The organism is Chryseobacterium sp. 22543 (genome assembly GCF_052044565.1).
Taxonomy (GTDB): domain Bacteria; phylum Bacteroidota; class Bacteroidia; order Flavobacteriales; family Weeksellaceae; genus Chryseobacterium.
Map to the genome: position 1 here is coordinate 1 of NZ_JBQENH010000007.1, position 57508 is coordinate 57508.

A 57508-nucleotide genomic window follows, 5' to 3' on the forward strand; every position below is an offset into this window, starting at 1 on the left:
TATGAATGGATAGCGGGAGAAGGCTTCTGAAATTTGTTAAAGTATTTCCTCATCACTCCTATTTTATCGTATATATAAATCTTACTTAAGAATACTTTAAATTGAAGATGAAAAATTCTTATTAAATTTCACCAGATGTTGAAAAAATAGTATATTAGGAAAGCGTAATCCGAAAAGCTATAATAGAGTAGGAATTATCAAAAACTAAATAACTATGAAAAATCTGGTAAAGATTTCTAGAGAGAGTTTATAAATCACTTAAAGGAAGCGCAGGACCTAGTTGCCCGGATGATCCGGCATTTGGAATGTGTTATCCTCCGGGATGGCCTAATGGAATCTGTTTGAGCAAATATCAATGCTGTATGAGGCTGGGCGGTCCTATAGAATTTTGTAAAGAAGAATATGGAAACTAATATTCCTATAATTTAAAGATATAAATAAAAACACGGCTATCTCAAACTGAAATAGCCGTGTTTATTTTATAAATATATTATGATCAGACTTGAATTACTCCTAAGTTGAATTTCTCAGTAATGGGAGCGTGATTAGCCGCTTCAATTCCCATAGAAATCCATTTTCTTGTATCTGCAGGGTTGATGATGGCATCTGTCCATAATCTTGCTGCTGCATAGGTAGATTCGGTTTGCTTCTGATATCTTTTTGAAATTGTATCCAGAATTTCGTTGTGCTCTTCTTCGGTAATTTCTTTTCCTTGTTTCTTTAACGTAGATTCCTGGATCTGAGCAAGTACTTTTGCAGCCTGTGTACCTCCCATTACAGCCAGATCAGCCCAAGGCCATGCAACAATGAGTCTAGGATCGTAAGCTTTACCACACATAGCATAGTTTCCTGCTCCATAAGAATTCCCTGTAATGATAGTAAATTTAGGAACTACAGAATTGGAAACAGCGTTTACCATTTTGGCTCCGTCTTTAATGATACCTCCATGTTCAGACTTCGAGCCTACCATAAATCCGGTAACATCCTGTAAGAAGATTAAAGGTATTTTTCTTTGATTACAGTTAGCAATGAATCGTGTAGCCTTATCTGCAGAATCTGAGTAGATCACTCCACCAAACTGCATTTCTCCTTTACCACTCTTAACAAGCTTTCTCTGATTGGCTACAATACCTACAGACCAGCCATCAACTCTGGCTGTTGCGCAGATAATACTTTTACCGTAATCGGGTTTATATTCTTCGTATTCGGAGTTGTCTACAATACATTTAATAATTTCGTAAGTATCGTATTGCTCAGCTCTTGAAACCGGCATAATTCCGAAGATATTTTCAGGATTTTCTTTAGGTGGGAAGCTTTCTATTCTGTCAAAACCTGCTTTTTCAGTAGTTCCGATAGACTTCATGATGTTTTTGATTCTGTTCAAAGCATCTTTATCATCTTTAGCTTTATAATCTGTCACTCCTGAAATAGAGCAGTGAGTAGTAGCACCGCCCAATGTTTCATTGTCAATACTTTCTCCTATAGCGGCCTTTACCAGGTAGCTTCCGGCAAGGAAAATAGAGCCTGTTTTATCTACAATCATGGCTTCATCACTCATAATAGGAAGATAAGCTCCTCCGGCTACACAACTTCCCATTACGGCAGAGATCTGGATGATTCCCATAGAACTCATTTTAGCATTATTTCTGAAAATTCTCCCAAAATGTTCTTTATCCGGGAAGATCTCATCCTGCATAGGCAGATAAACACCTGCAGAATCTACCAGATAGATGATTGGAAGTTTGTTTTCCATAGCAATTTCCTGTGCTCTCAGGTTTTTCTTTCCTGTGATAGGAAACCATGCACCGGCTTTTACAGAAGCGTCATTGGCAACGATGATACATTGTCTTCCGGAAACGTAGCCAATCACCACTACAACCCCGCCGCTAGGACATCCTCCATGCTCCTTATACATTTCGTATCCTGCAAATGCTCCTATTTCTATGGAATCTGAATCTTTATCGAGAAGATAATCTACTCTTTCTCTTGCTGTCATTTTTCCTTCATCACGAAGCTTTTGAAGCCTCTTCTCACCACCACCTTTTTTGATCTCAGTGAGTAAGCGATTTATTTCAGATAATTTTAATCTGTTTTGATCTTCTCGTTTATTGAATTCAATGTCCATAAAATTTTTAATTTTTTACGCTTAAAGATACTATTTTTATGAGGAATACAAATAGGAAGTAAAACAGTTGTTTAATACTTTGGTTTCTAGTAAATTGTGAAATTTTTAACTAAAAAATATTTTTAAATAATTTATATTTTTTCTAACTTTACAGTAGAGTAACAGAGGTGATATTCTCTGCAAAATACTCTAAGTTCCTAGTTTATTTTTTTAATAGTTTATTATTTGAAGGCCCTGAAAGTTTAACAAATTTTCAGGGTTTTTTTATTGCTGTTTGTGCGATAGCTAGTAATACTTTCTATATTCTACAATATTCAGGTCGATAAGATGATTCTTGGTTTTTTTATATTTTTTAGCAGGAATAAAGCCTAATTTTTCCGGAATTTTTCTGCTGGCTGTATTTTCTTCATCTACAGGATATAAAATATACTTGAAAGTGAAATTCTTTTCCAGGAATTCTATGAGGGCTGTTATGATTTCAGTTCCCAATCCTTTTCCCTGAGAACTTTTTTTTAACCATAGGCCAAGCTCAACAGATTCTTCTGTTATATTATGGATACCGCAACATCCTGTAAAATCACCATCAGAGTCCAGGGCAGCCATTACCAGATCTGTGTTTTGCGACAGAGTTCTTTTGGATTCATTAACGAAGGTAATTATATCCTGTCTGTTACCTTGTGGATTAAAAGGCATATATCTGGTAACATCATTTGTAAAATGTTCTAAAATATCATCTATATATAAGTCTTTAACAGGCTTCAAGGTTAGACGTTTTGTTTTGATTTCAATATTTGGACTTAATATCATATTGTAATTTTGATCTTTTTACTAAATGAATAGAAAAGGTGCTGTATTAGGTGAAAAACTATTAAAAACTTTATTTATCGTCTTTTTATTAATGTAAATTTATATTTTTTGTAAGATTTATAAAAGCGTATTTGTAAATTTGCACGTTAAAAATTCAAAGGAGATAGGTTATGCATAAATTGGCGCTTTTCAGGTTGCACTTAATTGTATTTTTGTGGGGATTCACCGCAATTTTGGGAAAATTGATTCATGCCAATGCACAGATTCTGGTATTTTACAGAATGCTCTTTGCTTCTATTTTTCTTTTTGTATTTATCAGAGTTTTTAAAAAGGACAGTATAAAAGTTTCCAGGAAAATATTTTTTCAGCTGGCAGCAATAGGTTTTGCTATGGCGCTTCATTGGTATTGCTTTTTTTATTCTATTAAAGTCTCCAATGTTTCTATTGCATTAAGCTGTCTTTCCTTATCTACACTTTTTGCCTCTATCCTGGAGCCTATTATTTTTAAAAGAAAAATTGATATCTCTGAAGTCATTATGGGAACAGTCATTGTTGCCTGTATACTATTGATCTTTAAAACGGAATTTCATTTTAAAGAAGGTATTATTTATGGAATCTTTTGTGCTGTATTCGGGACTATTTTTTCTGTTTTTAATGGTAAAATGTTTGGTAAAACGAGCTCAGGAAACATTATTTTTTATGAAATTTTCTGTGGTTGGTTCATTTTAATGATATTTTATTTGCTTTCCGGGCAAATTTTTCAGATGAATGAAATAAACTACCGGGATTTGGCGTTAATATGCTTGTTAGCTAGTGTTTTCACTGCTTTTCCTATGTTAGAATCGGTGAATTTAATGAAGTATATATCACCTTTCACTTTAATTTTAACAGTTAATTTAGAACCTGTCTACGGAATTATACTAGCTTTTTTTATCTTTGGGGAATCAGAACATATGAGCCCTATATTTTATATTGCTTCAGGAGTTATGATACTGGCTATCATTGTCAATGGATTAATTAAAGCCAGAAAAACTAAAAACTTAAACTAAGCATCAAATTTATATGATGAAAAAATATCTTTTACTTGCATTTTCACTGCTGTTTGGGCTGTCTCAATCTCAGATTATCAGGAAATATTCCAATGAATTCTTAAATATCGGAGCCGGAGCAAGAGGTCTTGCAATGGGTGGGGCAGTAATTACCAATCAGGATGATGTATATTCTCCTATGTGGAACCCTGCAGGTTTGATGTCAGTTGAAAGAGACTGGCAGGGTGCAGCCATGCACGCAGAATACTTTGAGTCTATCGCAAAATACGATTATCTGGCATATGCGAAAGTACTTGAAGAAGGTGTTTTTGGTGTTTCAGTGGTAAGACTTGGGGTAGACAATATTCTGAATACTACCCAAATGATTGACTCAGAAGGGAATATTGATTATGATAAAATTACTAAATTCTCTCAATCCGATTACGCTGCTATCCTTTCTTATGCCTTCAGACCCGGAGGAAATCCAAAATTGGATGTTGGGGTAAATGCTAAAATTGTCTACCGTAACGTAGGTAAATTTGCAAGTGGTTATGGTTTTGGTTTTGATGTGGGTGCTATTTATAAAGCAGATAATGGATGGAAGTTTGGAGGTATGGTAAGAGATATTACTACTACCGTAAACTTCTGGAGTATCAATCAGAAAGAACTTTCAACCGTTGTTAACGGAGAAGAATTCAACCCGGCACCGAAAGATAAACTGGAACTTACAATGCCTAAGCTGAATGTAGGTGCCAGTAAATTATTTGAAATCAATAGCAGTGTATATGTATTGCCAGAAGCAGGGATAAATGTGGATTTTGCTAAAACCGCTTCATTAATTTCCACAGATTTCGCAAGTATCAGCCCTTATGCCGGAGCTGAACTAGGGTATCAGAAAATGATTTTTGTGAGATTGGGGATCAACAGATTCCAGTCGATTACAGATATAGAAGATCTTAAGAGAAAAGTTTCTTTCCAGCCAAGTGCAGGTCTTGGAATAAGATACAGAGGGCTTACACTGGATTATGCGATTACAAATTCGGGGATAGGTGGATCTAACTTCTATTCCAATTTCTTCTCATTGAAACTGGATATGGGAGCATTCAGAAACGATTAAAATTATAGAAAATGAAAAAGTTATCAATATTGATGTTGGCAGTGAGTTCAACAATGGTTTTTGCACAAAAAGTTTCAGACTACAAATATGTTTCAGTTCCTGAAAAATTTGAAACATTTAAGGAAGATTATGGTTTAAAAAACTTTTTCATCAAAGCTTTGGCGGGGAAAAAGTATATAGTACTTCCGGTAATTAAAGATAACTGGCCTGCAGAAGCTAAAAGTAATTTCTGTAATGTGGTGAATGCTGATGTTATTAATGATAAAAATTTATTTAAAAATAAAGTAATAGTACAGTTTAAGGATTGTAATAATAATTTAATACTGGAATCAAAAGGAGGGTCAAAAATCAAAGAATATGAAGAAGGATTACAGGATGCAATAAAAGAAGCTTTAATAAAAATCCCGCTTTCAAATCCTGTTGCATTCTTACCCGCATCTACTAAAGGTCAGAATACATCTCCTGAACCTGCCGTATCTGTTGCATCTACGACTACTCCTGAAGCGAATAGCTACTCCAATGGGAAACTTGATCTTCAAAAAATACAGATTGATCCTAATCAGTTTATCCTAGCAAAGTCTGGCAGCTCTGTTCCATTTGCAGCTTTTAAAACCACTTCTAAGAACTCAGTTTTCATTGTAAAGCTGGCTGATGGAAATACGACACTTGGATATTTTGAAAATGGAAGTATTGTGATAGATATTCCACAGGCTGACGGAAGATATTCCAAAGAAGTTTTTGTGGCAAAATAATCTGAAAATAATAAACATAAAAGGCTCTTAAAAAAAGAGCCTTTTATAATATATATGCTGATGTGTTTTTCATTTTTTCGAAAGTTTGAAAAGGTTTGTGTTTGGGCTTTCTACAAAAAACATATACTATACAAATACGAGAGATAAGTCATCATCTATAATGGTAATGAAAATGTAGAAAAATTTATAAAAAGAGAAAAAATTTCATAATATTATCGTTGTTAGTTGATAATACTAATTTATGAAAAAAATACATATAATACCATTTTTAAATAAAATATTTATTTATTTCTGTTTTTCATTGTAGTATTTCTGTTGTATTCAACAAAATATTGGGCTTTTGTCCCTTTTTGATGAAATAGGAAATGATGGTGAAATGCTATGAAAACGGCCTTTTAGTTGTGAAAATTTAACTGTCTGTACCAGAGTTTATCAATTGGCATTAAAAAACTCCCAAATTACTTTAGCTTTACTTTTCCCTAAAATCTCTTCCAGAGTTTCCAGATTAGCTTCTTTGATACGTTTTACAGACTTCAGTTTAGACAGAAGTAGTTCAATAGTTTTTTCTCCAACACCGGAAATTTCTTCCAGTTCAGATTTAATAGTAGAATTTTTCCTTCTGGTTCTGTGATGCTTTACCCCAAATCGGTGAGCTTCATCACGTACACGCTGTAGAATTTTTAAAGTCTCGGATTTTTTATCCAGATATAAAGGAATAGGGTCTTCAGGAAAGAAAATCTCTTCCAGTCTTTTGGCAATACCTACAATGGTAATCTTTCCGTAAAGTCCCAACAATCTCAGGCTCTTTACTGCAGAAGACAGCTGCCCTTTTCCTCCGTCTATCAGAATCAGCTGGGGAAGATCTTCACCTTCATCAAGCATCCTTTTGTAACGGCGGTAGATCACTTCTTCCATAGTCGCAAAATCGTTAGGCCCTTCCACTGTTTTAGGATGGAAAATTCTGTAATCTGCTTTACTCGGTCTGCCGTCTTTGAAAACAACACATGCTGAGACAGGATTTGTTCCCTGAATATTTGAGTTATCAAAACCTTCAATATGTCTCGGCTCAACCGGCATTCTGAGAAGTTTCTGCATTTCAGCCATGATTCTGTTGGTATGCCTTTCAGGATCTACAATCTGAACCTGTTTCAGTTTTTCCAGACGATATTCTTTAGCATTCTTTTCAGAAAGCTCTACAATTCTTTTTTTATCTCCAACCTTAGGAACAATCAGTTTTACATTAGGAATTTCTACAGACAAATGAAATGGTAGCAGCACTTCTTTGGAATCAGAAGAAAACTTCTGACGGATCTCGATCAATGCTTCTTCCATAATATCTTCATCTGTTTCTTCAAGAATCTTTTTGATCTCAGTAGTAAAACTCTGAATGATATTTCCATTTCTGATTTTAAAGAAATTGACATATGCTGCCGTTTCATCACTGGTCATTCCGAAGACATCTACATCATCAATATTAGGGTTAACTATCGTATTCTTAGCCTGGTAATCTTCCAGGATATCCAGTCTTTCCTTAATGATCTGAGCCTGTTCAAATTGAAGGTTGGAAGCCAGTTTCATCATTTGATTGACCAGATAATCTTTAGCTTTGCGGAAATCCCCTTTGATTATTCCACGGATGGCATCTATCTTTTCATCATATTCTTCCTTGCTTTCAAGATCTTCACACGGGCCTTCACAGTTTTTGATATGATATTCCAGGCAGACTTTATATTTTCCTTCCGAAATCTTGGCCGGAGAAAGATTCAGATTGCAGGTTCTGAGCTTGTAAATATGCTTGATGGTATCCAGTAAGATCTTTGCAGGACGCACTTTTGCATAAGGACCATAATATTCGGATCCATCTTTAATTACATTTCTGGTTAGAAAAATTCTTGGGAAATCTTCATTCTTGATGCATATCCACGGATAGGTTTTGTCATCTTTCAGCATGACATTATAAAACGGCTGATGTTCCTTGATCAGATTATTCTCCAATAAAAGTGCATCATACTCACTGTTTACAATTGTCGTTTCCAATCGTTGGATTTTACCGACCATTATTTTGATCCTGTATCCGGAAAGGTTTTTGTTGAAATAGGAGAGAACCCTCTTTTTAAGATTTTTAGCTTTCCCCACATACAAAAGCTGTTCATTTTTATCATAATAACGATAAACGCCGGGTTCGGATGGTAAGGTTTTGAGCTGTAGTTCTAAAGAAGGATTCATGTAACAAAATTAAGGAAACTTTCCCTATTTAAAAAAGAAAAACCTGCAGATGGATCTACAGGTTTTTTATAAGGTCAAATTATTTTATCCGTTTGTTATTGCAGTATATTCACTTATAAGAAAACTGAAGTAATCCCATTCCACTGAGTTTTTAGGATACTTTTTCATAAAGTCCTGATTGTCTCCAAAAAGGAAATCATAATTGTCTTCGAAATCATCTTTGTGAAGCCACATCACTTTATCTCCTTTCTTTACATAATAAGATTTGATAACCCCGCCTCCAAGTTGTGGAGAGCCCATTACAGAAAAACCTGTTGTTTCTTTAGCCCTGGGATCGTGATATACTGAAATAATATCATCAAAACCAGGATTGATTACCTGCATCAGGAATTCCTTATCATCTTTTTTGTTCTTTAAGGAAACAGTCTGGTTTACAAAATAAATTCTGTCGTTGTTGGTGTTTTTAGTCAGCTTCTTAGTGCCAAAATTTCTGATGTTTCCCATATATTTGGCCACTTTAGCAATCTTTTCTGCATTGCTCGGATATACATACATCTCGTTGATCTGATCAGCATTAAATGTAGTATTCTTTTTTGTTACACTGTCTTTGATAGCTACTTCGTAGATCTGCCCTTTTTTGGTTTCAATCTTATTACAGAAACCTTTGTATGTAGTTCCGTCTTTTAAGATAATTGTAGAAGTTTTCTTAGGCGATGGAGCATTAAAACCTTCATTGAAAAGGTAAGTTTCCATTTTTTTGATGTCCTCTTTAGAATATTTTACTTTCTGGGCGAAAGCTGTTGTGCTTGCTACACATAAAGCAAGGAGCAGAGTTTTCAGTCTCATGTATTATTGTTTTTAATTTTGGGCTAAAAATAGTAAAATAATTCCCTTGTTTATATAAAAATATAGAAGATTGAAATTTAGCTTTTCCAATTATTGTTAAATGCGTAATTTTAAGAAAATTTTTTAGAAATGATATACGGAGTAGATGTTTTTACTTTCCATGATGTTCTGGAAATCTGTAAAAAGCCAAATAAAGCCAAGCTTAATAAAGCCGCAAAAGAACAAATCTTAAAATCACAGAAAAACGTACAGAAAATAGTAGAGTCTGACAGATGTGTGTATGGAATCAATACCGGGTTCGGACCCTTATGTGATACTAAAATATCAGCAGACGAAACAGCTCAGTTACAATATAATCTGATCATCTCCCATGCAGTAGGAGTAGGAAAACCGATTGACAAAGAACTTTCCAAGATCATGATGATTGCTAAAGTTCATGCCCTTTCAAAAGGATTTTCAGGAGTTTCTCTTGAAGTTATTGAAAGAATGATTCTGATGCTGGAAAAAGATATCATCCCGGTGGTTCCTGAACAGGGATCTGTAGGAGCTTCGGGAGATCTTGCTCCTTTGGCCCATCTGGTGCTGCCATTGCTTGGTTTAGGACAGGTTTGGGAAGGAGATCAGGTTTCTGAGACCATGGAAGTGCTGAATAAACATGATCTTGAAGCATTGGCTTTAGGACCAAAAGAAGGATTAGGACTGATCAACGGGACACAGTTTATCCTTGCCCATGCGATCAAAGGACTTGAAAAATTCGAATACTTATTAGATCTTGCAGATATGACTGCTGCAATGAGTATTGAAGCATACAGAGGCTCTGCGAGCCCATTCAAAAAAGAGCTTCACGAGATCAGACCTTTTGAAGGCAGTAAAAAAGTAGCGGCAAGAATGCTTAAATTCTTAAAAGGATCAGAAAATATGAAAGCTCACGAAGATTGTGAGAGAGTTCAGGATCCTTATTCCATGAGATGTGTACCACAGGTTCACGGAGCCAGCAGAAATGCTTTTGAGCACCTTAGAAGTATGACGGAGACAGAATTGAATTCCGTAACAGACAATCCGATTGTATTAAGTGCTGAAGAATCTATTTCTGGAGGGAACTTCCACGGACAGCTGATGGCTCTGCCTTTAGACTATGCTACCCTGGCGGCTGCAGAATTAGGAAATATTTCTGACAGAAGAAGTTATTTATTATTAGAAGGAAAGTACGGACTGCCAAGATTATTGACGGAAAGCTCAGGATTAAACTCAGGATTTATGATTCCTCAGTATACTTCAGCTGCTTTGGTTACAGAAAATAAAACATTATGTTTCCCGGCATCGGCAGACTCTATTCCTACAAGCTTAGGTCAGGAAGATCATGTTTCTATGGGAAGTATCTCAGGAAGAAAATTCAATCAGGTTCTTGGAAATCTTGTGAATATTCTGTCAGTAGAGCTGATGTTTGCTGCTCAGGGGCTTGAATTCAGAAGACCCGCAAAATGCGCTAAAGTGATTGAAGAAAACTATACAGTTCTTCGTTCCAAAGTTGCTAAACTTGAAGATGACAGGCTGATCGGTAAAGATATGCTGGCAATAGCGGAATTAATTAACGAAAGAAAATTTGTTGTTAGCTAATCTAAAATATAATAAAAGCCTCCGAAAGGGAGCTTTTTTGTTTTCATAAATGTCTTAATTATTAAATTTTTTGAATCTTTTAATCAAATAAAATGCACATACTCAGAACAGATTCTACAAATCCAGACTTTCAAAAATTAGTAAAATCTCTTGACGCTACATTAGCAGAACATAATGGAGAAAATGATGATTTCTTCAGTCAGTATAATAAAATCGATACTATCAAAAACTGTGTAGTAGTTTACATAGATGATATTCCGGCAGCTTGCGGGGCATTCAAACCATTTTCCGAAGATACAGTAGAAATAAAAAGAATGTTTACCGATCCGGAATTCAGAAAAAAAGGACTAGGCTCAGCCATTGTAAAAGAGCTGGAAAACTGGGCAGCAGAATTGAATTTTGAAAAAGCCGTTTTAGAAACGTCCCAGGATCTTAAAAGTGCTATCTCAGTGTACAAAAAAAACGGTTTTTACAGAATACCCAACTACGGACAATACATTGGAATAGAGCAAAGTGTCTGTTACGAGAAAGAATTGTAATTTAATATTCATGTAATGGTAAATTCATTTTTTTTAAGTTTTTAATTCCCGTCAAAGTGTTATATTGTGGAACCAACCAAAATTATAACATATGAAAAAAACTGTATTCCTACTGGCAATATTTTTTGCCTTAAACTCGTGTTCCAGAGAAGAACTTCAGAACGAAAATGTAAAAACAGAAATGGCTCAGAAAGATCCACTGACGGCAAAACAGATCAATGAACGGATCAATCAGGCTATTAAAACGGATGGTGCTTTCAATTGGAAGAATGAATCCCATCATTTCGTATGGAGTGCTATTTTCCGTGGGAACAAAATGGTATCCATAGGTTTTGGAGCTTCTAAGGATGACTTTGACAGAAGTAAATCCCCAAACAACAGTGAAATGGAAAAGGAGGTCCTTTCTGTCATCAAAAAATATGAAGGAAAAGAGGAAAGAAATTACCTTCTTCTTTCAGATCAATATCTTAATCAGATGGATGTTGTGATTGAAAAAGAAGAAACCATTACTGCTCTTCGACAAATGAAAAACATCCGATACGTAGAGCCGGCAGATTATCATTATTTTGAATTTGAGGCTCAATATAATGCAGCTGCAAAATCCTCTGGAAGCGGTTCATCAGGATGTGGTTTTTCATCATCAACATTAAGTACAGCAGACTACACATCTACAACACCAAGCGCAAAAATTCCTTGGGCTTTCACAAAACACAACATTCCTGAAGCATGGAGCTACAGTACAGGAGCAGGTGTTACCATCGGACTTATTGATACAGGAGTTTCTCCGGAGCAAACTTTATTGGGAGGAAGCTTTAATAATGGTGCTTCTTCAGGAAGAACAATCAGTAAATTGGGAGTATATAACTCAGATGGATCCGGAGATCAGTGCGGACACGGAACAAAAATGGCTTCCGTAATGACAGCTCCAAGAAATAATGCAGGACTGCCGGTAGGAGTAGCTTACAATGCCAATCTGATCGCTTACAGAGCCGCAGAAAATGTTGTTTTGGAAACATCCAGCGAGCAGACTGCTGTAAAAACGGCTTTTACAGAATTGGGTAATAACACCAGTGTAAAAATCATTTCAATGTCTATGGGACATATTTTCTCTGTCGGGAAAATTGAAGATGGTGTTAAATATGCTTATTCTAAAGGAAAACTAATCTTCTGTGCCGGAGGAACTTCTACCAGCTTTACCAGTTTTGTGGGGGTGATTTTCCCTGCATCAATGTCAGAAACCCAGGCGATAACAGGAGTAAAAGAGAATACTTCCAATCAGAAATGTGATGTTTGCCACTCCGGAAGTCAGATCGACTTTACTTTCCAGATGGAAAGACCTTCAGGTAATACTGTTCCTGTTTTGAGTTATTACAACGGGCAGGCAGATTATGTAGGTGGTTCTTCAGTGGCTACAGCAGCTACAGCGGGAATTGCAGCTTTAGTTTGGGCTAAAAATCCATCATGGACAAGAGATCAGGTGCTTAACAAGATGAGACAGTCTGCAACCTACTATCCAAATGTTAATTCAAGCTATGGCTACGGAAACATCAATGTATTAAAAGCAGTACAGTAAATAATACTACCTTTATAAAAGAAAAGGAAATATCTCAGTTGAGGTATTTCCTTTTTTATTTTTAATATCCGATTATGATTATCCAATCCTTACACTCGTCATACTCAGCGAGCCTCCGATAAGCTCATCGTTGAATAAAGTAAGCTCTTCAGACTGATCTTTAAGCCCCAAAGTATATAATAAAGGAAGATAATGATCAGGGGTAGGAACAGCATACTGTAAGAAAGTTCCTTGTTTCTGATAATCAATAATATTTTGAAAATTACCGTCAAGAAGCCAGTTGTTGGTTTTTTCTCTGGCTTCTATTGCCCAGTCCCAGCCGGCACCTACTGTATTAATATTTTTCCAGTCAATAAGGCGGAGGTTATGAACGATATTTCCGCTTCCGATGATCAGAATACCTTTTTCACGAAGCTTATTGAGTCTTTTCGCAAGATCATAATGATACTGCGGAGGTTTTGTATGATCAATACTCAGCTGAATCACAGGAATATCTGCATCAGGATACATATGCTTAATGACGGACCATGCACCATGATCCAGTCCCCAGCTATGATCCTCTTCCACATCAACAGGGAGAAGGAGCTCTGCTGTTTCCTTTGCTAATTCCGGACTTCCCGGGACAGGATACTGCACATCAAAAAGAGCTTTTGGAAACCCATAAAAGTCATGGATGGTTTTCGGCATATCCATAGCGGTTACAAAAGTTCCGGCTGTATACCAATGAGCAGAAATACAAAGAATTGCATTAGGTGTTGGAATTTCTGAGGCAGCTTTTCTGAAACCCTGCACAAATTGATTCTCTTCAATGGCATTCATTGGTGAGCCGTGTCCAAGAAATAAAACAGGCATTCTCTGTGTGCTTTTAAAACCGTCGCTTATGTTTTGAAGATCATTGAGGTTCATAAATATTGAAGATTATAAAAAAATAAAAGGTTCAAGGCTTTTAGAAAAATCCCTGAACCTTTTATAATATATGTTATTTATTAAGCCTGTTTTACAAACTGTAATTCCCCAGCTACTTTTACATCATCACTTACCATTACACCTCCTGCTTCAAGAGCTGCATTCCAGTTTAATCCGAAGTCTTTTCTGCTGATTTTTCCTTCAAAAGAGAAACCTGCTTTTGTATTTCCCCATGGGTCTACATTGATTCCTCCGAAATCTACGTCAAGATCTACAGGTTTTGTAATTCCGTTGATGGTAAGATTTCCAACGATAGAATTGTTTAACGCCTGAGATTCAAAAGTGATTGTAGGATGTACTTCAGCGTTGAAGAACTCTGCAGACTTTAAGTGATTGTCTCTGTCTGTATTGTTTGTGAATACAGAATCTGTTTGAATTGTAGCTGTAGTTTTTGCATTTGCAAAGAACTCATCTTCAGATTCAATTTCAGCGGTGAAGGTTCTGAAGCTTCCTTTTACATTAGAGATCATCATGTGTTTTACTTTGAAAGTAATTTCACTATGCGTAGGGTCTAAGATCCATTTTGTTGCCATTGTATTTTGTATTTTTTGTTTGTTATAATGATGCAAATTTAGGATAGGATACCTATACAAGTCATTGATATAGGATAAGAAATGCATTTTTCTACATCAGTAGTCAATTTTGCTTCGCAAGTGAATGGTGAATGGCTATAGCTGTTCCAAAATTTAAAAATTGACAAGCGGAGCGTATTGACAATTCACAATTGACCTATTTTAATACCTATAAAAATTCTACTATTAAGTTAAGAAATAATTTCTTTGAAAGCATGAATTCTAATTTATGGATGTTTTAATTTAACATTTCTTAACGGATGATTTTTATTTCTTATTTTTGATGGATTCAATTTTATACAATGAAATTACATAATTTTTCTTTATTGATGCTGGTTTTAGGCAGTTCAGCATTTGCCCAGACCCAGAAATTTACCATGGCAGAGGCTGTAAATGGGATGAGAACAAACCTTGCAGTGAAAAATATTTCCCAGTTTTCATGGGCTGCAGACGGAAAATCATACATCCAGGCAGTGAAAGGTGGTTATTTGATTACAGATTTGAAAACCAACAAGCAGGATACTCTGATCTCGTTGAGCCAACTGAATAGAAACTTATCCAATGATAAACTGAAGGCAGTTCCTGCAATCAAATTTACAGGAAATTCCAATGGATATTTTACAACAGGCGGTAAAATGTCATGGATTGAAAAATCAGGAAATGACTGGAAAGTAAAAAGTACAGCTGCTGTAGATCAGGATGCCGCGAATGTGAAAATGTTTGGTGACGGCCAGACTTTTGCCTTCACAGCAAAGAATAATTTATTTGTAAACAGAAATGGAAAAACCATTGCTGTAACCAATGAAACCAATGAAAATATTATCAGCGGGCAAGCTGTTCATAGAAATGAATTCGGAATTGATACAGGAATTTTTCCTGCTCCCAATTCTGAGAGTGTAGCATTTTATAAAATGGATCAAAGTATGGTTGCTGATTACCCAATCATTGATTGGTCTGTAACGCCAGCTGTGAATCACAATATCAAATACCCAATGGCTGGTCAGACTTCTCATCAGGTAACATTAGGTGTTTTCAATATTAAAACTCAAGCTACGACTTTCTTAAAAGTTGAGGGAGAAAAAGATCAATATTTAACAGCCGTTACATGGAGTCCGGATTCAAAGTATATTTTCGTAGGAGTTCTGAACAGAGGTCAGAATCATATGAAAATGAATCAGTATGATGCTGCAACCGGAGAACTGGTAAAAACATTATTTGAAGAAACAGACAGCAAATATGTCGAGCCGCAGCATCCACTTACTTTCTTCCCGAATTCCAATACAGACTTTATCTGGCAGAGTCAGAGAACAGGATACAATCATTTGTTCCACTATAGTTTAGAAAAAGGACTGGTAGCACAAATCACAAAAGGTGACTGGCTGGTAACGGATATCTTAGGATTCAATGAAAAGAAAAAGGAAATCTATTTCACTTCCACAAAAGAAACTCCTTTAGAAAGACATTTATATAGAATCAACTGGACTAATTTCAAAATGCAGAAACTAGACAGTGCGGAAGGAATGCATGCCGGAACTTTGAGCAATGATGGAAATTATCTGTATGATGCTTACAGCAATGCCAATTCACCAAGAGTTGCCAATATTATCAATACTTCTAATTTAAAAGCTACCAATATCCTTACTTCTGAAAATCCGTTAAAGAATTATCAGAGACCGGAAATTAAAAATGTAGAGCTAAAAGCAGATGACGGAACTCCTTTGTATGGGAAAATCATCCTTCCAACAAATTTTGATACGAATAAAAAATATCCTGCCATTGTTTATCTGTATAACGGACCGCACTTACAGTTGATCACAAACAGCTTCCCGGCTTCCGGAAACCTTTGGTATGAATATATGGCTCAGAACGGATATATTATTTTCACCATGGACGGAAGAGGTTCTTCCAACCGTGGAATGAAGTTTGAGCAGGCTGTATTCAGAAACCTGGGAACTACAGAAATGAACGACCAGATGAAGGGAGTAGAGTACTTAAAGTCTCTTCCTTATGTAAACGGAGATAAAATGGGAATCCATGGATGGAGTTTTGGAGGATTTATGACAACAAGCTTCATGCTTCGTAAGCCGGATGTATTCAAAGTAGGAGTAGCTGGAGGACCGGTAATCGACTGGAGCATGTATGAGATCATGTACGGAGAAAGATATATGGATACTCCACAGGAAAATCCACAGGGATATGCAGCTGCTAATCTTTTGGATAAAGTTCAGAATCTGAAAGGAAAACTACTGATGATTCACGGGGCACAGGATGATGTAGTAGTATGGCAGCATTCTATAAAATTCATCAAATCTGCTGTTGATAACGGAGTTCAGTTAGATTACTTTACATATCCGGGGCATCCGCATAATGTGATCGGGAAAGACAGAGTTCATCTGATGCAGAAGATTACAGATTATTTTGATTTATATCTGAAGAAATAATAAAAAAATCCAGTCTAGTTTTAGGCTGGATTTTTTTGAACATTACCTTAACATTGTTGTATTATGCTTAATTGAGATTGCTTCGCTTTGCTCGCAATGACAATGTTGTGTTATTGGTGGAAAATTAGTGTTATTTGTGTTTGAAAAAACAACAACTTTTCGATCTTACCAAACATCAATGTTTTTGATTTTTCATAGTGGTATTTTTGTATCACTAAAATCAACAATATGGAATTAGGAATAGGAATGTTCGGTGATCTGGCATTTGACCAGTCAACCGGAAAATATAGAGATGCAGGAATTAAGATCCGTGAAATATTGGATCAGGTAAAATTGATGGATGAGGTGGGAATTGATGTTTTTGCAATGGGAGAACATCACCGTCCGGATTATGCTGTTTCCTCACCGGAAATAGTATTGGCAGCTGCAGCAAGCATTACAAAAAATATAAAACTAGCCAGTGGAGTTACTGTTTTGAGTTCTTCGGAGCCGGTAAAAGTATATGAAGACTTTTCAACACTGGATCTGATTTCAGACGGAAGAGCCGAAATATTTGTGGGCCGGGGAAGTTTCATTGAGTCATTTCCGTTGTATGGCTATTCTTTGGATGACTATGAACAGCTATTTGATGAAAAGTTAGAATTATTACTGAAAATCAATTCTGAGGAAAATGTAAGCTGGTCTGGGAAACTTCGTGCTCCTATGAATAATCAAACCGTGTATCCAAGAGCAAAGAATGATGGAAAACTTTCAATCTGGAGAGCTGTAGGAGGAACTCCGCAGTCTGTTTTAAGTGCAGCACAATTGGGAATGCCTTTAGTGGTAGCCATTATTGGAGGAATGCCGATTCAGTTTAGAAATCTGATCGAATTCTATAAGCAGGAATACCAGAAAGCGGGACATGATGTTTCAAAAATGCAGATTGCCGTTCATTCACATACTTTTGTGAGTGATGATCAAAAAGCAGTGGACGGGTATTTCCATAATTATAAATCTCAGATGGATAGAATAGGGGCTTCCAGAGGTTGGGCTCCTTACACAAAAGCACAGTATGATGGCGGAAGAAGCAAAGACGGCGCTTTATTTATCGGAAGCCCTGCAGAAGTAGCAGACAAAATCGCTTATATGAAAGAGATTTTCGGAATTACAAGATTTATCGGACATATGGATGTGGGAGATCCTGCTCATGAGGTGATGATGAAGTCTATTGAATTGTTTGGGAATGAAGTGAAGCCTGTTATACAAGGATTATAACAAGGAAGTTTAGAGATATAAAAAAAGGAGACCAGAAAAGGTCTCCTTTTTACTTTGTTTTATATTGCAAAGAATCTTATTTTTTAAATATAATAAACTGTTAATCATTTATTAACATCGTAATCTTTTAAACTTCATTTCTTTACAGTGATGAAACAAAGCGATAGCTATTAATGATTGACCTGTCTATAATCCGTATGATACAAACTTTGTATTGTACTGGTGGCAAGCTGTTTATTTCCACAGCCAGTTTGTTCAAAAGGTTTTTTGGATATTCTAAAATCCATTGCTATTCAGGATATCGTTCTTATTATCCCTTTCTGATGGTTTCATTTCTCAATATTCTGGATGCTCTGTTGATCCAGTTATTCCAAAATCTAAACAAAAAACCATGCTTTTAAACAATATTCTATTTTTTTCAGTGGATCCGGATCTCAGTACAGGTCTTGTCATTATTTTCATCCTGTGTCTTGTAGCTGTAGTGGCTTTTGAGTTTGTAAACGGTTTTCATGATACCGCCAATGCTGTGGCTACTGTAATTTATACCAAAGCTCTTAAGCCCGTTATCGCAATCCCTTGGTCAGGCTTTTGGAACTTTCTGGGAGTTTTTACAGGGGGAATTGCTGTTGCGATGGGAATCTTAAAATTGGTACCTATGGATACGCTCATAACGCTGCCAATTGCTGTGGGAGCCTCTTTGGTTCTTGCTGTTCTACTGGCTTCAATCATCTGGAATCTGGGAACCTGGTATTTTGGAATACCATGCTCCAGTTCTCATACCCTGATTGGTGCTTTAATTGGTGCCGGCTTAGGATTTACCTGGTATTATGGCGGAGGAGTGAACTGGCATAAAGCAGAAGAAATTGGGATGTCACTTATTTTATCCCCTATAGTAGGATTTTGTTTAGCTGTTTTGCTGATGTGGTTTTTTAAATATGTAATCCGTTATAAAACGCTTTTTCATATTCCAACCGGAGCTAATGACAAACCTCCTTTGGTGATCAGAGCCATTTTAATAACAACCTGTACTTTAGTAAGCTTTTTTCACGGCAGTAATGACGGACAAAAGGGTGTAGGACTTTTTATGCTGATCCTGATTGCTTTCATGCCTGCCCAATTTGCAGTTAATCATGATATTCCTAATGATAAGATTATTTCTATCCTGAACACAACGGAACGTACATTACAGGCAACAGCTGCCCGGAATACTCGAAATACAGCAGAATTTAAGACATTGAATCTGGCTGTTGAAAATGTAAAAGAAAATCTGATCCATAAAAATGAAAAAGACAAAGCCGCTACTTATAAATTCCGGAAACAGATAGACAACCTTGTTGATTCTCTAAAAAAGCTGAATGAAAATAAAACTATAGCTATTGACGAATCCAGCAGAGCAATACTTACCAGCCAGATTTCTGAACTTAAAAAATTAACCGAATTTGCTCCCCTATGGGTAATTATTATTATCTCAGTATCTCTCGGGCTGGGAACTACCATAGGCTGGAAGAGAATTGCTGTAACTATTGGTGAGAAAATAGGAAATGAACATTTGAACTATGCTCAGGGTGCATCCAGCGAGATTGTTGCCGCATCTACTATCGGTATAAGTACATTGCTGGGATTACCGGTAAGTACAACGCATGTTTTGTCAAGTGGTATAGCAGGGTCTATGGTAGCTTCCGGTGGTAAAAGTAACCTTAATCCGGCTACATTAAAAAGTATCGGTCTTGCCTGGGTACTTACTTTACCGGTTTCTATTGTATTATCTTTACTGTTATTTATATGTTTCCATCTGTTTATTTAGTGGCAGATTTTTAGTTCAGTGATTATTATTAAAACCGAAAAAAAATGAAACAAATATTAGTTGCCTCAGACTTTTCCAATAACGCAGGTAATGCGCTGTTGTATGCTCTCTCCCTCGCCAAAACTTTAAAGATGAAAGTAACGGTACTGAATGCCATTCATCCTACGGAAGGCATCAACAATAGTACATACAACGCCATTTTTATTGAAGATTACTATGCAAGAAAAAGATCCGCTCTGAAAGAATGGGCAGAAACTTTCTGTAATAATGACGTATATAAAGACATTCCGGTAAAAACCGTTTGTGATGTTGGCTTTTTAAGAAATGTTATTACCAAATACATAGAATATAATGATGTATCGTTTTTAGTAATGGGAATGACGGGAGCTACGGGCATTAAGGGAATTATAGGAAGCAATGCCAGTTTAGCCATTAGCAAAATGCGGATTCCAACATTAATAGTTCCTGCGGAAAGTATACTTCATCCAACACCTGTTATCACGCTGGCTGCAGATTATAAAACCACAAAACTATCCGTAAGGGATGTAAAGGCATTGAACCAGATCCTTAAAGTTTCCGATCCTAAAAAATTGGAAATACTTCATATTTCAGACAAAGATACAGCTGCAAGAGCTATAGAAAATGGTGAAAAGAAATTAAAAGATCAGCTTTCTTCTGTGGAAATCACCTTTCACTACGTTGAGGATGATAAACCATCAAGCGGAATTATTGATTTCATAGAAACCAATAAAACAGATATTTTATGTCTTGTAAAACACAATCATAATATTATTTACCGATTATTTTCCGGTAGTACTGTAGACGAGATCCTGAACAAATCTGTAAAGGCTGTATTGATTCTTCATGCATAAATGTTCAAGCCAGCCTTAGTTTAATTTCTTTTGAGGTTTAAAGATTAATTATATAATCTCAATCAGACTTCCTCTTTCCTCGTCTTTAATGATATTGAGAGCTGTAGGAATTTTCTCTTTCAGCTCTTCAACGTGCGAAATAATTCCTACAATCCTGTTTTCTTTCATCAGATTGGTGAGGGTTTCAAATACAATATTCACAGATTCTGTATCCTGAGTTCCAAAGCCTTCATCAATAAAGAAGAAATTTTTATCTGCCTGTGCATTGGCCTGAACGCTTTCTGCCAGTGCCAGAGCCAGACTTAAAGAGACCTGAAATGCCTGCCCTCCCGACAGCGTTTTTACGCTTCTGCTTTTCCCTTCGTTGAGGTAATCAATGATCTCGAAATCGTTATTTTCATTAAGCTGCAGACTCAGCTGGTTTCTGGTCATTCTGTGGAAACGCACATTCGCATGATCACAAAGTTGTCTCAGATAAATAGATGAAACATATTGTACAAAACCTGCTCCTTTAAACAGGTTCATCATTATTTTTAAATTCTCTGAACGTTTCTGAAGTTTTGCCAGTTCTTTCAAAAGGTCTTCTTTTTTTACGAATTCTTTTTCCAGTCGGTCTATTTCTGCAGTTTTTGTTACTACAGAATCACTTATTTTTTTCTGTTCACTTTGCGCTTCACCGAACTGTTGCTCAGTCAGAGAAAACTGTTCATTATCGAATGACAGTCCCTTCAGTTTTAATTCCAGTTCTCCGATGAATTTCTTTAAAGCTTCAAAATCAACTTTAAAGTTCTGAACTTTTGTTCTCACCAGTTGAATATTGATTTCCTGAAGTAAAATATTTTCAACTTCTTTGAACTCTGTAAAATTTTGAGCTGCCAAAGCTTTAACGATAGCTTCTTCATTACCGAAAATTTCCTTCTCGAGTTCTGTGATCTGTTTTTCAGATTGGTTGACAATGGCTTTTTGCTCTGCCAGTTTCGGAGAGAGAATCTTTTCCTGCTGTAATGCCTTTTGGTAATTTTCTTCGGTTTCCCTGTTAGATTGTACCAACTTTTGATAAGCGTCTTCAATCTCAGCTTTTTCCTTTTGAGCATACCTATTCCAGTCAAGAATTTTAAGCCCAGAACGGCTGATATTGATCTGCTCCTGTTTTGAAACTTCTTCCAAACGGAAAGCCTCGAGGGCACTCTTATACTTTTCCAGCGTTTTGGTTTCTTTTTCCAGATTTTCTCTTTCCAAAGCAATGCTTCGCTCCGTTTCCTCAACCTTTTTTTCTAAAGTAAATGAGTCTGAACGTTTTTTATCAAACTCTTCTTCCTGATCCGGGGAAAAAGGCTTCCATGAGAAATTCAGAATATGATTTTCAATATCTTTCTGAATCTGCAGGATAATTTTCTGTTCTGAAAAAAGTTGTTCCTCAAAGATTTTTTTTCGGTCCAGAATTTTATCAATTTCTGCTTCCTGCTTTTGAAGACCAGCTGTTTCCTGTTCTACGGATGTTATTTTCTCCTGAATTTCCTGCAGTTCAGCATTCACATCATGAAATTCCACAATATGCGGATGTTCCTTAGAACCACAAAGAGGACAGTTTTCCCCATCATGAAGCTCACTGGCAAAACGGGAAAGCTCTTTTTGTATTTTGAGATGATCCAGTTTCTGAGAAAGTTCCTTTTTCTTAGTTTCTAAGGCTTCTTTTCTGATTCTGAAGTCTTCTTTATAATTTTCGTTGTAAGCAAAAGGTTTTAATTCTTCTGCAATTTCTCCGATCTGTTTTTGATGTTTCTCAATCTTTTCGGTTTGTTCCTGAAGTGATTTTTTTAAATTTTTTTGTTGAATAAACCAATTTCCCACTTCAGATAACAATGCGGAATCCACTTTTTGTTCCTTCAATAGTTTCACCTGTGAAGAAAGTTCATCAATCTTCTTTTGAATCTTCTCCTTATTGAGATCTACTTCTTTTACTTTTTCGGAACCTTTCTGGGTTCTTTCATTCAGAATTTTGATTTCCTCAGTAAACTTCAGAACCTGAAGGATAAGGTTCATATCATTTTCTTGAATTTTGGACTGTTCCAAAGCTTTGAACTGCGGCTCAAGAATGGAAAGTTGTTCTTTTATAACGATAAAGGCCTTTTCAGTTTCCTGCCATGCTTTAATTTGTTCTTCTCTCTCGTTCCGCTTCTCCGAAATCTCTTTTGAAAGCTTATTTTTCTCAATAATCAATGGATTGAAGAGTCTGAAAATACGGTCATATAATTCCGCTTGCGCTTCCAGCGCATCCATCTGAGGTTTCTCTTCAGAGAGTCTGCTGAATTTTTCCTTATTCTGCTGTAAACTGTCAAAATCGCTTTTTAAGTTTTTCAGCTGTTGATAAGTGTTGGAAATCTTTTCCAGTTTTTCATTGGATTCCGAAAGTAGTTTCTGTTCTTCAGTCAGCTGTTCTTTCTGAACTTTGATCTTCTCTTCATTGATTTCTTCAAAACCTTTTAACTGACCTTCAAGCTGATCCAGTTCAGATCTGTTTTTTACATGAAGTGCAGAAACATTGTTCTGAAGGTCAAATTTTTGAAGATTGAAGATCTCCTTCATCATATTTGTTCTTTCTGCAGCACCCAGTTCAAGGAATTCTTTGAACTGTCCCTGCGGAATAATGATGGTTCGCTTAAAATTGGAATAGCTTAACCCAATGATTATTTCTGCATTAGAGTGATCCAGAGGAATCCATTTGCCATTACTATTTTCATAGAAAGTAACTGCATTAGGCTTTACTTCTTCAAATTTTTTGGAATTTCTCTTAAAGTCACGGGTAGCACGGAAAAGCTTATTCTCATAATTTATAAAATCAAATTCTATATAAGAGCTGTTTGATTTTAAATTCATCATGTTATAAGCTCTTTTATCACGCATGTTCAGACGTTCCGTTTCTCCGTACAAGACAAATGAAATGGCTTCAAGAACCGATGATTTTCCAGAACCCACCGCCCCGAAAATACCAAAAAGTCCCGCTTCAGTAAGGTTTCTGAAATCAATGGTCTGGCGCTCCTGGTACGAGTAAAGTCCTTCGATAGTTAGTTGAACAGGGATCATGGCTTATGCATTTAAAATTTCGTTAAACAAATTCATCAGTTCTTCATTGGCTTCCTGCCCGCCGTTTTTGGATTTAAAATAATCTTTAAATAATATATCAATATTCTGATTTAAATTGATTTCGTGGCTCTGCTCTTCATCAAGCTCCCGGTTTTTGACTTTTGGAATAAGGTGAACAATCCCGTTATGAGACTGATAAATTAATCTTCTTTCATCAGCTGTTAAAAATGTCTCACTCTCAAGGGTAAGTTCTATAAATGTATTGGGATTTTCTTCCAGCCATTGAACGGTATCTTCGATGGAAGTAAATGTTTTTCTGACTAAAATTCTTCCGCTTTTCAGTACTTTTTTCTCGTAAGACACTGTTTTTCCCGGCTCAGCATCAATAATGGAAACATACTTTTTCTGCCCGGCTTCACTGAAGCTGTAACAAAGGGGAGAAGATGAATAAATCACAGGTTTCTCTTTCGTTCCGATATTCTGAAACCCATGGAGATGGCCCAGTGCCGTATACTGAATCTGCTCAGGAATACTGTCCGAAAAAATCAGATCTGCATTTCCGATTTTAATAGGTTTTTCTCCTTCCGGTTCTTCCAGAATTTCTGCACCTCTTTTATTTATATATAAATGAGCGGTCAGAATATTGACTCCAGAATCATCACAAAACTGATCTGCAAGGTTTTTCCATGTTTCTGAAAGCACTTTATTAATTTCTTCCTCTTTATTTTCACCAAAATATTCCTTTAACCGGATTTCATTTGCGAAAGGAGTATGAAGAATTCTTACAGGAAAATCTATTCCTCCGATTTTCAATTCTATAAAACCTGCCTTAGAATTTGAAACTTTGAAATATTCTGTACTAAAAAGTGTAATCTCGGCTTTAGGATGTCCTATTAAAATAATTCCGCATTCACGAGCCAGAGGATCTGGAGCATTGATTAGGCTGGGAGAATCATGATTTCCGGAAATAGCAATCACAGGACGTTTTCCATTTAAAGATAAACGTTTCAGGGTTTTATAAAAAAGCTCAATGGCTTCTACGCCTGGATTAAAATTATCAAAAAGGTCACCGGCAACAAGAATAAGATCTGCGTGTTCCTCATCGGCAATGCCTATAATCTCTTCCATTACCAGGATTTGCTCTTCCATCCGTGAAAAGCGGTCCAGTCTTTTTCCCAAATGCCAGTCGGCGGTATGCAGAATTTTCATAAATTTATTATTGTTTAAAGTAAGTTGAGTAATAAACCATTTTTATAGTTGATTATCAGATTCTTTTGCTTTGAAGTCTTCCCGGATTTGCTTTAAACGTGTTTTCCTTTCTGCTTCTGCATTTTGTATTTTCCGTTTTTTCTGATCAATTTGCTTTTTATTTTTTTTCCTGTTTGCTTCGTTGTTTTTGCTCATATTGGTTGGTAACGAATAATTTTTATGGGTAAGAAATAGCTTCATCAAAAATACTAAAGATTAAGAGTTTAAACAATTTTAGTGGCCAGGTCTGATAAAATGTTTTAATTTTACTGCGTTATGGAAGAAAAATCAAAAGATCCTTTACATGGAAAAAGGCTTGATGCTATTCTTGAAGAACTGGTAGAGTACTACAAAGGATTTGAGAAATTGGGTGAGCAGATCAATATTAAATGTTTTACAGATAACCCAAGCATCAACTCGTCTCTGAAGTTTCTAAGGAAAACACCTTGGGCAAGAACAAAAGTGGAAAGTCTGTATCTTTTTATGCTGAGACAGAAAAAAAGAGATGAGACCAGAAAAAAATAAAGGCTGGAAGTTATTGAAGCTATTATGGAATTAATATAAAGTAAAAGGAAGATATATTTTCTTTATGCTTTTCATAGTTTCCTTCTTCCATCTCCTGGCTTCCAGGCTCATTGAATCATTTCAAAAAATAGTATATTTGTAACATTAATCGTGAAACGAAATCACGAAAAAAAGAAAAAATATGACAATTGAAAACAATCACGTTGTAGCTGTACGTTACATCCTTCACACTATCGAAGCGGACGGAACTAAAGTTCTTGTAGAAGAAACAACAGCAGAAAATCCACTTACATTTTTGTACGGTGTAGGAATGATGATTCCAAAGTTTGAAGAAAATATCTTAGGTTTAAAAGCTGGTGATAAAGCTGCTTTTGTTATTCAGCCTGAAGAAGCTTATGGTGAAAGACAGCCAGACGCTATCGCTCAATTGCCGATTGAGATGTTTAAAGAATCAGGAACTCCACCTATCGGAGCTATTTTACCTTTGTCTGATAACCAAGGGAATAATTTCCAGGCTTTTGTGGTAGAAGTAACACCAGAAGCTGTAGTAGCAGACCTTAACCACCCAATGGCAGGAAAAGTGTTAGATTTCGACGTAGAAATTTTGAACACACGTCCAGCAACAGAAGAAGAATTGACTCATGGTCATGCTCACGGAATTGACGGAAACGAAGCTCACTAAAAAATAATATAAATGTCCGGTTTTTTCGGACATTTTATGAATATTTATCCAATATTTTTTGGATAAAAGATAAAAAAATCCCCACAAAACTATCTGTGGGGATTTTTATTATTGGTGCGTAATATTGGGGATTCTATACGCAAAGAATTATTCTACATTAAATTGTTACCAACAAATCAGGCTCTATCACTCATCCAAAAATTCTCCTGAAACATAATACCAGTGTTCGTGCATTTTCTGAAAAAGCGAAAACTCATGATGAAGCTGTGGATGTCCGTTCTGGTCTGTATAATAAGCCTTAAACTCTACCTGGTTTAAAGCAGGAGTACGGATGATTTCCAGTTTTGTCCATTGGTTGATTTCTCCCCATTCCTGAAGATCTTTCTTATTGTGGTATTTTCTTTTTCCCGGAAGGGTAGTCTCCATCAGATATTCACCATTCGGGATGGCAAAAGCAGAGAACCTTGAACGCATCAGAGCTTCGGCAGTAGGAGCATGTTTTTTTCCGGTATGATAAGGCTTGCAGCATTCTTCGTATGATTTTCCTGAACAGCAGGGACAGTCCATATAGTGTATTTTAAATGTTGAACTGCAAAAATAATGAATATCAATAGAAATGAATTATAAATAAAAAGAAGCACTCTTAAAGAATGCTTCCCGTTATCTTTTACTGATTGTCTTCGTCAATTTTAGTATCTACAAAGCTGTAATTTTCAGTGGCCATATCCAGAGCCTGCTCTTTTGAATTAAATTTTACATGGGATGGATCTAAAACCTTGTATGTATAAATATCCGTTTTCCCTGAGTTAAAATGAAGTTCATGAAATTCTCCTTTTTCAATCCACCATTGCCCTCTTTCGATAACTTGTCTGACGTCGCAATTCTGGATAGCGGTGAAAATAAGCATAAAAGTGCCGTCTGCTTTTCTTTCCATTACCCAACGCTTTTCCATACCTTCTACCTGCTGGTCTTTCTCGCTTCCTTTCCACAGACCCACAAGTTGGGGATCTATTTTATTGGCTTGTGGTTTTGCATGGCCTTTTTGAGCATACATTGCCCCAAAGACAACTAATAATGTTGCCGTAATGATTTTTTTCATGGTTATTTAAAAAATAATGTGAGAGGAACCCTGCTGTTTACTGTTATTCCCATAGTTTTGGCAGGAACCCATTTTGTTTTTTTTATAAACTTTTTTATTTCGTTGATAAAGTAGGATGAGTACTTATAATTTTTTTTATTTTGGAAGGTAAGATCAATATCTATATCTGAGACCGTTCCGTTTTTGTGTAGGGTAAATTTCGCAGAAATAGAAGAATAAAAGTCTTTGTCTTGCCGGTATTCAAATTCATCGGGATAGTGCACATTTTTCCAAAAGTCTTTTTCATAATCTTTAAAAAAGTCTCCGTAAGATTTGCTGCCCGGATACCTTGAAATGGTATCACATTCTTCAAAATCATAGACTTTGTCAATGTTTTTTTTAACATATTGTACGTCTGCGATATGTCTCAAAGAATCGATGAACTTTGGGCCAAACTTTCTGTCAATTTCCTTTGACATTACATCTTCATAACAATTTTGCAGCTCCAGAGGAACCGTGCAGTAGTACAGGGCACTTCCAACATCGATATTCTTTTGTTTCAAAAGAACATCCATTTCAGCATTGCTTCTGTAGCTTTCTACCATTCCGAAGTAATGAAAATAAACAAGCTTGCCTTTTTTAATGTCTGCTTGTGCTCTTGCGGTTTCAGCAATACATTGTGAATCCAGATACTTTCTCTCTTCTTTAATGTATTCCTCTAATTCCTTAGAGATTGTTGTATCAGATTGTTTTTGAAATAAAGATTCTGACCTGCTTTCAAATCCTTTGTTTTTTAATGAAAAGCAAGTCAGAATGATTAATGAGGACAATACTTTTATACCTGTATTGAGTATCATAGATTATTTTATAAATCCTCTGTTTCTTAATAATGGTTTGATATCCGGATCGTGTCCTGTAAAGTCTCTGAATGCCTGATTCAGATCTACAGAATTTCCTACGGAAAGAATATATTTTCTGAATCGGTCACCATTTTCTCTGGTTAACCCACCGTTTTTACTGATCCATTCCCATGCATCATTATCCAACGTTTCAGACCATAAATAAGCATAGTATCCTGCAGAATATCCACCTCCCCAGATGTGTGCAAAATAAGGAGTATGGTATCTTGGCGGAACCGTTGCCAAATTGAATCCATGGCTGGCCAAAGACTGCTTTTCAAAATCTAAAACAGGAATAAACTGGCTGTCGTTGCTTACTGTATGCCAATCCATATCAAGTTCAGCAGCAGAAACCAATTCAGTAGTCATGTATCCCTGATTAAAAGTAGATGCCTTTTTGATTTTGTCTACCAAAGCCTGTGGAATAGGTTGCTTAGTCTCATAATGTACAGCATAATTCTTTAGAACAATAGGATCTAAAGCCCAGTGCTCATTGATCTGAGAAGGGAATTCTACAAAGTCTCTTGGTACATTTGTTCCTGAAAGAGAAGGGTATTTCTGGCTTGCAAACATTCCGTGAATAGAGTGACCAAATTCATGGAAGATCGTTGAAACGTCATCATAACTGATTAATGAAGGTTTTCCCGGAGCCGGTTTCTGATAGTTATAACAGTTAACGATTACAGGTTTTGTTCCTAATAAATAAGACTGTTCAACAAAATTACTCATCCAAGCTCCACCGTTTTTAGAATCTCTTGTGTAGAAATCCAGATAGTAGATGGCGATAGATTTTCCATCATGATCAAAAACTTCGTAGGTTACTACATCAGGGTGATAAACCGGAAGATCTGTTCTCTTTTTGAAAGTCAGTCCGTAGAATTTTTCAGCAGCGAAGAAAACTCCTTTTTCAAGAACTGTTGTGATTTCAAAGTAAGGTTTTATTTCACTTTCATCAAGATCAAACTTAGCTTTTCTTACCTGTTCAGCATAGAAATTCCAATCCCAAGGCTCTACTTTGAAGCCTCCTTTTTGCTGATCAATAAGATCCTGAATATCTTTTGCTTCACGTCTTGCTGTTTCCACTGCGGGAGTAGCAATCTGGTTCATCAAATTAGTAGCAGCTTCAGGTGTTTTTGCCATCTGGTCCTGAAGTTTCCATTCAGCAAAGTTTTTCTTGCCTAAAATCTGAGCTTTTTTCAATCTCAGTTTAGCAAGTTTTTCAATTGTTGATCTTGTATCGTTAGCATCTCCTTTTTCAGCTCTAGTCCATGAAGCTTTGAACAGCTTTTCTCTGGTAGTTCTGTTTTTTAAATTTTGTAAAAGGGGCTGCTGTGTTGTATTTTGTAAAGCCAGAAGATATTTTCCAGGCTGTCCTGCCGTTTTTGCATCAGCTGCTGCCGCTGCAATTTCATCAGCAGAAAGTCCGTCCAGTTCTTTTGCATCAGAGAAAAATACACCTCCCTGCTTTCTTGCTTCCAATAATTTATTAGAATATTGTGTAGAAAGAGAAGCCAGTTCCTGATTGAGCTGTTTTAGCTTTTCTTTATCAGCTGCAGAAAGATTTGCCCCTGCAATTTCAAAATTCTGCTTATAATATTGTACCAGTCTTTTGCTTTCAGAATCTAGACCATCTTCTTTGATGGACTGTATTCTTTTATAAAGATTTTCATTCAGGTACAGTTTATCAGAATGGGCTGCAAAAATAGGTGCATATTCTTCGTCTAAAGCCTGCAAAGTAGGGTTAGTATTTGCACCTGTAAGATTTGAGAATACAATTTGTGCTCTTCTCAATACTTCACCACTTTTTTCCAATGCAACGATTGTATTTTCAAAAGTAGGAGCAGCCGGATTGTTGGCAATTTTTACAATTTCAGCTTCATGCTGCTTCAAACCATATTCAAAAGCAGGTTTGAAGTGCTCATTTTTGATTTTGTCAAACTCCGGAGCTTCGTATTGAAGCTTGCTTTTCTTCATAAAAGGATTAGAAGATAAAGAGGGATCAGGTGCGGGTAGCTCCTGTTGAATATCGGTCTGTTTCATTGTAGTACAAGATTGATTGAACGCCAAGGCAGAAATTAATAATACCGATGAAATATTCTTCATAAATATAGTTGTTATTAAAGCATAAAGATATTAAAAACTTGTATCATAGGATCAATTTTGGCAGAGGTATTTACTGAAGCCGTTTTGTGAGTGATTTTAAAATGAATACGTTAGGCATTTCAGGGCACATCAAGTTCTTTCTGAAAAAATCTGGATTGCAGGTAATTGCAGTATTTTTAAATGTAATGTAATATTTTTTATAAATTAGTTGTTATTTAATTAAAGAAATCAACAAAAATAATCGACAAAAGAAATAAGCATGAAAACAAAGACTTTATTTATTTTTTCAGCCTTAGCGGCATTAGCCTCATGTAATGATAAACATGAGAACAGAAACAGAGATAGAGATGATGACAGAAGTAACTGGGTAGAGAAAGTCGTGAACAAAGAAAGTGGTCCGATACAGCATAAAGAATTTAACGGAGATTTTGATGAAATTCAGGTTTCCCAGGCGATAGAAGCTGAAATCATAAAATCTGAAACAGAAAAAGTAGAAATCTCAGCACCTCAAAGTATCATCAATGAAATTCTTGTAGATAATGATGGCGGAAAGCTGCACATTCATTATAAACCTGGTATCAGAGTGATGAATATCAGCAAAGTGACTGCTAAAATTTATACAAAAGACTTTAATAAACTTCTTGCTGATTCAGCTGCAAGAATTATCATAAAAGATAAATTTACCCAGGAGAAAACAGATGTTGAAGCATCAAGTGCAGGCAGTATTTCCGGAGATCTGGAAGCTAACGATATGGATATTAACATAAGCAGCAGCAGCAGCTATGATGGTAAAATATGGGCTGTTAACCTTGATATTGAATCTTCATCAGGATCTACTCTTGATATTTCAGGAAAAGCAAAAAAAGCGGATATCAGTGCATCTTCAGGCAGTAGTGTTTCTGCTAAAGGAGTTATCGTTGATGATGTAGAAGCAGATGCATCCAGTGGGGCAAGTATTCATATCAGTGCTGTTTCCAGTGTGAAGGCAGGTGCTTCATCCGGTGGAAGTGTGGATATTTCTAAAAAAGGCGAGCTTAAGAATGTGATTAAGGATGAAAGCAGCGGTGGCAGCGTAAGCATCCAATAAACTAATTCTGGGATTCATCCTCATCTTCTTCATCGGTGGATGAGGATCCTTCCCAATTTTTATTATCAAAATTAAGATTGTCGTAAGCTAATAATTCCTCCTCTCGCTGGAGGATTTCTTTTGTAGTAAACAGCGTAATGTCATCATCATTTTCCTTCATTTTGGCAAGTTTTCTGATGGATGCCTTATCAATAGCCATAAACCTTTGCCCCATACGTCTCGCTGCATATTTTCTCATTCCTGTTTCATGAAGTACATCAACGGCCATATCAACGGCTGTTCCTAATGTTTCACGGTAAATATGATTGACTCCACTGTTAAGATATTCATAGGCGTCAATTCTGTTTTTTGCCCGCACAAAAATTTTAACACTAGGATAATGCTCACGGACAAGTTCTGCAATGAATTTATTATCATCCGGATCATCCAGACATAAAACCAAAATTTCAGCATCTTCAATTCCGGCAGCCCGTAAAATGGGTATTCTGGTAGCGTCACCATAATATACTTTAAAACCATAACTTCTGAGCAGTTTTACACGATCAGAATCACGGTCCAAAACAGTAGCTGATATTTTATTAGCCTTTAAAAGACGTCCCACAGTACTTCCGAAATGTCCAAAACCTACAATGATAATTTTCTTTTGAATTATATCATTGTCGAGAATGTTGTAATCATTTTCTTCTTCGGGAATTTCTTTAATGAATTTCGGAGTAATAAACTTGTCATTAATGATCAAAAGAATGGGAGTAATACACATGGTAATTGCAGTAACAGCCATCATTTGAGCGTTCATTTCAGGACCTAACAGATAAAGATCTGAGGCATAATTGAGGAGTACAAATGCAAATTCTCCCACCTGGGATAGTGCAAATGCATAAAAAAAACTTTGAGGAGTATCTATCCTGAAAAACTTTCCAATAGTGTATAAAACAACAAATTTTACAGCCAGCACAGCAAATACAGTACTGAAGATAAATAAAGGGTCTTTCTGGATAATATTAAAGTTAATGGTTGATCCAACGCTAACGAAGAAAACGGCTAACAGCAGTCCTTTGAAAGGATTGATCTGCGCTTCCAGCTCATGACGAAACTCACTGTTGGCAAGCATTACCCCGGCAAGGAAAGCACCCAGTGCGGGAGAAAGTCCGATGACAACCATCAATTCGGAAACACCAATAACCAGGAACAGGGAGGAGGCAGTCAGCAGTTCTGTCATTCCCGATTTTGAAACATAGCGTAAAAAAGGAACAAAGACATATCTGCCCAATAAAATAAGCAGAGCTACTCCAAAAATTACAGTACTGGCCTGCAGCCATTCCGGCAGCTTTTGGATCAGAATCTGAATTTCATTATCATGATGCTTGGCTTTATAATTAGCTACAAGAGGGAGTATTGCCAGAATAGGAATCACAGAAATATCCTGAAAAAGTAAGGTAGAGAATGAGGCTTCTCCAGCTGTGGTCTTGAGATTGTTTTTTTCCTGTAAAGTCTGCAGAACAATTGCCGTAGAAGATAATGCAAAACACATGGCAATGGTAATTGCTTTATCTATTCTCCAGCCTACACTGATGAACACTAAAAAAAGCAATAAAATAGTAAGTGCCATCTGAGAAAGTCCCAGTCCCATTATTTTTTTTCGCATTTCCCAGAATTTCCGCGGCTCCAGTTCCAAACCTACCAGGAATAAAAGCATAATGACTCCAAATTCGCTGGCATGCATGATGTCATCCACATTTTTTCCTGTAAGCCTGAGTACATATGGACCGATAATGATTCCTCCTAAAATATAACCGATTACAGAACTCAACCCTAATTTCCTGGCCAATGGAACCATGATAATGGCTACACCCAGGAAAATTAATGTGTTCATCGCTAAGCTGGATTCCATAAATTATTGATTGAGGAGTTCTGTAAATTCTTTTTTATGCAGGATAATTTCTTTTTTAGACAGCTTATTGGCTTCGTATACGATCTTGATATGTTTGATATCTGCTTTGAAAACTTTTAAGGAAACAATGAGTCCGCTGATCAACTCATCGATTGTATATTGATAAGTGCCGGTTTTGCTGAAAGATCTTTCTTTTCCCCCGGTGGTTATCAGAATATAGACTTCTTTTCCTTCCAGAGGATTGTGTTCGCCTTCTTTAAGCCAGTCTCTGTCGAAAACTTCATCAATCCATAATCTGAGAAGAGGAGGCATTCCAAACCATATTAAAGGAAACTGGAAGACAAAGCGTTCATAATTTTTAAGGCGTTTTCTTTCTCTGAAGGCTGCAATATGAAAATCAGGATATTCTTCATAAAGATCTCTTAGGGTATAATGCTGGTGGCGAACGTAGAAATTGATGAGCTCTACATTCGAATTGGAGTGCTCCAGATAAGGGTGTGCAAATACTACCAGCGTCTTCTTCATAATCCTGTTTTCAGTAAATATAGCGAAAAAATATTAAATAAAAGATAGTTTTTATGTGGTTTTGTTAATTTTTTAATATGAAAAAATCAATTTAACATTAAGAAAAGGTAAAGAATTGATGATATTTTCGGTTTTTAAATAAAAAATCAGGTCGTGATGACCTGATCTGTTTATATATTTTGAAAATGATTGACTGATTTACCATCCGCCGGATGCACCACCGCCTCCGAAACTTCCGCCACCGCCGAAGCCTCCAAATCCGCCGCCACCACCGCCGGAACTTCCACCACCAAATCCGCCACCTCCAAAACTGCCAGGGAATGGGAAGAAACCACCTGGATAATTTCTGCGTCCTTTTCTTGTAATGATCACATCATCGTCATCGTCATTATTTCCACCACGTCCGCCTCCTCTGTTACCGAAAAGTATAGCAATAATGATGAAAATAATAAAAGCGATAATAAGAACTTTAAAAGTGCTTCCATTACCGGAAGGAGCCGTTATTGCTACAGGTTTGAATTTGCCCTGAACAGCCTCCATAATGGCTGAGGTTCCTCCATTGATCCCTTCATACCAAAGACCCTTTTTGAAGTTGGGTGTTACAATATAATCTAAGATCTGTCCTGCTACTGATGCGGTAAGGTATTGTTCTACGGCACGTCCCTGTTGGATAGACATTGTTCTGTCTTCTGTTGCAATAAGGAAAACGACGCCGTTATCTACTCCTTTTTTTCCGATTTTCCATTTCTGCCCAAACATGGTTGCCAGAAAGTTGACATCTTCTCCTTTGGTAGAGCGTATGATCACTACTTCAATTTCCGTTGAGGTAGTATCTGCAAACTTGATCAGCTTATTATTCAGGGCATCTTTTTCCTGTTGAGAAAGCAGATTGGCTTCATCAAAAACAGGATAAAGAACGGCCGGTTTTTCAGGAATAGTGTATTGTGCTGATACAAAAGTGTAAAAGCAAAGCAATAAAAATGAAAATACTATTTTAAGAGAACGTAATTTCATTTGAGAGTTGGTTTGGATTTTCTCCTTCAACAGGAAAATATTTTTTGAGTTCAAGTCCTGTTTCCAGGATGGCACTTTTCAGAGCCTGGTAATAATGTCCTTTGGCAAATTCAGCAGTAATATAGTCGTGAAGATGATCCCAGTAAGATTGTTTTACCTTTTCGTGGATTCCGATATCTCCAATGATGGTCAGATATTTTTGTTCGAAATTGACATGGAAAAGAACAGCATTCCTTTCAGCGGTTTTGTCCATATCGAGTTTTTTGAAAACCTCAAATGCTGTTTTAGCATCCCGATTATCTGTATTGGAATCAATATGTACCCGGATCTCTCCTGTAGAATGATCTTCCGCAGACTGAATCGCTTCCACTAGGGAAGCGATCTGTTGATTTGTTAGGAAATTACCCATTATTTATTTGAATACTTCAGGGGCTTTCTGAGCTCCTGCTTCAGCTTTGAAATAAGGTTTTTCTTTAAAGTTGGTGAAATTCGCCAAAATATTATTTGGGAAAGTCTTGATAGAAGTGTTGTAATCCTGTGCAGCTTCGTTGTAATAAACAGTTTCTGTTCTGATGCTGTTTTCAATAGCGGTATATTCTCTTTGGAAGTTGATATACTGCTGGTCTGCTTTTAAGTTAGGATACGACTCTACTACGGCCATCAATCGGCTCAATGCTCCTGATAACTCACCTTGTGCTGCCTGAAATTTAGCAATATCAGCCTCAGTCATGTTTGTAGGGTCAATGTTGATAGAAGTAGCTTTAGAACGTGCTTCTACAACCTGCGTTAAAGTTTCCTGCTCAAATTTTGAATACGATTTTACCGTTCTTTCCAGGTTAGGAATAAGGTTCGCTCTTTTCTGATACACAGTTTCTACGTTTGACCATTTTGTGTTGACCGTCTGTTCTTTGGTTACGAAATTATTATATCCGCTTTTTCCCCAAAAGAATAGAACAGCAACAATGATAAGGAGGGCGATACCAATTGTTCCAGCGCCCAGACATCCTTTATTTTTCATAGTTTATTTTTTTAAATTTTTTGTGCTAACCAAATATACAAATTATGTGCTAATTTTGTAAAAAATTATTTGAATGACAACAATAGTGGTGGCAATGGGAGAGAAAAATGAAATTGGTTTTGATAATCAGTTGCTTTGGCATCTTCCTAAAGATTTAAAACATTTTAAAGATATTACTTCAGGGCATCCGATTATAATGGGAAGAAAAACATATGAAAGTATTGGGAAACCTCTTCCGAACCGTACCAATATTGTTGTGTCAAGAAAGAAAGATTGGTTTGAGGAAGGAATCCTTATTGTAGGAAGTATAAAGGAAGCATTGAAGTTTGCTAAAAAGATTGATGAAGAAGTTTTCGTCATTGGTGGAGGAAATATCTATGAACAGACTATGGAGGTTGTAGACAGGCTTGAAGTTACTTTGGTGAAGGCAGATCTTGAAGCTGATACATTCTTTCCGAAGATAGATCCGAAGATCTGGAAAAAAACAAACGAAATCTGTCATGAGAAAGATGAAAAGAATAGCTATGATTTCTGTTTCCAGACGTTTGAAAAAATAAAAAAAGAAGCATAAATGAATCGTGAATTTTTGCTTCGCACAGTGAATCGTGAATTTTCACATTTACAAAAATTAACAAGCGCAGCGAATTGACCATTCACAATTGACTTTTTGAACTTTAAGCCTTAAATTTATTATCTTTGCACTTCTAAAATTTAATAATGAATAAATACATAAAAATTGCAATAGCAGCAGTTCTTATCCTGGCAGGACTTTATCTGATGATTTTCACAAGAAATCTTGGATGGGGTATTGTTGTTTTTCTTTTAGCGGCATCCCCGATCTTATTATTCTTTAAAAATGAATATATCCTGTTGGCATTCTGGCAACTGAGAAAACAGAATATGGAAAAAGCCGGCGAGTGGCTGTCAAAAATAACTGATTATAAAGGACAGCTTCATAAAACTCAATATGGATATTTTCACTATTTATTAGGATTAACACAAGCTCAGGATCACCCTGCAAAAGTAGAGCCTTTCATGAAGAAAGCTTTGGAATATGGTTTGAATATGAAACATGACAGAGCAATGGCTACTTTAAATCTTGCAGCAGCCGCTATTTCTAAAGGAAGAAAGCAGGAAGGGCAGAAGCTATTGGAAGAAGCTAAAAGATTAGACAGTGCTGGAATGATGACTGATCAGATCAAAATGATGAAAGATCAGCTGAAAATGCCAACCATGCAGAAGCATATGCACAACCCTAATATGAGAAATAGAGGGAAATTCTTCTAGCTAGAAAATATAAAAATAAAAAGCACCTGTTTCAGGTGCTTTTTTTATGGGTAAAAATATGTTTTACATTTCCGAATTCTGATCATAACCATAAAATTTAGGCATTTGCCAATGATATTTTACAGCAAAAGTTCGGATCGCAACAATCAGGATAATGGTGAAAACCTGTATAAAAGTATAGGAGAGTGGAGTATACTTGGTCATCAGCAGAAATGCTGCTCCTCCCACGATACATGCGGTAGCATAAATCTCCTTTCTGAAAATCAATGGTATCCTGTTGAGCAATATATCCCGGATAATCCCTCCGAAACAACCTGTTATGGTTCCTAATGCAATACAGATCATAGGATGTATACCTGCATTTAAACCTTTCTGAACTCCGATAATGGTAAATAACCCAAGACCAAAGCTGTCGAAAATAAATAAAGTTACTTTAAAGTTTTTCTCAAGAGATTTGAATATCATGGAGAAAATACTGGTCACCAGGATAAGGGTACACATCAGGATATCATGCATCCAGAATACAGGAATATCAAGCAAAAGATCTCTTACAGTTCCGCCTCCCACAGAAGTTACAAATGCAATAATAAGCACTCCGAACGGATCAAGCCGTTTCTGCATGGCTGCAAAACTTCCAGACATGGAAAAAGCAATGGTCCCCAGGACTTCTATAGCAAAATTGAACTGTTCGTGCATATCTATTATAAATGGTAAATGATAATTGATGAATGATTTTTTGCTTAAGCAAATTCTTGGCCATTGTATCAATTATCATTTATCGCTTATCAAATATTGTTGTGTTTATTTCTCCACTCTTACCGAATCCGGAACCATCAGCTCATATTCGCCGCCGTGGGTGATAATTTCCCTTACGATGCTGCTGCTGATGAAAGATTTTCCTGAGGAGGTCAGTAAGAATACAGTTTCCAGTTTTTTGTGGGCTAATGTTCTGTTGGTATGAGCAATTGCTTTTTCAAACTCAAAATCGGCAGGATTTCTTAACCCTCTGATAATGTATTGAGCATTTTTTTCAAAACAGTAGTCTACCGTTAACCCTTCAAACGAATCTACTTCCACATTGGGAAATTCTGCTACGGAGTTCTGGATAAATTCCATTCTTTTTTCAAGAGGGAACATGTATTTCTTCTGAGAATTCTGCCCTATGGCAATGATTAATTTATCAAATAATGGGGCCGCTCTTTCTATAATATCGTAATGTCCTAGTGTAATCGGGTCAAATGACCCTGGGAAAACAGCAATTTTCATGTTGTACGAGTTATGATTTTGATTAGTGAATTATCTGCTATAGACTTTGAATTAGCTTCTAGCATTTAATTTCTAACTTTTTTTATTTATTTAAAGCTTTTTCAACTTCATTTCCGCAAAGATCCATAATGGAAATTCCATAGTGTTTTGCTTGTTGTGGGAGAATACTTGCAGGAGAGAATCCCGGATTGGTATTCATTTCAAGCATATAAGGAATTCCATTCATTAAAATATATTCGCTTCTTGAAAAACCACTCATTCCTAATGAATTGTATGCTCTTTTAGCAATTTCTTCCACTCTTTTTGTGGTTTCATCATCAATTCTTGCTGGTGTAATTTCTTCAGAAGCACCTTCATATTTTGCTTCATAATCGAAAAATTCGTTGGTAGGAACAATTTCTGTAATTCCCAGAACAATGGTTTCTCCTTTAAAATCAATAACTCCTACAGAAACTTCCATTCCATCCAAGAAACTTTCAATCAGGATTTCATTATCTTCTTTGAATGCGATTTCAGTAGCGGCAATCAGTTCAGATTTTTCTTTTACTTTAGTGATTCCCAGAGAAGATCCGGACTGGTTAGGTTTTACAAATAGCGGAAGATTCAATTCTGATACAATCTTATCTACATTGATTTCTTCACCTTTTCTTAAATAGATGCTTTTCGCGGAAGGAATTCCATACTTTGATAATACGGCAAGAGTATCTTTCTTATTGAATGTAAGAGCGCTCTGGTAAAAATCACATCCGGTATATTTTTGACCTATTGCATCCCAGTATGCCTGAAGAATTCCGTTTTCTCCCGGAGTCCCGTGGATGATATTGAAGCAGGCATCAAATTTTAAGGTTTCCCCATTATCTAAAGTTACAGAAAAATCACCTCTGTTGATCTCGTATTTTTTATCATTTTCTCCTAAAAAATACCATTCATCTTTAAGGACTACTACCTTATATACATCATAGAGATTTCTGTCTAAAGAATCATAAATCAATTGTCCGCTTTTTAAAGAAACGACATATTCATCAGAATAGCCTCCCATTACTACGGCAACACTTTTTTTGTTCATAACCATATAGTATCAATTAAGGCAAATTTAAACATTTTATGTAATGCAATATGGGAAATCCGCAAATTTTAAGATCAAAAATGAATTGTGTTAAATAAAAAGTCCATTCTAAAATTATTAGCTATATTTGCGGTTATAATTAAAGTATTTTTAAGTATGCTTAAATCACTTTTCAATTGGAAAGTTTTACTGAATTTAGTAATAGCCATCGGTGTTTTTGCAGGGTTGGTATGGCTCACATTTCGCTGGTTGGAACACCATACAAATCATGGTCAGGAAATACCTGTTCCTAATATTGTAAATAAATCTATACATGACGCTGTTAAAATTTTAGATGATACAGGATTGGAATATGAAGTAGACAGTGCCAACTATAATCCTAAATTCAGACCATTCCAGGTTCTTCAGGTTTATCCTGCACCGGGTTCCCGTGTAAAGGACGGAAGAACAGTACACCTTACAGTAAACCCGAGAACATGGGCTCCGATTGCCGTTCCGGATGTTATCAATAAATATTCAGGGCTTGCATTCCAGAGACTGGATCAGGTGGGTCTTAAGATTGGAGATACCATTTATGAACCGAGTATTCAGAAGGATGCCCTTTTAAGAATTTTATATAAAGGAAATGCGGTAAATCCGGGTGCTCGTTTACCTAGATTCTCCATTATTGATGTAGTAGTAGGTTCAGGACCTATGAGAAACATTTCCATTCCAAATGTAGTAGGACTTACGGTAAAAGAAGCGAGAGCTGTCATTACCAAAAGTATGTTTGAAGTTGGACTGGTAGAGCATGAAGATGGAAGCAAAGACGAATCGGATATTATTTATTATCAGGATCCTGCTTCAGGAGATGTTCGTGATCAGGGAATGCAGATTGACCTTTGGGCCAGTAAGAAAACTCCGGCAGAGCTAAGAGCGAAAATAGAGCAGCTGAATTCTATTTACCGTATGAAGGTAGATACTTCACTTCCTCCGGTACGATATGAAGAAGTACATAATGAACCAAGTTATGATGCTCCTGTAGTGCCTGCTCCGGTACCTAGAAGAGAAACTCCAAAGCCTGAAGTGCCAAAAAATGAGACACCTAAGACACAGACAACGACTTCTAAACCTGTCACTTCAGCAACTGAGAAGCCTAAAACTTCTACTGCTGCTCCTGCTACAGGACATACAGCTAAACCGGCTGCTTCAACAACGACACAACAGCCTGCTCAAAAGCCGAAAGCTAAGAAGGTAGTCGTAGAATAAAATTAGATTAATATCAAAAATACAGGCTTCAACTGCAAAATGTTGAGGCCTTTTGTGTAAAAAAAGTAAAACAATGTCAGAAGATAACGACGATTTTTTAGATGAAGAATTATTAGATTCCAACAGTATTGAAAACATCGATATTGACGAGGAAAATAAAGGATTGTATGAACATCTTAATATCACTGTTGACAGTAAACAGGAACCATTAAGAATTGATAAGTTCCTTTTGATCCATAGGCAGAATTCTTCAAGGAATAAAATTTCACAGACCTGCAGAGCCGGAAATGTAGTGGTGAACGGAACTCCTGTAAAACAGAATTACCGTGTGAAACCGGGAGATCAGATTTCGGTGCTGCTTACCCATCCTCCAAGAGAGAATGTCATTGTTCCGCAGGATATCCCTGTAAATATCATTTATGAAGATGATGACCTTGTGGTAGTAGATAAGGAAGCAGGAATGGTTGTACACCCGGGATTCGGAAACTGGGACGGAACATTGGTGAATGCGCTGGCTTTCCATTTTGAAAAGAATGGAGTAAAGTCTGATCTTGACAGAGTAGGGCTTGTTCACAGGATTGATAAAGATACCTCTGGACTGCTGGTGATTGCCAAGAATGAGTATGCATTGAGCTTTCTGGCAAAACAATTCTTCAACAGAACTACCAAAAGACTGTACTGGGCTTTTGTGTGGGGGAATCCTCAGGATGAAGAAGGTACAATCAGAGGCCATATCGGAAGACATCCTAAAAACAGAATGCAGATGTCTGTCTATGAAGATGGCAGCCATGGAAAACACGCAGTAACCCATTATAAAGTCCTTGAAAGATTCAAATACATGACATGGGTAGAATGTAAACTTGAAACGGGAAGAACCCATCAGATCAGGGCGCATTTCAAACATATCGGGCATACTTTGTTTAATGACGAAAGATATGAAGGACATACGCCTCTAAGAGGGATAAATCTCCCAAAATATAAGCAATTCATTAAAAATGTTTTTGAAATTTTGCCAAGACATGCCCTTCATGCCCATACCCTCGGATTTATACACCCAACGACTAAAAAGGAATTATATTTTGAGAGCCCAATGCCCAAAGATATGGCGGATGCCGTAAAAAAATGGAGAAATTATTTAGAAAACTAAAAATATATTGAGAATTTTTTTATATTTGTTGAATTGAAATCAAGATTTGTTATGAGAAAACTATATGCTATCGTATGTTTAGCTCTTTTGTCAAATGCATACAAAGCACAAGAATCACTACCATACTATCAGCAATATCTTTTGGATGGTGAGTTCCTGTTCAACCCAGCTCAATACGGAAAAACAGATTACGTACAGCTCAACGCCAATTATCAACAACAATTTTCAAAGTTCAACAATTCTCCGAATGTTCAGTCAATCGGGATTAATGCGAATATCTTTGATAGAGTAGGTGCTGGTATTTCTGTGTTCAGAGATAGCAACGGACCTATTTCTGCAGGAGGGATTACAGCTGGTGCTTCATATTTTATTCCTCTAAGTAGTGAAGGAGACAGAAAAGACCAGTTCTCTTTCGGTACAAGTGTTAACTTCTATAACATGAACTTTGATTATTCTAAAATTAATACTGAAGAAGGAGGCGACCCGTTATTGAGAGGTGAAGAAAGTAATATCTTCATGGTGTATGCAAACTTCGGTTTGGCTGCTACCTATAGAGGGCTATTCGGGGGTGTTTCCGTAAATGATATTGCATTAAGTAATGATGCTTCTATCGTAAACAACTACGAGCCTTCTCCAATTAAATTCTTCTTAAACTTAGGATATAACTGGAACATTGCTGATAATATTACAATAGCACCATCAGCATTAATCAACCTTAATACAAACTCAACGAGAATGATAGACTGGAACCTTATGGCTACATTCTCTAATGATATCAACGCATTCTCTTTCGGGGTAAGCTACAGAACGGTTCAGAACAGATTTGACAATCAGAACTTGAGTATCTCTCCAATTGTAAAAGTGAGATTCAACAAATTCATGATCGGAGCAACTTATAACCTTGGAATATCTGATATCCAAAGCTATGGTGGAAACAGCTTCATGATTGGTCTGGGTTATAACTTTGACAACTTTATTAATGCTAGAGGATTTAGATACTAATTAATTTAATTTAAATAAATTTGAGCTCTGAAAAATTTCAGAGCTTTTTTTATGATATATATTCACATTCCGTTCTGTAAACAAAAATGTAGTTATTGTAACTTTCATTTTTCAACATCCCTGAATTTCAAAGATGAAATGCTTCGTGCAATGAAAACCGAAATGCTGCTCAGAAAAGATGAATTACAGAACAGAACGCTGAAATCCCTTTATTTTGGCGGAGGAACACCCTCTATTCTATCCGTAGATGAAATCAATTCCTTAATTGATGAAGCGTTACGGTATTTCAGTTTTGAAAAAGATATTGAAATTACTCTGGAAGCCAATCCGGATGATCTGGATAAAAGTTTTTTAAAACAATTAGCCGAAACACCAGTGAACAGACTGTCTATTGGTACTCAAAGTTTTTTTGAAGAAGATTTAAAATTAATGAACAGGGCCCATACTGCTTCCGAGGCAGAAGGTTCTATCAAACGGGCACAGGATTTTGGCTTTGAAAACCTGAGTATTGATTTGATCTACGGTTCACCAACCTCCAATCTTGAGATCTGGAAAGAAAATCTGAATAAAACAATTGCATTGGAAGTTCCTCATATTTCGTCCTATGCTTTGACAGTAGAGCCCAAAACAGCTTTGGAAAACTGGATTTCAAAAGGAAAGGTGAAAAGTCCAAAAGAAGAAGAACAGAACAGAGAATTCTATTATCTGTCTGACTTTTTAAAAGATAATGGCTTTGAACATTATGAAGTTTCCAATTTTGCCAAGCCTGGATTCTACTCCCGTCACAATTCTTCCTATTGGAAATATCAGGAATATCTGGGAATAGGACCTTCGGCACATTCTTATAACGGATTTGATGTCAGAAGCTGGAATGTGGCTAATAACCAGCAATACATTAGAAAGCTTAATGATAATAAACTGTTGGCCAAAGAAGAAGAAATTCTTTCTAAAGAAGATCAGTTCAATGAAATGATCATGATTGGCCTGCGTACTATCTGGGGTGTAGATCTTAGGAGTTTAAAAAATAAATTTTCAGATAGATTACTGGAACATTTTCAGACTGAAATCAAAACGAAAATAGAAGAAGGTATTTTAATTATTGAGAATGACCATTTAAAAATCCCTGAGAAGCATTGGTTTATGGCAGACGGAATTGCCTCAGATTTGTTTATTGTATAATGTTTGTATGTATACAGATATGCCATAAAATTCACTATTTTTGTATAAAATTTCAGTTCATTTGAAAACTAAAAAACAAGATTATTCACATCTTTCACCAGGCCAGCCTATCGGAATTTTCGACAGCGGGGTGGGAGGCCTTACCGTTGCCAAAGAAATCAAAAGACTTCTGCCTAATGAAGATCTGATTTACTTTGGAGATACAAAGCATCTTCCTTACGGAGAAAAATCCAAGGAAGCAATCATTGAATATTCTACAAAGATCACCAATTTTTTGCTGCAGCAGAACTGTAAAGCGATTGTAATTGCCTGTAATACGGCAACAGCTAATGCTTTAAATGAAGTGATGCAGTCTGTTGCAGGAAAAGTTCCTGTTATAGACGTTATCAATCCCGTAGCAGAAAAAGTATCTTATGAAATCCACAATAATGTAGGAGTTATTGCGACCAAAGCTACTGTGAATTCCGGACTTTACAAAAAGAGTATCCGAAAGCATAATAAATGGATCAAAGTGGATGAATTGGCAACGCCATTGCTGGTTCCTGCTATTGAAGAAGGATTTAAAAACCATCCGATCACTCATGCTATTATTTATAATTATTTAAGTAATAGTAAATTAAAGAATATTGAAACACTTATTTTGGGCTGTACCCATTATCCTCTTCTAATTGATGAAATCAAACAGTATTATGGAAACAGAGTCCGTGTTATTGACTCTCCGAATATTGTAGCGAACCATCTGAAGATTATTTTGGATAAGTACAACCTTTTAAATGATAATAACCCCAAACCGAATTATCACTTCTACCTTTCCGATCTTACCAAGAATTTTGAAAAGATCTCTAAGAAGTTCTTTGGGAAAACAATAGATTTAGAATTGAAAGTATTATAAATTAAAGCCTGCCTCATATTGAAGCAGGCTTTTTTAGTATATATTGGTAAAGAAAATTAAGCCTCTACAATTACCTTTTCAGCTTTCAGTCTGGTTTTTGGATTAAATTTAGGCTGATTGGTGTCTGTTTCATCTCTTTCCCCGATAGCGACTGCGAACAATGTTTCGTATTTTTCATTATTCAGGATAGCATCATATCCTTCGGGTTCAATTCCTTCCATTGGAGTTGAGTCGATTTCCATATCGGCACAGGCAGAAAGCAAGATACCTAGTGATAAGTAAACCTGGTGTTTTAGCCAGGATTTAATTCCATCTTCTCCTTTAGACTTTACAAAGTTATTGTAATAAGCAACAGATCCTTCCGGAAGGACACCTTCGATCTGCTTTTCAAAATCTTCCGGATTTTTAAGAGCCTGGAAAACGATTATATGGCTGCTGTCCAGAATTTTTTCCTTATTAAAATAGGATTTGTCTGCCAGTTGTTTCTTGATTTCAGGATCTTTTATAAAGATAAAATTCCATGGCTGGCTGTTAATAGATGAGGGACTGAGATGTAAAATCTCTTGTAAAGTTGCGATCTGTTCTTCACTGATTTTTCCCTGTGGGTTATACTTTTTTACAGTATACCTGTTTTTCATTTTGTCTAAAAAGTTCATAATTTTATACTATCATTTTTATAGTTACAAAATTAATTTAAGTTTATTAACTTTGCAATAACGGTAAAAAAGGATAGTATAAAAATGTATACAATAGATGATAAAGCATACCCATGCTGCACCAGTGTAACCATGAGGTTTATAGGCGGAAAATGGAAGGCTGTGATTTTATTTCACCTGATTGATGGTGCTAAAAGATATAATGAACTAAGAAAAATAATCCCTACCATTACGGAAAGGACACTCAGCCTTCAGCTTAAGCAGCTGGAGGAAGATGATATTATTGACAGAAAAGTGTTTACAGAAAAACCTCCGTTAATGGTTGAATATACCTTGACAGATTTTGGAAGGACTCTTCTTCCCGTATTGGAAGCAATTACAGACTGGGGAAAAACAGCTCCGGAAAGATCAAAAAAAATAATCAGGAATTAAAGTTCCTGATTATCTTCTTTATTCGGTTCAAAAAAACTGAAACTCACGTTTCCGTATTTTCGGGTATCTATTAGGTTGGGATGTTCAAGCTTCATACGGCTTTGGTGCTCCACGATGAGAACTCCGTTTTCTTTCAGGTATTTATTGTTTAAAACCAGAGAAATCAATTCATAATACTTCTTTTCTTCCATTTCAAAAGGAGCATCAGAGAAAACAATCTCAAAAGATTTTTTATTTCTGAATTTTTTAAGCCAGTCAAATACATCACCTCTCTGTACATTGATCTGAAGTGCCATGTCAAGCTCAGAAGCGGTAGTGTTGATAAATGCCGTATGCTTTGGATTCATTTCTACAGAGGTAACACTTTGGCATCCTCTGGAAGCAAATTCAAAGGTAATAGAGCCAATTCCTGCAAAAAGATCAAGCACGGAGATCGACTGCATATCGTATTTGTTTTCCAGAATGCTGAATAAAGCCTCTTTCGCAAAATCGGTGGTAGGCCTTACATCAAAGTTTTTAGGGGCGGCAATTTTTTTGGCTTTCCATTTGCCTGATATTATTCTGAACATATTGTTGTTAGGGTTTAGGTAATAGATTATAGGTGGCAGGTGGTTGTGTTTGGGCTTTAACCCTATTCCCTGCGGCCTGCAACCTAGTTAAGTATAAAATTCTTGTTTGGAATATTGTCAAAAACAATTTTCAGATTTTTAACAAATTTCTGAAGTTCGGAAATGAATGTTTCATTTTCCGTAGTTTCTCCATAAGCATAAAAGCTGGTTTCATTGATTCCAAAACCTATCTTACTCAATGTGAACATAATGAAGTAAAGGAAATCTACTTCTGAGTTGACATCAAGGTTATTATAAAGGATTATTTTTTTATTGTCAATCGCAAAAAACTCACATTGGTTATGATAAAGATTGATATGAATTTCCTTGTTGGTTTTATTATTAATTGAACTTAGAAACTTTTCTCCGGAGAAATTAAAATGAACCGGTATCGCAAGCTCTTTTATTTTTTTATAATAATTTTTCGGGAAAGTATAATAAAACTGGATATTGAATTTTTTGTTGATAGAAAGCATCAGTTCTTCCCGTTCTTTATCTGCAGGAGCATTGAAGGCTATAAGATCAAATCCAGCCTCGTGCTCAGAAAAACCTTCAGGCATCAGAGTAAAATGATTAAATGCTGAAATCACCTGGATCTCATCATAGCGCTGCTTAATAAGAACTTCGTCCAGCTTTTGCTCAATAAGATTGGCTGGGGTCTCTTCAGTAACGAAATAAGATTTTTCCTCCAGAATGTTTTTGTTTTTAACAATCTGGCAGATCAATCCGTCTTTGGTAAAAAGTAAATTAAGTACGTTCATATTTCAATTGCTGCAAATTTAGTGAAATTCTACCATTACCGCACCCGATTGATGGTGAAGTATTTCCTTATTATAAAAATCAATATTGACCTGGCTTTCCAATACATCCCAAACCATCCTCTGCAAAGTCCCGTCACCAATGCCATGAACAATTTCCAGTCTCTTCAGGTTGTTCTTTCTGCAAAACCCGATCACTTCAATCAGTTTTTCCTTTTGTATAAACAATCTTTCAAAGCTGTCATAGTCATTGGGATTCTTTACCAAATTATGAAAATGAAGGTCTAAAACCAAATGATTTTTCTGATGTTTCTTGGAAATGATTTTTTTAGGCTCCGCTTTTCTTATTACTCTGATATTTTCATAAAGATCAGAATCCTTAGGAACCAGTTTTTCTTTAGGATATTGGTGGGTAAAGCCATATTCATCTTTAAAAACGACAATATTTCCCTTCACGGAAGTTACCACTCCGCTTAAATCTTCATCTACTACCGAAACCTTGTCGCCGATTTTCATATTTTAAGACTTGTCTGAATCAATTATTGTACAAAGGTAGAAAGTAAAATGTATGAAATCAAACTCCTCTACACTTAAACACTCAAACTCTCGGTCCAAGTTCAATAATTTCCAGATCTTTGATTTCCTCACCGTCTACCACAAAGCGCATCATCGTCCTTATTTTATGCCAGCCCTGTTTTCCACAGGCACCGGGATTAAGATGCAGCAGGTTGTTTTTCTCATCATACATCGCTTTCAAAATATGCGAATGTCCCGAGATAAATAATTTAGGCGCTTTTTCTGCTATTTCTTTTTTAGTAAGTGGAGTATATTTTCCGGGATAACCTCCGATATGAATCATCAAAACCTCCAGCTTTTCACAAAAGAAATGGTTGACCTCCGGAAATTCAGCCTGGATTTTAGCATCATCAATGTTGCCGTACACTCCTTTCAGAGGTTTTATCTTTTCCAGCTGCTCAATGACGTCAAGATTTCCAAAATCTCCACAATGCCATACTTCGTCAGCCTGAGAAGCGTATTCCAGGATCCGGTCATCAATATAAGAATGCGAGTCGGAAAGGAGAAGGATCTTTGTCATTATCTAAGGGTTCTTTCTGTAATATTTTCGTGGTATTTATCTTTGAATATCGCTACACGTTCAGGATTCAGTTCTCCGTCATGATTGATTACTCGTTCTTTTAATAACCATTTTACCAGTTTTTCCATTCCTTTTTTAGAATTCATAAAATTGGCAATTTTGGCTATATCTGTTGATTCTACTTTTGTTTTTTCAGGCAGAAAATTCAGGATAAAATAATCATCACTTACATAGCTTGGAGTTTCATTGTCCATATATCGGTAAAGAAGAATCTCTTCATCATCCTTCATAGAAAAGAATGAGTATTGAGCCACATTGATTTTTTCAGTTTTCAGAATCTGCTTTCCATCTAATAAAACTTTATCATCTTTGATGGTGACGTCCTGAGAAAAATATAAATTACAGCTTATCATCAGGAAGAAGAAAGTCAATAATCTGTTTACTGCCATTTTTTGATTTTTTTTTAAGACTGCAAATATAAGAAGCTTTAATAAACTTATCAGACCTGATTCCTTTCAGAGAATAATATAAGGATATCAGTCAGTAATATTTTTTGTTCTTCGGATAGAATCCAGTTTCTTTTCTATATCCGCACTGAAAACCTTTTTTAGTTTCAGTTGATTTTCCGTAAGCTTTGAAATAACAAAAGTACCGGTCATATTCGTATTGGAAGGAAATACTAAAGTTACTGTAGAATCTGAGGCTTTTTTCCAGCTCCCGATGTAACGGTCTGGTTTTTCATTTTTAGTAACCGGTTCTTCCAGAGTATCATATCTTAATGAAGATTTAATCAGGTTTCCTGTGACTTTTCCATTTTTCTGAAATCTGATTCCTTCTCTTCTTGCCTCAAAACCATCCTGCTTTTCGTAGGTATAAATATAAGTATCCATTTTACTGAGATTCCAGGTTTGTAAAAGTAAAGGATTGGAAGTTCTGTCCTGGGCTTTGATACCACTGACTGCGAAAAGAGAGAAAATACAGATACAAATAGTCTTTTTCATGAATACAACGGGTTTATCAGTAAAATATGTAAACTTTTAACCATGCTAAAATTAGCATCACTTAATATTTAGTAAATTTGGGAAAATTAAAATAAACAATGAAACAGAAACTTTCTTTTTTCATTTTTCTTTTGACCGTAGGACTGGCCAATGCGCAGGTTGAAGAAAAAAAACTGGACGAACTGATCCAAAATACCCTGAAAACCTTTGATGTGCCTGGAATGTCCGTGGGAATTGTAAAAGATGGAAAAATGATTTATTCCAAAGGTTTTGGAGTACGTTCTCTTACGACCAAACAGCCTATGGATGATAATACATTGGTGGGAATTGCTTCCAATTCTAAAGGTTTTACATGTACAGCATTAGCAATCTTAGCAGATGAAGGAAAACTGAACTGGGATGATAAAGTTTCAAAATATATTCCTGAGTTTCAAATGTATGATCCTTACGTTTCTCAAAATGTAACGATAAAAGATCTTATTACGCACAGAGCCGGATTGGGCCTTGGACAGGGAGATCTTATGTTTTTTCCGGAAGGAGGGAACTTAACGGTGAATGACATTGTTCATAATGTGAGATACCTGAAACCTGAAAACCCTTTCAGAACAAAATTAGATTACAATAACATCATGTTTATTGTTGCCGGAGAAGTAATTCACAGAGTTTCAGGATTAAACTGGGCAGAATTTATCGAACAGAGAATCATGAAACCTGTAGGGATGACTTCAAGCTTTGGGAGCTATAACAGAGCAAAGTCTGTAACGAATAAAATTGATGCACATGCTCCTGTAGACGGAAAAGCAATTGCCGTTCCCCACGACTGGAACGAAACAGCAAATGCCGCAGGGGGAATTATGAGTAATATTAAGGATATGACAGCTTGGGCAGAATGTCTGTTGAATAATTTCACCACCAAGGATGGGAATAAATTAGTTTCAGATAAAAATGTTCAGCAGCTGTGGAATCTTCAGATCCCTGATAGAGTAGCGGCAAAAAATCCATACGATACAAGCTTCTACGGATATGGTTTAGGTTGGTTCCTGAGCGATGTTAAAGGACATAAGCAGGTACAGCATACCGGTGGATTAATCGGAACTGTTACCCAGTTTACTTTAATTCCGGATATGAAGCTGGGAATTGTAGTATTGACGAACCAGCAGTCCGGAGCTGCTTTCAATACCATTACCAATACTGTGAAGGATTCTTATCTTGGCGTAGCAGACAGAAACTGGCTGAAAACATATGGAGACAGAATGTCTAAGATGGAAGCTGATTTTAATAAACAAAAGAAAGATGCTTTTGTAAAATCAGAAACATTTAAAAAAGAGAAATCTCTTCAGCCAAAAGCAGAGCAGTTTATAGGAACTTATAATGACGTATGGTTTGGTGATGTGGAAATTGCGCAACAGGGAAATACTTACAGAATTTCATGCAAAAACTCTCCAAGATTAAAAGGAGAATTGCTTCCTTATTCTAACAATTCTTTTATTATCAAATGGGATGACAGAAGCTATGATGCAGATGTTTATATTATTTTCAGTTATGACGAAAACGGAAAGGCAGAATCTGCAAAATTAAAAGCGATTTCTGATGTGACAGATTTCAGTTTTGATTTTGATGATCTGGATTTGAAGAAAAAATAAAAGATAAAAACATAGAAAAATATTCAAAAGATCGGGCTTTGGTTCGTTCTTTTTTGTTTGTTAACCACGAATACCACTAATATATTCACGGATGACACTAATTTTAATAATAATTGAAAATTAGAACTTATATAATTCAATAGGAACAGGCTAAAGCCCGTTTTTCTTATATACAATGTAGCCAAAACTTAACCACCCCGTCAAAAAATAATTTTTTTGCCACCCCTCCAGAGGAGGGGAATATGAAGTCTGTAAAAGGAATGGTAGTTTACTGTACAAGATTCAGATCCTGATTTGCTAAAGTAAGCTCTATATTAAGGTGTTGTTTTTCAAAGAATTTTTTTAGTTCAAGAAGTCTTTTCTTATTGTCATAATGAATGCTTGAATTCAGTTTCCTTTGACACAATGAGCAAGCTCTTGCAAGGTGATAATCTGTTTCTGTAAGTGAATTGGTTCCATTCATCACACAGTTGGCATTCAGACAATGGCTGATTCCGAACATATGCCCGATCTCGTGGGAACTGATCTTTATTAATCTTAAAAAAGTTTCATTGAAATTGGAATCGGTTAAATGACCATTTGTAAATCTGTACATAGAGGTTACCCCTACACCTTCTTCATAAGAAGCCAGCCCAAAAACGTAATTCCATTCTGGTTTCGGGAAAAGATCTTTCTCTGTAATTCCCATCAGTACTACAGCATCTTTAGGTTTTCTTTTGATCAGAATGCTGTCCAGTACATAACCTGCCAGAACTTGTTCGTGTCCTTCCTTTGAAATTCTTTTGACTTTTTCAGGAAAGATCGTATTGGGTAAAACGGGAAGGATTTTTATTTCCAGCTGGAAATATATTTTTAAATATTCTTTGGTGAGTGCTATTTCTCTTTTCTGAAGTTCATCAAAAGTTCCAATGGGTTGAAGATAAATAGTATTTTTTCCAGGTTCAGGTTTTATTTTTTTTAATTTCTGAAAATCTTCAAATGTCTGGAAATGCTCATCATGGTTATACCGCCAGCTTCCGGGTTTTGGAGAAGCCGGGAGTTTTATATCATTCAGTGCAGTCGATTCAAAATAAGATTTCTTCTGTTTCTGACATGAAAAAAGAAAGATGAATAGAGCTGCATAAAAAAAGAGAGATGTAACGTTATATTTTCCCTGGTTCATAAAAGAACAGAAGTTTCTTTTTGGCACCGTCAAATTCTGACCACGATTCACAGTCTACTTCAAAACCAGCGACTCCGCATGTGGGAAAATGAAAAATATCTTCAGAAATGGAATTGGCAAAATTTGAAATTCCATTATTGTGAGAGAAAAACGCAACTGAATTCAGGGTGTCATCCAGGTCATAAATTACAGATTCAAAACTTCTTTCCGAAGGATTGTACAATTTTTCATCAGTAGAACAGTTAAGTTGATAAGCCTGATTAAAAATTTTACACGTATTCAGTGCACGTACCGCGGGGCTTGACACAAAGTGATCGATGGAAATATTATTGTTTTTAAGGAATCTGGACATGTGCATAGCGTCTGTCAAACCTTTGTCTGCCAATGGTCTGTCAAAGTCCTCCGTTTCCTCCGGCCAGTCGCTTTTTGCATGTCTTACGAGGATGAGTTTCTTCATATAATTGTTTTTTGGAAGATTAAAATTATAAAAAAAATAATGGAATAAAACATGATTTATATAAAAAAACTGCGTTATGAATAAAATCAGTAAATTTTACTAAATTTGCAGACTTATGGGACAAATCCTTGCAATTGACTACGGAAAGGCTCGTTGTGGTATCGCTGCAACAGATGATATGCAGATTATAGCCAGTGGGCTAGAGACTGTAGAGAACCGTTTTTTAATGGAATTTTTGAAAAAATATTTCAATGAAAATAAGGTAGATGAAGTGGTAATTGGGCTTCCCATAGATTTGAAAGGAAACGTTTCGGAAATCGAAACTGATATTTTAAAATTCATTGAAGAATTTAAAAAAGAATTTTCGGATATTGCGGTCCATCGTTTTGATGAAAGGTTTACTTCCAAAATGGCTTCGTTTTTTATTTCTCAAAGTGGAAAAAACAAAAAAAAGAGGCAGGAAAAAGGATTAATAGATAAAGTAAGTGCAACCATCATATTGCAGAATTTTTTAGAACAAAAATTAAGATGATTTTACCGATAAGAGCTTTTGGGGATCCTGTTTTGAGAAAAGTGGGAAAAGATATAGACAAAGATTATCCCGAATTACAAGAATTGATAGATAACATGTTTGAAACGATGTACAGCGCAAATGGCATAGGTCTTGCAGCGCCTCAGATCGGTTTGGATATCCGTATATTTATAATAGATGTGACTCCTCTTGCTGAAGATGAGGATTATGAAGATATTAAAGATGAGTTGGCAGAGTTCAAAAAAGTATTCATCAATGCCAGAATTCTTGAAGAATCAGGTGAAGAATGGAAGTTTAATGAAGGCTGTCTTTCTATTCCGGATATAAGAGAAGATGTAAAAAGAAAAGGGACAATCGTTATTGAATATTATGACGAAAATTTTGTGAAACATACAGAAACTTTTTCCGATATTAGAGCCCGCGTAATTCAGCATGAATATGACCACATTGAAGGGGTACTGTTTACTGATCACCTGAGTGCTCTGAAAAAGAAACTGGTAAAAGGTAAACTGACAAAAATCTCTCAAGGTGACGTAAGCATTGGTTACAAAATGAGATTTCCAAAATAATTTAAACAAGGATAAAAGAAATAATATAAAGCAAAAAGCTTAGAGCTGATTGCAGAATTTACAAAAAATAAAATTATGCTGTTAGAAAAAATAATTTCAATTTCTGGAAAGCCAGGACTTTACAAATTAGTTTCTCAATTAAGAAACGGATTCATCATTGAAGATGTTACCACTAAGAAAAAAGTAAGTATTGGAAACTCAAGCCAGGTAAGTTTGTTGGATAATATTGCCATGTTTACATTTGAAAAAGAAGTTCCTTTGTTCGAAGTTTTTGAAAATATTGCTAAAAACAATGATTATAAAGAAACAATTTCTCACAAATCTTCAGATGCAGATTTAAAAGAATTTATGGTGTCTTCTTTACCTAACTATGATACAGAAAGAGTATATGCTTCTGATATCAAGAAATTGGCTCAGTGGTACAATGTTCTTCATAAAGCGGGATATATTACTCCTGAAAGTTTTGTAAAGGCAGAACCTGAAACTTTGGATGGAGAGCCTGCAGAAGAATTAAGCATTGAAAAAGAAGCTAAAAAAGCTCCAAAAGCAGAAAAACCTGCTGCACCAAAAGTAAAAGCTACTTCAGCTGCAAAATCAGCTCCAAAAAGTACGCACAGAAAACAAGGATAATTCATTCAATTTGAATTAAAAATACAAAGTCTTGTCAGGAAATTTCTGACAAGACTTTTTGTTTTTTTATGATGTAGCAGATGACAGATAATAGGGATTAGTGAATTTTCTGCTAAGTTCAAATTTCGTCTGTATCTTTAAACATTAAACATTAAACATTAAACATTAAACCCTAAACCTGTAACCTCTTGCATTCCATATCCACAAACTCTTAACTTTCACTCCAAACCACTACCACAGACCCAAAATATCCCTTACATTTGTACAAGATTGAATTTTTCATTACTTATGAATACGAAACAGGAGAAACTAGAGGCCTTCGGAAGATTACTGGATATCATGGATGATCTGCGTGAAAAATGTCCGTGGGACCAGAAACAGACTTTAGAGTCACTTCGTCATCTTACCCTTGAAGAAACCTATGAACTTTCAGATGCTATCTTACAGAATGATCTGCAGGAAATAAAAAAAGAGCTGGGAGATGTTCTGCTTCACCTGGTTTTTTATGCTAAAATTGGTTCAGAAAAAGAAAGTTTTGATATAGCAGATGTGATCAATTCCCTTAATGAAAAGCTGATTTTCCGCCATCCTCATATCTATGGAGATGTTGAAGTGAAAGATGAGGAAGAGGTGAAACAGAACTGGGAAAAATTAAAACTAAAAGAAGGAAATAAATCTATTTTGGGTGGAGTACCGAAAAGTTTGCCGAGTTTGGTAAAAGCCTACAGAATCCAGGATAAGGTAAAAGGAATCGGTTTTGAATTCCATGATGCTGAAGATGCCTGGAAAAAGGTAGATGAAGAGATTCAGGAGTTTCATGCTGAGACTGATCTCTATAAAAAGGAACAGGAACTTGGGGATGTATTTTTCTCACTGATCAATTATGCAAGAATTTCAGGAATTAATCCCGATTCTGCTTTGGAAAGAACCAATCTTAAGTTTATTTCAAGATTTCAAAAAATGGAAGGACTTGCTGAGGAACAGGATTTAAAATTGGCAGATATGTCTCTGGAAGAAATGGATGTTCTGTGGGAAAAGGCAAAAAAACTTTCATAGCTCTTTATTGGAACAATTAATGCTTCTTACATTCAATTAAAAAAATAAAAATAAATATGTTACGTTTTCTTATTTTACCTGCTTTGCTTCTATTGAGCTGTAATCCAAAAGCTCAGAATTCTCCCACTAACGAGGATGAATTGAAAGTCCAGTTTTCCCTACCTAAGAAGTTGAAGGAAGTCTCCGGAATTGCTTTATCAAAAGATAAGAAGACCATTTGGGTGATAGAAGACAGAGGGAATAAAAATGCAGTATACGGCATCAATGATAAAGGTGAAATGTTGGCAAAAGTACCTGTAGAAAATACAGAAAATACAGATTGGGAAGACATTATATCAGATGCTCAGGGAAATATTTATATCGGAGATTTTGGTAACAATGATAATAACCGTACCGATCTTGCTATTTTAAAAACTGATCTTACCATCAGTACACAGACAACAACAAAAGTTGTTCAAACCACAAAATTTCATTATCAGGGTCAAACGGAATTTCCACCCAAAAAATCAAACCTGTTGTACGATTGTGAAGCTTTTGTAGAAATGGATGGTAGCTTCTACTTATTCACAAAAAACAGAAGTAAGGGTTTTGACGGAACTTTCCTTGTATTCCAGGTGCCCAATAAAGAAGGTGATTTTGAAGCAAAATTAATCGGAAAACTAAAACTTCAGGGTGGTTATAATGATGCAGCCATTACTTCAGCTACGATCAACAGTACAAAAGATAAAATTGTATTGCTGACGCATAAAAATGTACACGTTCTTACAGGCTTTACGGCCAACGATTTCAGTGGTGCAAAAATTCAGAAAACTCCATTGAATCATAATTCCCAGAAAGAAGCCATTGTTTTTCTTGATGATAAAACAGTTATGATTGCAGACGAGAAAGGGAAAAATGAAGGGGGGAATGTATATACGTTTTCTTTAAACTAAATTTTATATTTTTATAATAAATATACTAACTAATTAACCATGAAAAAATTGTTTTACATTTCACTTGCATTAAGCCTGTTCTCATGCAGCAGCAGTGATGATACCCCAGCGGATACTCCACCGCCGCCTCCGGTTATACAGACTGAAAAAGCTTATGTTAATGGGGTAGATGGTATCGGAACACCTAATCCTAAAGAATTTTATGAATTTACTTATGAAAATGGAAATTTAACGAATGTTAAAGGAAGGTTTTATAAAATATTTATGCAAATGGAGGATATGTTTTTTGCCGATAAGATTACTACACTGTCTTACAGTAATAATAAAGTAATCTTAAGTGAATTGGAAGGAGCAAATTTTCAAGGCTATCAGGAATATCGTTTTACCATGGATAATAACAAGCCTGTAAAACAGGAACATTATTATGTAAATAATGTAACCGGCCCTGGTTCTGTAGCTGACACCAAAACTTATACTTATGAACAGGATAAATTAAAAAAGATTTATTGGAAATTTGAAGGTCCTGGTGGTTATGAATATTTCACAACCTATTATTATAGCAATAATAACCTTACTAAAAGTGAGGTCATAGAAAAAATAAGTGGAATAGATAATAAGTTAACTACAATTACATATTCTGATTTTGATAACGCTGCAAATCCATTTAAAAAACTTTATCTGCTGAATAATGAGTTGTATGAGAAAAGCTTATCTGCTAATAATTTCAGAAAAAAAGTATCCGTCACGGAAAATTTAAATCCGGCTAATGGCAATATTCCTCCAAAGACAACAACAAAAATATGGAACTATAAATACGATGCTAACGGACAGGTATTATTATTCTTTCCAATACTATAAAAAATCAAATAAAACCCCACAGAGAAATCTGTGGGGTTTTTGAATATATGAATGTATTGAAGTGATTGACATTTTTACGTCTTATGGAGTAAGGTAAGAGATATGGATATTTCCACTTGATAGCCTAAAATCCTGAGTATATCGGCAGCGTATTCTGAAGGTTTCTCCTGTATTGAAAAAGTTAATGGATGAAAGATTATGGTTCAATCCTGTAGTGCGTTCTCCATGGCCTGTAGATATGCCTGCAAGCGTTGTAAGTGCCGGCGAAACTTTTTGGATATAAGAATTTGCTGTTCCTGCAGTTTGTCCTGACGGATTTAGATTAAGATCATAGGTTG

The 57508-nt window shown here is 35.9% G+C and carries 59 protein-coding genes (1 of these 59 cut by a window edge); 28 read left to right on the top strand and 31 right to left on the bottom strand.

The genetic code is table 11. The features are described 5' to 3' along the window. Positions 1–496 precede the first annotated feature (496 nt). Together ACTJIP_RS19940 and ACTJIP_RS19945 are read right to left on the bottom strand one after the other, a co-directional pair. Positions 497–2125, bottom strand: a complete 1629-nt coding sequence (locus ACTJIP_RS19940; protein ID WP_077413802.1) for an acyl-CoA carboxylase subunit beta — start codon at positions 2123–2125, stop codon at positions 497–499. Positions 2126–2410: 285 nt separating this feature from the next. Then, on the bottom strand, positions 2411–2932 hold the full coding sequence (locus ACTJIP_RS19945; RefSeq protein WP_440704997.1) for a GNAT family N-acetyltransferase: 522 nt from the start codon (positions 2930–2932) through the stop codon (positions 2411–2413). Positions 2933–3102: 170 nt separating this feature from the next. Between ACTJIP_RS19945 and ACTJIP_RS19950 the strand changes: the two genes are divergently transcribed. Genes ACTJIP_RS19950 through ACTJIP_RS19960 form a run of 3 tightly spaced genes read left to right on the top strand, consistent with a single transcriptional unit; the run spans position 3103 to position 5829 of the window. Further along, positions 3103–3981: a DMT family transporter gene (locus ACTJIP_RS19950; protein ID WP_180565119.1), complete on the top strand. Its 879-nt coding sequence runs from the start codon at positions 3103–3105 to the stop codon at positions 3979–3981. A gap of 13 nt (positions 3982–3994) precedes the next feature. Beyond that, positions 3995–5077 (top strand): PorV/PorQ family protein, encoded by a 1083-nt coding sequence (locus ACTJIP_RS19955; protein WP_077413805.1) that lies wholly within the window; start codon positions 3995–3997, stop codon positions 5075–5077. Between the two features lie 11 nt (positions 5078–5088). Further along, the gene (locus tag ACTJIP_RS19960) at positions 5089–5829 is read left to right on the top strand and encodes a hypothetical protein (RefSeq protein ID WP_077413806.1); all 741 of its coding nucleotides are present in this window, start codon (positions 5089–5091) and stop codon (positions 5827–5829) included. Between the two features lie 432 nt (positions 5830–6261). On the opposite strand, the gene uvrC is transcribed toward ACTJIP_RS19960, so the two are convergent. Both uvrC and ACTJIP_RS19970 read right to left on the bottom strand, forming a co-directional pair. Continuing rightward, entirely contained in the window at positions 6262–8055 is a 1794-nt protein-coding gene (gene uvrC / locus ACTJIP_RS19965; RefSeq protein ID WP_077413807.1) for an excinuclease ABC subunit UvrC, read from the bottom strand. 84 nt (positions 8056–8139) lie between these two features. Beyond that, entirely contained in the window at positions 8140–8901 is a 762-nt protein-coding gene (locus ACTJIP_RS19970) for a hypothetical protein (RefSeq protein ID WP_180565120.1), read from the bottom strand. A 129-nt stretch (positions 8902–9030) separates the two neighbouring features. Between ACTJIP_RS19970 and hutH the strand changes: the two genes are divergently transcribed. From hutH to ACTJIP_RS19985, 3 genes are all read left to right on the top strand, one after another. Then, a complete protein-coding gene (gene hutH, locus ACTJIP_RS19975; protein WP_428168848.1) occupies positions 9031–10518 on the top strand; it encodes a histidine ammonia-lyase in 1488 nt (495 codons plus the stop codon). A 92-nt stretch (positions 10519–10610) separates the two neighbouring features. Further along, on the top strand, positions 10611–11057 hold the full coding sequence (locus ACTJIP_RS19980; RefSeq protein WP_428168847.1) for a GNAT family N-acetyltransferase: 447 nt from the start codon (positions 10611–10613) through the stop codon (positions 11055–11057). Positions 11058–11148: 91 nt separating this feature from the next. Beyond that, positions 11149–12630, top strand: coding sequence for a S8 family peptidase (locus ACTJIP_RS19985; RefSeq protein ID WP_440704998.1), 1482 nt, complete (start codon positions 11149–11151; stop codon positions 12628–12630). 78 nt (positions 12631–12708) lie between these two features. Here the strand turns inward: ACTJIP_RS19985 and ygiD are convergent, their stop codons facing one another. Both ygiD and ACTJIP_RS19995 read right to left on the bottom strand, forming a co-directional pair. Next, positions 12709–13536 (bottom strand): 4,5-DOPA dioxygenase extradiol, encoded by an 828-nt coding sequence (ygiD, locus tag ACTJIP_RS19990; protein ID WP_077413811.1) that lies wholly within the window; start codon positions 13534–13536, stop codon positions 12709–12711. A gap of 80 nt (positions 13537–13616) precedes the next feature. Continuing rightward, positions 13617–14129, bottom strand: coding sequence for a YceI family protein (locus ACTJIP_RS19995; RefSeq protein ID WP_047382037.1), 513 nt, complete (start codon positions 14127–14129; stop codon positions 13617–13619). Between the two features lie 341 nt (positions 14130–14470). On the opposite strand from ACTJIP_RS19995, the gene ACTJIP_RS20000 reads away from it, so the two are divergent. The 4 genes from ACTJIP_RS20000 (at position 14471) to ACTJIP_RS20015 (ending at position 20539) form a co-directional block, all read left to right on the top strand. Beyond that, complete coding sequence (locus ACTJIP_RS20000; protein ID WP_077413812.1) at positions 14471–16609, top strand: S9 family peptidase; 2139 nt, start codon at positions 14471–14473, stop codon at positions 16607–16609. 228 nt (positions 16610–16837) lie between these two features. Then, the gene (locus ACTJIP_RS20005; RefSeq protein WP_077413813.1) at positions 16838–17863 is read left to right on the top strand and encodes an LLM class flavin-dependent oxidoreductase; all 1026 of its coding nucleotides are present in this window, start codon (positions 16838–16840) and stop codon (positions 17861–17863) included. Between the two features lie 391 nt (positions 17864–18254). After that, positions 18255–19667: an inorganic phosphate transporter gene (locus tag ACTJIP_RS20010; protein WP_440704999.1), complete on the top strand. Its 1413-nt coding sequence runs from the start codon at positions 18255–18257 to the stop codon at positions 19665–19667. Between the two features lie 44 nt (positions 19668–19711). Then, complete coding sequence (locus tag ACTJIP_RS20015; protein WP_440705000.1) at positions 19712–20539, top strand: universal stress protein; 828 nt, start codon at positions 19712–19714, stop codon at positions 20537–20539. Between the two features lie 48 nt (positions 20540–20587). On the opposite strand, the gene ACTJIP_RS20020 is transcribed toward ACTJIP_RS20015, so the two are convergent. The 3 genes from ACTJIP_RS20020 to ACTJIP_RS20030 are packed head-to-tail and all read right to left on the bottom strand — an operon-like array spanning position 20588 to position 25075. After that, positions 20588–23623 carry an AAA family ATPase gene (locus ACTJIP_RS20020; protein ID WP_219072174.1) on the bottom strand — a complete coding sequence of 1012 codons (3036 nt, stop codon included), beginning with the start codon at positions 23621–23623 and terminating at the stop codon, positions 20588–20590. A gap of 3 nt (positions 23624–23626) precedes the next feature. Beyond that, complete coding sequence (locus tag ACTJIP_RS20025; protein WP_440705001.1) at positions 23627–24832, bottom strand: metallophosphoesterase family protein; 1206 nt, start codon at positions 24830–24832, stop codon at positions 23627–23629. Positions 24833–24874: 42 nt separating this feature from the next. After that, complete coding sequence (locus tag ACTJIP_RS20030; protein WP_175627187.1) at positions 24875–25075, bottom strand: hypothetical protein; 201 nt, start codon at positions 25073–25075, stop codon at positions 24875–24877. A gap of 72 nt (positions 25076–25147) precedes the next feature. On the opposite strand from ACTJIP_RS20030, the gene ACTJIP_RS20035 reads away from it, so the two are divergent. Then, positions 25148–25396, top strand: a complete 249-nt coding sequence (locus ACTJIP_RS20035; protein WP_077413820.1) for a VF530 family DNA-binding protein — start codon at positions 25148–25150, stop codon at positions 25394–25396. A gap of 181 nt (positions 25397–25577) precedes the next feature. Next, a complete protein-coding gene (locus ACTJIP_RS20040) occupies positions 25578–26078 on the top strand; it encodes an FKBP-type peptidyl-prolyl cis-trans isomerase (RefSeq protein WP_077413821.1) in 501 nt (166 codons plus the stop codon). Between the two features lie 186 nt (positions 26079–26264). On the opposite strand, the gene ACTJIP_RS20045 is transcribed toward ACTJIP_RS20040, so the two are convergent. From ACTJIP_RS20045 to ACTJIP_RS20060, 4 genes are all read right to left on the bottom strand, one after another. After that, positions 26265–26645: a YchJ family protein gene (locus ACTJIP_RS20045; RefSeq protein WP_180565130.1), complete on the bottom strand. Its 381-nt coding sequence runs from the start codon at positions 26643–26645 to the stop codon at positions 26265–26267. 100 nt (positions 26646–26745) lie between these two features. After that, a complete protein-coding gene (locus ACTJIP_RS20050) occupies positions 26746–27177 on the bottom strand; it encodes a hypothetical protein (protein WP_077413823.1) in 432 nt (143 codons plus the stop codon). A 2-nt stretch (positions 27178–27179) separates the two neighbouring features. Then, entirely contained in the window at positions 27180–28013 is an 834-nt protein-coding gene (locus tag ACTJIP_RS20055; protein ID WP_139348465.1) for a hypothetical protein, read from the bottom strand. A 3-nt stretch (positions 28014–28016) separates the two neighbouring features. Continuing rightward, complete coding sequence (locus tag ACTJIP_RS20060) at positions 28017–30158, bottom strand: M3 family metallopeptidase (RefSeq protein WP_219072177.1); 2142 nt, start codon at positions 30156–30158, stop codon at positions 28017–28019. 259 nt (positions 30159–30417) lie between these two features. Here ACTJIP_RS20060 and ACTJIP_RS20065 point away from each other — a divergent pair, with 259 nt between their 5' ends. Beyond that, a complete protein-coding gene (locus ACTJIP_RS20065) occupies positions 30418–31245 on the top strand; it encodes a GIN domain-containing protein (RefSeq protein WP_180565132.1) in 828 nt (275 codons plus the stop codon). A gap of 1 nt (position 31246) precedes the next feature. Here ACTJIP_RS20065 and ACTJIP_RS20070 read toward each other — a convergent pair whose 3' ends face one another. The 5 genes from ACTJIP_RS20070 to ACTJIP_RS20090 all read right to left on the bottom strand — a co-directional run bounded on the left by ACTJIP_RS20070 (position 31247) and on the right by ACTJIP_RS20090 (position 35693). Further along, complete coding sequence (locus ACTJIP_RS20070) at positions 31247–33136, bottom strand: monovalent cation:proton antiporter-2 (CPA2) family protein (protein WP_428168843.1); 1890 nt, start codon at positions 33134–33136, stop codon at positions 31247–31249. A gap of 3 nt (positions 33137–33139) precedes the next feature. Continuing rightward, a complete protein-coding gene (locus ACTJIP_RS20075) occupies positions 33140–33661 on the bottom strand; it encodes an NAD(P)H-dependent oxidoreductase (RefSeq protein ID WP_077413827.1) in 522 nt (173 codons plus the stop codon). Positions 33662–33859: 198 nt separating this feature from the next. Next, positions 33860–34675, bottom strand: a complete 816-nt coding sequence (locus ACTJIP_RS20080) for a TPM domain-containing protein (RefSeq protein ID WP_440705002.1) — start codon at positions 34673–34675, stop codon at positions 33860–33862. Beyond that, entirely contained in the window at positions 34656–35084 is a 429-nt protein-coding gene (locus ACTJIP_RS20085) for a TPM domain-containing protein (RefSeq protein ID WP_175627188.1), read from the bottom strand. The genes ACTJIP_RS20080 and ACTJIP_RS20085 overlap by 20 nt, the downstream gene beginning before the upstream one ends. Before the next feature lie 3 nt (positions 35085–35087). Beyond that, positions 35088–35693, bottom strand: a complete 606-nt coding sequence (locus tag ACTJIP_RS20090) for a LemA family protein (RefSeq protein WP_077413830.1) — start codon at positions 35691–35693, stop codon at positions 35088–35090. Positions 35694–35766: 73 nt separating this feature from the next. Between ACTJIP_RS20090 and ACTJIP_RS20095 the strand changes: the two genes are divergently transcribed. Then, entirely contained in the window at positions 35767–36264 is a 498-nt protein-coding gene (locus ACTJIP_RS20095; RefSeq protein WP_180565135.1) for a dihydrofolate reductase, read from the top strand. A gap of 146 nt (positions 36265–36410) precedes the next feature. Further along, positions 36411–36980 carry a hypothetical protein gene (locus tag ACTJIP_RS20100; RefSeq protein ID WP_047382084.1) on the top strand — a complete coding sequence of 190 codons (570 nt, stop codon included), beginning with the start codon at positions 36411–36413 and terminating at the stop codon, positions 36978–36980. Positions 36981–37043: 63 nt separating this feature from the next. Here the strand turns inward: ACTJIP_RS20100 and ACTJIP_RS20105 are convergent, their stop codons facing one another. From ACTJIP_RS20105 to ACTJIP_RS20115, 3 genes are all read right to left on the bottom strand, one after another. After that, entirely contained in the window at positions 37044–37676 is a 633-nt protein-coding gene (locus ACTJIP_RS20105) for a trimeric intracellular cation channel family protein (RefSeq protein ID WP_077413832.1), read from the bottom strand. 105 nt (positions 37677–37781) lie between these two features. Beyond that, entirely contained in the window at positions 37782–38246 is a 465-nt protein-coding gene (gene coaD / locus ACTJIP_RS20110) for a pantetheine-phosphate adenylyltransferase (protein WP_076356137.1), read from the bottom strand. 82 nt (positions 38247–38328) lie between these two features. Continuing rightward, the gene (locus ACTJIP_RS20115; RefSeq protein ID WP_440705003.1) at positions 38329–39312 is read right to left on the bottom strand and encodes a D-alanine--D-alanine ligase; all 984 of its coding nucleotides are present in this window, start codon (positions 39310–39312) and stop codon (positions 38329–38331) included. A 156-nt stretch (positions 39313–39468) separates the two neighbouring features. Here ACTJIP_RS20115 and ACTJIP_RS20120 point away from each other — a divergent pair, with 156 nt between their 5' ends. The 5 genes from ACTJIP_RS20120 to murI all read left to right on the top strand — a co-directional run bounded on the left by ACTJIP_RS20120 (position 39469) and on the right by murI (position 44780). Further along, a complete protein-coding gene (locus ACTJIP_RS20120) occupies positions 39469–40560 on the top strand; it encodes a PASTA domain-containing protein (protein WP_077413833.1) in 1092 nt (363 codons plus the stop codon). 73 nt (positions 40561–40633) lie between these two features. Continuing rightward, positions 40634–41707, top strand: a complete 1074-nt coding sequence (locus tag ACTJIP_RS20125) for an RluA family pseudouridine synthase (protein ID WP_180565136.1) — start codon at positions 40634–40636, stop codon at positions 41705–41707. 51 nt (positions 41708–41758) lie between these two features. Beyond that, positions 41759–42709, top strand: coding sequence for a PorP/SprF family type IX secretion system membrane protein (locus tag ACTJIP_RS20130; protein WP_047377725.1), 951 nt, complete (start codon positions 41759–41761; stop codon positions 42707–42709). A 51-nt stretch (positions 42710–42760) separates the two neighbouring features. After that, complete coding sequence (hemW, locus tag ACTJIP_RS20135; RefSeq protein ID WP_440705004.1) at positions 42761–43888, top strand: radical SAM family heme chaperone HemW; 1128 nt, start codon at positions 42761–42763, stop codon at positions 43886–43888. 61 nt (positions 43889–43949) lie between these two features. Next, entirely contained in the window at positions 43950–44780 is an 831-nt protein-coding gene (gene murI, locus ACTJIP_RS20140; RefSeq protein WP_077414222.1) for a glutamate racemase, read from the top strand. A 56-nt stretch (positions 44781–44836) separates the two neighbouring features. Here murI and ACTJIP_RS20145 read toward each other — a convergent pair whose 3' ends face one another. Then, positions 44837–45436, bottom strand: coding sequence for an NAD(P)H-dependent oxidoreductase (locus ACTJIP_RS20145; RefSeq protein WP_077413835.1), 600 nt, complete (start codon positions 45434–45436; stop codon positions 44837–44839). Between the two features lie 84 nt (positions 45437–45520). Here ACTJIP_RS20145 and ACTJIP_RS20150 point away from each other — a divergent pair, with 84 nt between their 5' ends. Then, positions 45521–45868: a winged helix-turn-helix transcriptional regulator gene (locus ACTJIP_RS20150; RefSeq protein ID WP_077413836.1), complete on the top strand. Its 348-nt coding sequence runs from the start codon at positions 45521–45523 to the stop codon at positions 45866–45868. Here the strand turns inward: ACTJIP_RS20150 and rsmD are convergent. The 6 genes from rsmD to ACTJIP_RS20180 all read right to left on the bottom strand — a co-directional run bounded on the left by rsmD (position 45865) and on the right by ACTJIP_RS20180 (position 49331). Further along, entirely contained in the window at positions 45865–46437 is a 573-nt protein-coding gene (gene rsmD, locus ACTJIP_RS20155; protein ID WP_077413837.1) for a 16S rRNA (guanine(966)-N(2))-methyltransferase RsmD, read from the bottom strand. The genes ACTJIP_RS20150 and rsmD overlap by 4 nt on opposite strands. Positions 46438–46520: 83 nt before the next feature. Then, positions 46521–47237, bottom strand: a complete 717-nt coding sequence (locus ACTJIP_RS20160; protein WP_077413838.1) for a DUF3822 family protein — start codon at positions 47235–47237, stop codon at positions 46521–46523. An 18-nt stretch (positions 47238–47255) separates the two neighbouring features. Then, positions 47256–47750 (bottom strand): Smr/MutS family protein, encoded by a 495-nt coding sequence (locus ACTJIP_RS20165; protein ID WP_077413839.1) that lies wholly within the window; start codon positions 47748–47750, stop codon positions 47256–47258. Between the two features lie 82 nt (positions 47751–47832). Then, positions 47833–48330, bottom strand: coding sequence for a metallophosphoesterase family protein (locus ACTJIP_RS20170; RefSeq protein WP_077413840.1), 498 nt, complete (start codon positions 48328–48330; stop codon positions 47833–47835). Continuing rightward, complete coding sequence (locus tag ACTJIP_RS20175) at positions 48330–48779, bottom strand: hypothetical protein (protein ID WP_077413841.1); 450 nt, start codon at positions 48777–48779, stop codon at positions 48330–48332. Before ACTJIP_RS20175 ends, ACTJIP_RS20170 begins: the two co-directional genes overlap by 1 nt. Positions 48780–48866: 87 nt before the next feature. Then, a complete protein-coding gene (locus tag ACTJIP_RS20180; protein ID WP_077413842.1) occupies positions 48867–49331 on the bottom strand; it encodes a hypothetical protein in 465 nt (154 codons plus the stop codon). 98 nt (positions 49332–49429) lie between these two features. Between ACTJIP_RS20180 and ACTJIP_RS20185 the strand changes: the two genes are divergently transcribed. Further along, positions 49430–50974, top strand: coding sequence for a serine hydrolase (locus ACTJIP_RS20185; protein WP_440705005.1), 1545 nt, complete (start codon positions 49430–49432; stop codon positions 50972–50974). A 268-nt stretch (positions 50975–51242) separates the two neighbouring features. Here ACTJIP_RS20185 and ACTJIP_RS20190 read toward each other — a convergent pair whose 3' ends face one another. Next, positions 51243–52136 carry a Zn-dependent protease gene (locus ACTJIP_RS20190; protein WP_440705006.1) on the bottom strand — a complete coding sequence of 298 codons (894 nt, stop codon included), beginning with the start codon at positions 52134–52136 and terminating at the stop codon, positions 51243–51245. Beyond that, positions 52117–52593 carry a SixA phosphatase family protein gene (locus tag ACTJIP_RS20195; protein ID WP_047377738.1) on the bottom strand — a complete coding sequence of 159 codons (477 nt, stop codon included), beginning with the start codon at positions 52591–52593 and terminating at the stop codon, positions 52117–52119. The genes ACTJIP_RS20190 and ACTJIP_RS20195 overlap by 20 nt, the downstream gene beginning before the upstream one ends. A gap of 115 nt (positions 52594–52708) precedes the next feature. Here ACTJIP_RS20195 and ruvX point away from each other — a divergent pair, with 115 nt between their 5' ends. The 6 genes from ruvX (at position 52709) to ACTJIP_RS20225 (ending at position 57170) form a co-directional block, all read left to right on the top strand. After that, the gene (gene ruvX / locus ACTJIP_RS20200) at positions 52709–53125 is read left to right on the top strand and encodes a Holliday junction resolvase RuvX (RefSeq protein ID WP_047382122.1); all 417 of its coding nucleotides are present in this window, start codon (positions 52709–52711) and stop codon (positions 53123–53125) included. Beyond that, positions 53122–53694, top strand: coding sequence for a peptide deformylase (def, locus tag ACTJIP_RS20205; protein ID WP_077413845.1), 573 nt, complete (start codon positions 53122–53124; stop codon positions 53692–53694). The genes ruvX and def overlap by 4 nt, the downstream gene beginning before the upstream one ends. A 75-nt stretch (positions 53695–53769) precedes the next feature. Continuing rightward, positions 53770–54324, top strand: coding sequence for a DUF5606 family protein (locus ACTJIP_RS20210; RefSeq protein WP_440705007.1), 555 nt, complete (start codon positions 53770–53772; stop codon positions 54322–54324). Between the two features lie 288 nt (positions 54325–54612). Then, the gene (gene mazG, locus ACTJIP_RS20215; protein ID WP_077413847.1) at positions 54613–55380 is read left to right on the top strand and encodes a nucleoside triphosphate pyrophosphohydrolase; all 768 of its coding nucleotides are present in this window, start codon (positions 54613–54615) and stop codon (positions 55378–55380) included. Between the two features lie 56 nt (positions 55381–55436). Continuing rightward, positions 55437–56312 (top strand): hypothetical protein, encoded by an 876-nt coding sequence (locus tag ACTJIP_RS20220; RefSeq protein WP_428168837.1) that lies wholly within the window; start codon positions 55437–55439, stop codon positions 56310–56312. A 39-nt stretch (positions 56313–56351) separates the two neighbouring features. Then, entirely contained in the window at positions 56352–57170 is an 819-nt protein-coding gene (locus ACTJIP_RS20225) for a hypothetical protein (RefSeq protein WP_180565147.1), read from the top strand. 81 nt (positions 57171–57251) lie between these two features. Here the strand turns inward: ACTJIP_RS20225 and ACTJIP_RS20230 are convergent, their stop codons facing one another. Then, on the bottom strand, positions 57252–57508 hold the final stretch of the coding sequence (locus ACTJIP_RS20230) for a hypothetical protein (protein ID WP_440705008.1). The gene runs 466 nt beyond the window's last position; only the last 257 of its 723 coding nucleotides appear in the window; its start codon lies off the right edge, out of view — the gene reads right to left on this strand; its stop codon occupies positions 57252–57254.

Bases quoted from the DNA above. Each gene is read 5' to 3' on its own strand.
- ACTJIP_RS20145 (WP_077413835.1), bottom strand. From the start codon at position 45,436: ATGAACTTTTTAGACAAAATGAAAAACAGGTATACTGTAAAAAAGTAT.
- mazG (WP_077413847.1), top strand. From the start codon at position 54,613: ATGAATACGAAACAGGAGAAACTAGAGGCCTTCGGAAGATTACTGGAT.
- ACTJIP_RS20190 (WP_440705006.1), bottom strand. From the start codon at position 52,136: ATGAACCAGGGAAAATATAACGTTACATCTCTCTTTTTTTATGCAGCT.
- ACTJIP_RS19940 (WP_077413802.1), bottom strand. From the start codon at position 2,125: ATGGACATTGAATTCAATAAACGAGAAGATCAAAACAGATTAAAATTA.
- ACTJIP_RS20065 (WP_180565132.1), top strand. From the start codon at position 30,418: ATGAAAACAAAGACTTTATTTATTTTTTCAGCCTTAGCGGCATTAGCC.
- ACTJIP_RS20010 (WP_440704999.1), top strand. From the start codon at position 18,255: ATGCTTTTAAACAATATTCTATTTTTTTCAGTGGATCCGGATCTCAGT.
- ACTJIP_RS20220 (WP_428168837.1), top strand. From the start codon at position 55,437: ATGTTACGTTTTCTTATTTTACCTGCTTTGCTTCTATTGAGCTGTAAT.
- ACTJIP_RS20080 (WP_440705002.1), bottom strand. From the start codon at position 34,675: ATGAAATTACGTTCTCTTAAAATAGTATTTTCATTTTTATTGCTTTGC.
- ACTJIP_RS19980 (WP_428168847.1), top strand. From the start codon at position 10,611: ATGCACATACTCAGAACAGATTCTACAAATCCAGACTTTCAAAAATTA.
- ACTJIP_RS20225 (WP_180565147.1), top strand. From the start codon at position 56,352: ATGAAAAAATTGTTTTACATTTCACTTGCATTAAGCCTGTTCTCATGC.
- ACTJIP_RS20195 (WP_047377738.1), bottom strand. From the start codon at position 52,593: ATGAAGAAACTCATCCTCGTAAGACATGCAAAAAGCGACTGGCCGGAG.
- ACTJIP_RS20185 (WP_440705005.1), top strand. From the start codon at position 49,430: ATGAAACAGAAACTTTCTTTTTTCATTTTTCTTTTGACCGTAGGACTG.
- ACTJIP_RS20040 (WP_077413821.1), top strand. From the start codon at position 25,578: ATGACAATTGAAAACAATCACGTTGTAGCTGTACGTTACATCCTTCAC.
- ACTJIP_RS20170 (WP_077413840.1), bottom strand. From the start codon at position 48,330: ATGACAAAGATCCTTCTCCTTTCCGACTCGCATTCTTATATTGATGAC.
- ACTJIP_RS20025 (WP_440705001.1), bottom strand. From the start codon at position 24,832: ATGAAAATTCTGCATACCGCCGACTGGCATTTGGGAAAAAGACTGGAC.
- ACTJIP_RS20090 (WP_077413830.1), bottom strand. From the start codon at position 35,693: ATGAAAAATAAAGGATGTCTGGGCGCTGGAACAATTGGTATCGCCCTC.
- ACTJIP_RS20050 (WP_077413823.1), bottom strand. From the start codon at position 27,177: ATGAAAAAAATCATTACGGCAACATTATTAGTTGTCTTTGGGGCAATG.
- ygiD (WP_077413811.1), bottom strand. From the start codon at position 13,536: ATGAACCTCAATGATCTTCAAAACATAAGCGACGGTTTTAAAAGCACA.
- ACTJIP_RS20175 (WP_077413841.1), bottom strand. From the start codon at position 48,779: ATGGCAGTAAACAGATTATTGACTTTCTTCTTCCTGATGATAAGCTGT.
- ACTJIP_RS20070 (WP_428168843.1), bottom strand. From the start codon at position 33,136: ATGGAATCCAGCTTAGCGATGAACACATTAATTTTCCTGGGTGTAGCC.
- ACTJIP_RS20085 (WP_175627188.1), bottom strand. From the start codon at position 35,084: ATGGGTAATTTCCTAACAAATCAACAGATCGCTTCCCTAGTGGAAGCG.
- hemW (WP_440705004.1), top strand. From the start codon at position 42,761: ATGATATATATTCACATTCCGTTCTGTAAACAAAAATGTAGTTATTGT.
- ACTJIP_RS19970 (WP_180565120.1), bottom strand. From the start codon at position 8,901: ATGAGACTGAAAACTCTGCTCCTTGCTTTATGTGTAGCAAGCACAACA.
- ACTJIP_RS20035 (WP_077413820.1), top strand. From the start codon at position 25,148: ATGGAAGAAAAATCAAAAGATCCTTTACATGGAAAAAGGCTTGATGCT.
- ACTJIP_RS19955 (WP_077413805.1), top strand. From the start codon at position 3,995: ATGATGAAAAAATATCTTTTACTTGCATTTTCACTGCTGTTTGGGCTG.
- hutH (WP_428168848.1), top strand. From the start codon at position 9,031: ATGATATACGGAGTAGATGTTTTTACTTTCCATGATGTTCTGGAAATC.
- ACTJIP_RS20020 (WP_219072174.1), bottom strand. From the start codon at position 23,623: ATGATCCCTGTTCAACTAACTATCGAAGGACTTTACTCGTACCAGGAG.
- ACTJIP_RS20095 (WP_180565135.1), top strand. From the start codon at position 35,767: ATGACAACAATAGTGGTGGCAATGGGAGAGAAAAATGAAATTGGTTTT.
- ACTJIP_RS20000 (WP_077413812.1), top strand. From the start codon at position 14,471: ATGAAATTACATAATTTTTCTTTATTGATGCTGGTTTTAGGCAGTTCA.
- ACTJIP_RS20130 (WP_047377725.1), top strand. From the start codon at position 41,759: ATGAGAAAACTATATGCTATCGTATGTTTAGCTCTTTTGTCAAATGCA.
- rsmD (WP_077413837.1), bottom strand. From the start codon at position 46,437: ATGTTCAGAATAATATCAGGCAAATGGAAAGCCAAAAAAATTGCCGCC.
- ACTJIP_RS20100 (WP_047382084.1), top strand. From the start codon at position 36,411: ATGAATAAATACATAAAAATTGCAATAGCAGCAGTTCTTATCCTGGCA.
- ACTJIP_RS20150 (WP_077413836.1), top strand. From the start codon at position 45,521: ATGTATACAATAGATGATAAAGCATACCCATGCTGCACCAGTGTAACC.
- def (WP_077413845.1), top strand. From the start codon at position 53,122: ATGATTTTACCGATAAGAGCTTTTGGGGATCCTGTTTTGAGAAAAGTG.
- uvrC (WP_077413807.1), bottom strand. From the start codon at position 8,055: ATGAATCCTTCTTTAGAACTACAGCTCAAAACCTTACCATCCGAACCC.
- ACTJIP_RS20210 (WP_440705007.1), top strand. From the start codon at position 53,770: ATGCTGTTAGAAAAAATAATTTCAATTTCTGGAAAGCCAGGACTTTAC.
- ACTJIP_RS19950 (WP_180565119.1), top strand. From the start codon at position 3,103: ATGCATAAATTGGCGCTTTTCAGGTTGCACTTAATTGTATTTTTGTGG.
- ACTJIP_RS20115 (WP_440705003.1), bottom strand. From the start codon at position 39,312: ATGAACAAAAAAAGTGTTGCCGTAGTAATGGGAGGCTATTCTGATGAA.
- ACTJIP_RS20120 (WP_077413833.1), top strand. From the start codon at position 39,469: ATGCTTAAATCACTTTTCAATTGGAAAGTTTTACTGAATTTAGTAATA.
- ACTJIP_RS19985 (WP_440704998.1), top strand. From the start codon at position 11,149: ATGAAAAAAACTGTATTCCTACTGGCAATATTTTTTGCCTTAAACTCG.
- ACTJIP_RS20180 (WP_077413842.1), bottom strand. From the start codon at position 49,331: ATGAAAAAGACTATTTGTATCTGTATTTTCTCTCTTTTCGCAGTCAGT.
- ACTJIP_RS20060 (WP_219072177.1), bottom strand. From the start codon at position 30,158: ATGAAGAATATTTCATCGGTATTATTAATTTCTGCCTTGGCGTTCAAT.
- ACTJIP_RS20075 (WP_077413827.1), bottom strand. From the start codon at position 33,661: ATGAAGAAGACGCTGGTAGTATTTGCACACCCTTATCTGGAGCACTCC.
- ACTJIP_RS20005 (WP_077413813.1), top strand. From the start codon at position 16,838: ATGGAATTAGGAATAGGAATGTTCGGTGATCTGGCATTTGACCAGTCA.
- ACTJIP_RS19960 (WP_077413806.1), top strand. From the start codon at position 5,089: ATGAAAAAGTTATCAATATTGATGTTGGCAGTGAGTTCAACAATGGTT.
- ACTJIP_RS20055 (WP_139348465.1), bottom strand. From the start codon at position 28,013: ATGATACTCAATACAGGTATAAAAGTATTGTCCTCATTAATCATTCTG.
- ACTJIP_RS20125 (WP_180565136.1), top strand. From the start codon at position 40,634: ATGTCAGAAGATAACGACGATTTTTTAGATGAAGAATTATTAGATTCC.
- ruvX (WP_047382122.1), top strand. From the start codon at position 52,709: ATGGGACAAATCCTTGCAATTGACTACGGAAAGGCTCGTTGTGGTATC.
- ACTJIP_RS19945 (WP_440704997.1), bottom strand. From the start codon at position 2,932: ATGATATTAAGTCCAAATATTGAAATCAAAACAAAACGTCTAACCTTG.
- ACTJIP_RS19995 (WP_047382037.1), bottom strand. From the start codon at position 14,129: ATGGCAACAAAATGGATCTTAGACCCTACGCATAGTGAAATTACTTTC.
- ACTJIP_RS20160 (WP_077413838.1), bottom strand. From the start codon at position 47,237: ATGAACGTACTTAATTTACTTTTTACCAAAGACGGATTGATCTGCCAG.
- ACTJIP_RS20105 (WP_077413832.1), bottom strand. From the start codon at position 37,676: ATGCACGAACAGTTCAATTTTGCTATAGAAGTCCTGGGGACCATTGCT.
- ACTJIP_RS20015 (WP_440705000.1), top strand. From the start codon at position 19,712: ATGAAACAAATATTAGTTGCCTCAGACTTTTCCAATAACGCAGGTAAT.
- coaD (WP_076356137.1), bottom strand. From the start codon at position 38,246: ATGAAAATTGCTGTTTTCCCAGGGTCATTTGACCCGATTACACTAGGA.
- ACTJIP_RS20045 (WP_180565130.1), bottom strand. From the start codon at position 26,645: ATGGACTGTCCCTGCTGTTCAGGAAAATCATACGAAGAATGCTGCAAG.
- ACTJIP_RS20165 (WP_077413839.1), bottom strand. From the start codon at position 47,750: ATGAAAATCGGCGACAAGGTTTCGGTAGTAGATGAAGATTTAAGCGGA.